This window comes from Pseudonocardia oroxyli (assembly GCF_900102195.1).
Classification (GTDB): domain Bacteria; phylum Actinomycetota; class Actinomycetes; order Mycobacteriales; family Pseudonocardiaceae; genus Pseudonocardia; species Pseudonocardia oroxyli.
Window position 1 is genome coordinate 55,055 of sequence record NZ_FNBE01000013.1, and the last position, 55,339, is coordinate 110,393.

The window sequence follows — 55,339 nt, forward strand, 5'->3', positions numbered from 1 at the left end:
AGGACCATGATCAGCGCGGTGCCGATCAGGAGCAGGGCGGCGGCCCAGGCGAAGGCGACGACGTAGCTGTACACCGCCACCTCGGCCGTCTGCGACGGGTCGGTGATCGGGTGCTCCGCGAGCCGGCTCGCCGCGGCGGTGGTCGCGATCGTGTTCAGCAGGGCCGTGCCGAGCGAGGCGCCGACCTGCTGGGTGGCGTTGAGCACCGCGGAGGCCGCTCCGGCGTCCTGGTTGCCGACCCCGACCAGCGCGAGGCTCGCCAGCGGGACGAACGAGAGCCCGAGACCGAGGCCGAGCACCAGCTGGGCCGGCAGGAGCAACGTCAGGAACGAGCTGTCCGGTGTGATCAGGGTCAGCAGGATCATCCCCGCCGCCGCGACGAGCCCGCCCGTGACCATCAGCGGCTTCGGCCCGATCCGCGGCATCAGCTGGGAGGCGACGCCCGCCGCGACGAGCACACCCCCGGTGACCGGCAGGGACGCCAGCCCCGCCTGCAGCGGCGTGTACCCCAGCACGATCTGGAAGTAGAAGGTCAGGAACAGGAACGCGCCGAGCAGGCCGGCGCCCACGAGCGTCGAGAAGAGGTAGGCCCCGCCGCGGTCGCGCTGCACGAGCAGCGCCAGCGGCACCAGCGGGTGCGACGACCGCTGCTCGATCACCACGAACGCCACCAGCAGCACCACGGCCGCGCCGAAGCTGCCCAGCGCCCACGGCGCGGACCAGCCGTCCTCCGACGCCCGGGTGAAGCCGTAGACCAGCGCGACCAGGCCGAGGGTCACCGTGACCGCACCCGGCACGTCGTACCGGGTGTCCCCGTCCGCGCGGCTCTCCGGCACGAACACCAGCGCCAGCGCCACCGCGACGACCGAGATCGGGATGTTGACCAGCAGGCACCACCGCCAGTCCGCGTACTCGGTGAGCACCCCGCCGAGCACCAGCCCGACCGCCGACCCGCCGCCCGCGACCGCCCCGAACACGCTGAACGCCTTCGCCCGCTCGCCGGGCTCGGTGAACAGCACCGTGAGCAGCGCCAGCCCGGCCGGCGCCAGGAGCGCGCCGAAGACGCCCTGCAGGCCGCGGGCGGCGAACAGGGTGAGCGCGTCCTGCGCGAGCCCGCCGAGGCCGGAGGCGAGGGCGAACCCCAGCGCCCCCACCACGAAGGTGCGCTTGCGCCCCCAGAAGTCCGCGATGCGCCCGCCGAGCAGCAGCAACCCGCCGAACGCCAGCGTGTAGGCGGTGACCACCCACTGCCGGTCCGCGTCGGAGATGCCGAGGTGGGCCTGGGCCTGGGGGAGCGCGATGTTCACGATCGTCGCGTCCAGCACCACCATCAGCTGGGCGAGCGCGATCACGAACAGCGCGGCCCAGCGGCCGGGGTGCGGGGCGGGGGTGGACATACGGATCATTCTGCCGACGCGGTCCGACGGTTTCGGGTCTCAGCGCTTTCACGGCCGGGTGACACCGGATCCCGCTACATTCGAAGGCATGACCTTGCCGCAGGTCCCCGCGCCCACCCCGCCCCGCAGCCTCTCGCGGATCATCCCGCCGCACCCGCTGCGCGCCGCGGTGATCATGCTGGTGTTCACGGGCGCGCTCTACGCCCTGGAGCTGTTCGACCAGGCCACGGGCGAGGGCCTCGACAACGACGGCATCATCGCCCGCAACCTCGACGGGCTGTGGGGCATCCTCTGGGCCCCGCTCCTGCACGGCGGGTGGCCGCACCTCATCGCGAACACGCTGCCCTTCCTCGTCTTCGGATGGCTCGCGATGGCGGGCGGGCTGCGGCAGTGGGTCGGCGTCACGGCGCTGATCTGGATCGGCAGCGGGGTGATGGTCTGGCTGACGGCACCGAGCTTCGTCTCCACCATCGGCATGTCCGGGGTGATCTTCGGCTGGCTGCTGTTCCTGCTGGTCCGCGGCTTCTTCGCCCGGTCGGGCAAGCAGATCCTGCTGGGGCTGGTCCTGCTGGTGCTCGAGGGTGGCATGCTGTTCGGCGTGCTCCCCGGCACCCCGGGGATCTCGTGGCAGGCGCACCTGTTCGGTGCCGTGTTCGGGATCCTCGCCGCCTGGCTGGTGGCCAAGGCGGACCGGAGAACCGCGATCGCATAGGAGGCCCGTGAAGGACGCGCCGATCGGCATCTTCGACTCCGGCGTCGGCGGGCTCACCGTCGCGCGCGCGGTGATCGACCAGCTCCCCACCGAGCGGATCGTCTACGTCGGCGACACCGCGAACGGCCCGTACGGCCCGCTGAAGATCGCCGACATCCGCAGGCACGCCCTCGCGGTCGGGGACGATCTCGTCGAGCGCGGGGTGAAGCTGCTGGTCATCGCCTGCAACACGGCGGCGGCGGCCTGTCTGGCGGACGCCCGGGAGCGCTACCCGGTGCCCGTGATCGAGGTGCTCCGCCCCGCCGTCCGACGTGCGGTGGCCGCCACCCGCACCGGCCGCATCGGGGTGATCGGCACGAGCGCCACCATCGCGTCGGGGGCCTACCAGGACGCCTTCGCCGCGGCGCGGGACGTCGAGATCACCGCGGTGGCCTGCCCGCGGTTCGTGGACTTCGTGGAACGCGGCATGACCAGCGGCAGGCAGGTGCTGGGCCTGGCCCAGAGCTACCTCGCGCCGCTGCAGCAGGCCGAGGTGGACACCGTGGTGCTCGGCTGCACGCACTACCCGCTGCTCGCGGGCGTGCTGCAGATCGTGCTGGGTCCGGACGTCACCCTGGTCTCCAGCGCGGACGAGACGGCGAAGGACGTCGTCCGCACCCTGATGGCCGACGACCTCGCCCGCGAACCCACCGACCCCGTCCTGGGGCCGCACGAGTTCCTCGCGACCGGGGACCCGGAACCTTTCCGCAGGCTGGGCCGCCGGTTCCTCGGCCCCGAGATCGGCCGGGTCGAGGCGCTGGGCGAGCGGGTGCTCCGGTAGCGTCGCAGCGTGTTCGCCTGGCTGGAGATCGTCGCGTACGTCGCGGCGGCGGTGGTGGCGGTCCACGGGATCGTCGCCACGGTGCGGGGCAGGGCGCCGGACAAGACCCACCGCTGGGCGGTCGGGGCGTTCGAGGCGGTCCTGGTGGTCCAGGCGCTGATCGCCGCGGGCCGGGTGTTCTTCGGCGGGGTCACGCTGCCGGAGCAGACCACGTTCCTGATCTACCTGCTGGTCAGCGTGTGCGTCATGCCGATCGCGCTGCAGTTCGCCACGGCCGAGCCCACGAGGTGGGGCGGCACGGTGATCGCGGTCGGGGCGGTCGGCACCGCCGTCGCGGTGTGGCGGCTCCACGGGCTGTGGGTGGCCGGTGTCTGAGCCCGGACCCCGCCCGACGTCGAGCGGGCCCGGCCGGGTCCTCGTCGCCGTCTACGCGATCTTCGCCCTCTCCGCCACGGCCCGCGCGCTGGTGCAGATCGTCGGCCGGTTCTCCGAGGCCCCGCTGGCGTACGTGCTGTCGCTGGCCGCGGGCGTCGTCTACATCCTCGCGACGATCGGGCTCGCGGGCCGCAGGCCGTGGCATCGGCGGCTGGCCTGGGCGGCGGTGGCGTTCGAGCTGGTCGGGGTGCTCGTGGTGGGCACGCTGACGGTGTTCGACGCCGGGGACTTCCCCGACGACACCGTGTGGTCGGTCTACGGCCGCGGCTACGGGTTCATCCCGCTGGTGCTTCCGTTCATCGGACTGTGGTGGCTGCGGCGGACCGGACGCCCGGGTTAGCCTCCTGACCATGAAGCTCGTGGTGCTGGGGTGCTCCGGCAGCGGGCCGGGGCCTGGCTCGCCCGCCTCCGGCTACCTCGTCGAAGCGGGGGACACCCGCCTCGTGCTCGACCTCGGCAACGGCACGTTCGGTGCGCTGCAACGGTTCGTCGACCCCTTCGCGCTCGACGCCGTGGTGTTCAGCCACCTGCACCCGGACCACTGCGCGGACTTCTCGGCCCTGTCGGTGTGGCGGCGCTACCACCCCGCGGCTCCGCCCGCGGTCCCGCTGCCGGTCTACGGCCCGGCCGAGACGGAGGACCGGTTCGCGGCCCAGTACGCCCCCAGCGCCGCGCAGCGCGGGTCCGGTGAGTTCGCGGGGGTCTACACGTTCCACACCCACGTGCCGCGGACCGCCGTCGGCGACGTGGTGCTGCGCACCGCCGCGGTCGACCATCCGTGCGAGGCGTACGCCCTGCGCGTCGAGCACGGGGGGCGGAGCCTGGTCTACAGCGGCGACACCGGGCCGTGCGAGGGGCTCGTCGAGCTGGCCCGGGGCGCGGACGTCTTCCTGTGCGAGGCCTCCTGGCCGCACACCGCCGACATGCCGAGCGGGGTCCACCTCTCCGGCAGGCAGGCGGGGGAGCACGCCTCGGCCGCCGGCGTCGGCACGCTCCTGATCACCCACGTCCCGGCCTGGATCGACGCGCAGGCGGTGCTCGCCGAGGCCAAGGGGGCGTTCGACGGACCGGTGGAGCTGGTCCGCGCGGACGGCGAGTACGCCGTCCTGCGAAACTGACCGGGTGACGCGAGCCGACGGCAGGACCGACGACCAGCTGCGCCCCGTGCGCCTCACCCGTGGTTTCCAGAAGCACCCGGCAGGGTCCGTGCTGGTCGAGTTCGGGGACACGAAGGTGCTGTGCGCCGCCAGCGTGACCGAGGGCGTGCCCCGCTGGCGCAAGGGTTCCGGGCTCGGCTGGCTCACCGCCGAGTACGCGATGCTCCCCAGCGCCACGAACACCCGCTCCGATCGGGAGTCGGTCAAGGGCCGGGTCGGTGGCCGCACCCACGAGATCTCCCGGCTCATCGGCCGGTCGCTGCGGGCGTGCATCGACCTGAAGGCGTTGGGCGAGAACACGATCGCCCTGGACTGCGACGTCCTGCAGGCGGACGGCGGCACCCGCACCGCCGCGATCACCGGGGCCTACGTGGCCCTCGCCGATGCGGTGAGCTGGCTGGGCGCCCGCAACGCGCTGGCGGACCCGAAGCCGCTGTCGTGCCAGATCGCGGCGGTCAGCGTCGGGGTCGTGGACGGGCGGGTGCGCCTCGACCTGCCCTACGAGGAGGACTCGCGGGCCGAGGTCGACATGAACGTCGTCGCGACGGACACCGGCACGCTCGTCGAGGTGCAGGGGACCGGCGAGGGCGCGACCTACACCCGCGCCACCCTCGACGCCATGCTCGACTCCGCGCTGGCGGGCATCGAGGAGCTGACCCGGCTGCAGCGGGAGGCGCTGGCGTGACGATCCTGCTGGCCACCCGGAACGCGGGCAAGCTCGTCGAGTTCCGCCGACTGCTCACCGGGCTGGAGGTCGTCGGCCTGGCCGACGTCCCCGAGTTCCCCGAGGCCCCCGAGACCGGCGCGACCTTCGCGGAGAACGCCCTGGCCAAGGCCCGGGACGCCGCCGCGGCGACCGGGCTGCCGTCCGTCGCGGACGACTCCGGCCTGGCGGTGGACGCCCTCAACGGCATGCCGGGTGTCCTGTCGGCCCGGTGGTCGGGCAAGCACGGGGACGACCTCGCGAACCTCAACCTGCTGCTGGGCCAGCTCGGGGACGTGCCCGACGAGCGCCGGGGCGGCGCCTTCATCTGCGCCGCGGCCCTGGTCATGCCGGGCGGTCGGGAGACGGTCGTGCACGGCGAGTGGCGCGGCCGGATCATCCGGGAACCGCGCGGGACCAACGGCTTCGGCTACGACCCGATCTTCGTGCCGGACGGGGAGACCCGCACCAGCGCCGAGCTCAGCCCGGCCGAGAAGGACGCCGCCAGCCACCGCGGCCTCGCCTTCCGCGCCCTGCTCCCGTACCTGTGAGCGGCGATCGTCGCCATGGCGACGATCGCCGCTCACGAGGGGTCAGTCGGTGGGGTCGGGCTCGGCGAGCACGCGCTTGGCCACGGCGAAGGCGCTGTTCGCCGCGGGGACGCCGCAGTAGATCGCGCTCTGCAGCAGCACCTCGACGATCTCCTCGCGCGACAGGCCGTTGCGCAGCGCGGCGCGCAGGTGCAGCTCCAGCTCGGCGAGGTGGCCGTGCGCGACGAGCGCGGTCAGGGTGACCGCGCTGCGCATCCGCCGGTCGAGGCCGGGGCGGGTCCAGATCCCGCCCCAGGCGTACCGGGTGATCATCTCCTGGAACTCGCCGGTGATCTCGTCGGCCCGTTCGAGGGAGGCGTCGACGTGGGCGGCGCCCAACACCTCGCGGCGGACCGCCAGGCCGGCGGGGTCCAGGTCGAGATCACGCTTGTCGGTACTCACGGCGGAAAGGTAGCCGCAGCGAGAGGGCGGCGCCGACGGCCCTTCCGCTCCCCGGAAACGGGGGCGCGGCCCGGGTCGGTACCGTGGTTCCACGTGAGGTGGTGGCGGGTCGCGGCGGCCCTCGGTGGACTCGTCGTCCTCGTCGCGGCCGGGCTGCTGGTCGTGCACGTCTACGGCGTCCCGAAGGTCTCGGACCTGCGGCGGATCACCGCCGAGGCCGGGATGTGGGCGCCGCTGCTCTTCCTCGGGCTCCAGACGCTCGTCTGCGTCACCCCGGTCCCGCGCACGGTGTTCACCGTGGCGGCGGGCGCCCTGTTCGGTTCCGCCCTCGGCCTGGCCGTGACGATCGTCGCGACGACCCTCGCCGCGGTGCTCGCCTACGGCCTGGTGCGGGTGACGGGTCGGGGGCTGGTCGAGCGGTACGTGCGAGGCTCGGCGGTCCGCTGGGCGCGGCGGCGGCTGGACCACCACGGCGTGCTGGCGGTGACCTCGATGCGGCTGGTCCCCGCCGTGCCCTTCTTCGCGCTGAACTACGTCTGCGGCCTGTCGTCGGTGCGCTTCTGGCCCTACCTGGTCGGCACGGTGGTCGGGATCGTGCCGGGCACCGTGGCGATCGTGGTGCTCGGCGACGCGGTGACGGGCCGGCCCTCCACCGCCACGATCGTCATGTCCGTGGTGTGCGGGCTGATCGGGCTGGCGGGGATCGTCGTCGCCGCCCGCAGGCCCGTCCCGGAGGACGAGCCCGCGGAGCCGGCGACCCCGCAGTGACCTGCGGGCCCCCCGTCACGACGGGCCGAGTGCCGGCGGCGGGATTCGAACCCGCACTGTCGGCGTTCTAAGCGCCGTCTCTCTGCCAGTTGGAGTACGCCGGCTAGGTCGTGTGCGATTCCGGCCCGCCCAGGTCTCGGTGATCGCGTGGCAGTTCGCACACAGGATACGGAGGTTCTCGATCCTGTTGTCAGTATGGTCGCCGTTGATGTGGTCGAGCTCCAACGGCGGCGGCTGCCCGCGCCATTCGGCCAGACCACACTCCTCGCACCGCGCCGACTTGAGACCGGCGCCGATGAGCCGCTGCCGGAGCCTGGACGAGGGATAGACGGACCCGCGCACCAAGATCTGGTCCAGCGGCACCGACTGTCGGCGACGGGGGCTTCCCCGTGCCCAGGACCGGCCGGTGAAGTGCGAGGTGTCGAGATCCAGCGCCCTGATGCGGGCCTGCACCGCCCGGAACATCCCGCCGTTCGGTGTGTAGCCGAGTCGCCGGAGGACGCCGTGCACGGTCTGCTCGGCGGCGACGGCCGCGACGAGCTGCTCGTCCGTGTAGCGGCGAGAGCTCCGCGGCGAGCCCGCGGTGGCCCGCGGCAGGTGCGACGCGTCGATCCCCAACCGGGCGATGTGGCCGCGGAGCACATCGTACTTCCCCGGTCTGAGGCCCAGGTGCCGCGAGACCTCCGCCAGCGTGCGGCTCGCGGCCACCGCGTCGATCAGCTGCTGGTCGGTCCATCTCCGAGATCTGGGCATGACCGCACCGTGCCCGCCACCACCGACGGTGAGCGGCGGCCGGGCGCGGTTGTCCACAGGCTCAGAGCGTGACTCAGAGCTTGAGGTCCTTGCGGAGCTTGGCGACGTGGCCGGTGGCGCGGACGTTGTACATCGCCGCGGCGATCTTCCCGTCCTCGTCGACGAGGAAGGTGGAGCGCAGGACGCCGGTGACGGTCTTGCCGTACATCGTCTTCTCGCCGAAGGCGCCCCAGGCCTGCAGGGTCGTCTTCTCCGGGTCGGAGAGCAGGGGGAAGGTGAGGCCCTCGGCGTCCCGGAACTTCGCGAGCTTGGCGGGCTTGTCGGGGGAGACGCCCAGGACCTCGACGCCCTCCCCGTTGAGGTCCGCGAGGTTGTCCCGGAAGTCGCAGGCCTGCTTGGTGCAGCCCGGGGTGGAGGCGGCCGGGTAGAAGTAGACGATCACCTTGCGGCCGCGGTAGTCGGCGAGCGAGACCGGCTTGCCGTCCGCGTCGGGCAGGGTGAGGTCCGGGGCCGGGTCGCCCACGGCGAGGCGTGTGCTCATCACCCGATCCTGTCAGACCCGGCCGCCGCACCCGCCGCGCCCGGGAGACAAGCCTCGTCTACGGTGTGGCCCAAGCAGTTCGCCGAGGGAACAGGAGCGAGTCGTGGCCCGCGACCCCGAGAACATCCAGCAGGAGATCGAGAAGACCCGGGACGCGCTCGCCGCCAGCCTGGACGCGCTCACCGACCGGGCGAACCCGAAGCGGTTCGTGGACTCCGGGAAGCAGCAGGTCCAGGCCAAGCTCGACGACCCGAAGATCCGCTACGCCCTGATCGGCGTCGGCGTCATCCTGGCCGCCGCCGTGCTGAAGAAGCTCTTCTCCTAGGCCTTCCTGGTGAACGAGGCGGCCAGCTCCCGGGCCGCCCCGCGGGAGGCCTTCTCCTGCAGCAGCGCCCGGTAGCGCACCACGTACCGGGCCGCGCCGAACCCCGCCACCGCCACGAGCCGGTCGTCGGCGAAGTAGCCCACGACGGTGCCCTTGATCGGGCCGCCGTCCAGGCCCTCGCCGAGCAGCTGCTCCACCGCGTCGGCGGCCGCGGGTTCCCCGATGACCTGGATCTTGAGCCCGAACTGGTCCGACCAGACGTAGGGCACGGTCTCGGGCGGCGCCTCGGTCCCCGTGATGGCCCGCGCGACGACCGTCGCCTGGTCCGACGTGGACGTCCAGTGCTCGTGGCGGTGCCGGACGCCGTCGGGGCCCTCCCAGGCGGCGGCGTCGCCGAGTGCCCACACGCCGTCGAGCCCGACGACCCGGCCCCCGGCGTCGCACGGCACGCCGTCGGACAGGTCGAGCCCGGTGTCGGCCAGCCACTCCAGGTCCGGCACCCCGCCGATCCCGACGACCACGACGTCCGCGGCCACCCGGGTCCCGTCCGCGAGCTCCACGCCGCCGTCGGTGAAGCCGGTGATCCGCGCCCCGAGCCGCAGCTCGACCCCACCCTCGGTGAGCAACCGGCCGGCGAGCCCGCCGACCTCCTCGCCGAGGCCGCGCGCCAGCGGGACCGGGGCCGCCTCGAGCACCGTGACGGCGACGCCCTTGGCCGCCGCGGTGCTGGCCACCTCGGCGCCGATGAACCCGGCCCCGACCACGACGAGCGACTCCGCCGTCTCGAGCTCGGCGCGCAGCGCCAGCGCGTCGTCCAGGGTGCGCAGGGTGTGCACGGAGTCGGGCTGACCCGGCAATCGGCGCGCCACCACCCCCGTGGCCAGCACGATCGCGTCGGCGGCGAGCACCGACCCGTCGGCGAGCTCGACCTCGCCGGGCCGCAGCGCCACGGCGGGCAGGCCCAGGTAGAGCCGGACGCCGAGGTCCTCGAGCGCGGCGTCGTCCTTGAGGGAGACCCGCTCGGGCTCCCACTCACCCGCCAGCAGCTGCTTGGACAGCGGCGGGCGGTCGTACGGCGGGTGCGGCTCGGCGCCGACCAGGCTGATCCGACCCTCGTAGCCGGCTTGGCGGAGCTGCTCGACGGTGCGGATCCCGCCGAGCCCCGCTCCCACGACCAGCACGTGCTGAGGTCCACCGCTCAACGTCCACGCTCCTCTTCGTCGGCGGGTGCATTCTCACCGACGCCACAGGACTACCCGGTGCGGGTGTCCGGATCAAGCCTGGACCGCAGCCTGCCCAGCGTCTGCGTGAGCAGCCGGGACACGTGCATCTGCGAGATGCCGACCTGCTCCGCGATCTGCGTCTGGGTCATGTTGCCGAAGAACCGCAGCATGACGATCGTGCGCTCGCGTTCGGCGAGCTCCGCCAGCACCGGCCGCAGCGCCTGCCGGTAGTCCACCCGGTCGAGCTCGGCGTCCGCCTCGCCGACGAGCTCACCCACCGTGGCGCTGCCCTGTTCGGACGACAGCATCTCGTCCAGCGACGAGCTGCGGTAGGCCTCCGAGGCCTCCAGTCCCTCCAGGACGTCCGCAACCGGCACGTCGAGCCGCTCGGCGATCTCGGTGGGCTTGGGGGCGCGGCCCAGCTGCTGGGACAGCTCCGACACGGCCGAGTTGATCGACACGTGCATGTCCTTGAGCCGCCGCGGGACCCGCATCGACCAGCCCTGGTCGCGGAAGTGCCTGCGCACCTCGCCGGAGATCGTCGGCACGGCGAAGGAGAAGAAGTCCGAGCCCTTGTCCGGGGAGAACCGGTCGACGGCGTTGATCAGCCCGACCGTGGCCACCTGGACGAGATCGTCGAGCGGCTCGCCGCGGTGGGCGAAGCGCCGCGCGATGTGCTGCGCGATGGGCAGGAACCCGGTGACGAGCTGGTCCCGCAGCCGTTCGCGGCGCGGGTCCTCCGCCGCGATCCCCGAGTACTCCGACAGGAGCGGAGTGAGGTGCCCGTACTCGGAGTCGGCCGCACTCACCGGGGCGTCGGGTCGGCGCGCTTGTTGAGGAGGATGCCGACCGAGCGCCCGCCGTCCGTGCGCAGCTCGACCTCGTCCGCCAACGTCTGGAGCACGCGCCAGCCGAACGTGTCCGTGGAGACCGTGGACTCCGGTCCGGCGGTGTCGACACGGGCCTCGACCTCGATCACGTTGCCGTGCACGGTGAACGAACACTGCAGCGCGGAGCCGGGCGACGCGACGTCCACCAGGGTGGCGCAGGCCTCGTCCACGGCCATGCGGAGGTCCGAGATGGCGTCGAGGTCGAAGTCCGCGCGCGCGGCCAGGTCGGACGCGACGGCGCGGATGGTCGGGATCAGGGCGGCCGTGGCGCTCGTGCGGACCTCGACCACCGACCCACCACCGCCCGGGGTGCCAGTGGGCTCCACTGCGGACACTCGCTCTCTCTCCCTGCTGTCGGGGGCCCTCGTCGTCATCGTGCTACCCGAGCGTCGTCGAAATCAATCCACCTGTGACGACGCGCCGCCCGGCAGCGTCGACAGGTCGTCGTGCAGGGTGAAGAGCCGGTCCGACCCGGTCACCTGCAGCGGGCGGGCGACGGCGCGTCCCCCGGCCACGAGGTGCAGGTCGCGTCCCTGGGCCCGGGCCTGGTGCGCGGCGCGGATGAGCACGGCCAACCCGCTGGAGGCGAGGAACCCGACGCCGCTCAGCTCCACCCCGACGACCCCGTCGGAGGGGTCCGCGGCCAGCAGGGCGGTGAGGGCCTCGTCCAGCGCGGGCGCGGTGAGCGTGTCGATCTCACCGCTCACCCACACCACGGCGGCGCCGGAGGACTGGTGCTCCAGCCGGGTGACGAGCGTGCCGGGGCGGGTCGAATCCTGCGGAGCGGACACGGCGGACCTCACCTCCAGCTCGTCGAATGCGCTGCCGCGGCCGGACGGACCGGAGGTCGAGTGGTTCTCGAGACGCGCGAGTAGCCGGTCGGCTGAGGTCTCAACCGATCGCGGGGCACGCTACCGGGGTGCCCGGGGCGTTCGCCTCCCGGGGCCACGCGTCCGGACGGCGGGTACCGACTGGGCCGTCCGCCGTCGGACGGCAGTCCGGATGCGCCGGCCGGTCGTGGAGCGGGGTCGCGGGCCCGTGCCGGCCCGACATGTCTGCGACGCCGATCACTCGTCCGGGGCACCGGGCGTCCGGGAGGGTTCGACGGCGACGTCCGGGACGTCCGGTTCGCCGTTCGTCCTCCCCGGACTACCTCTGCGCCCGAACGGGGGAACCGGCCGGCCGTCGGCGCGGCCCGTTCACGGACGGTCGAGGGCCATTCGTCGTGGAATCGCGCATACGTGGACGCGGACAGGAAACGATGACGTTGTCACCGATCAGGAAGTGGTCGGGTTGTGAGACGGGGCGGCAACGAGGCCGTGCCGGAGTGGGGGCGGGATGGTCGCGGTGCCGGAGGTCGAAGGACTCGGCCGGCTCGTGCAACGGCGGGCCGAGCCCGTGCCCGCGCCCCGGCGCAGGCTGGTGGCCGTGGCCGTGAGCCCGATGGAGCTGCTGCGCCCCGAGTCCGACCTGGCCCGGATCATCGGCGAGAGCGGGCGGGTCGACCTGCTGATCGCCCGGGACGACGCGCCCCCGCCCGCGGAGGTGCCCGGTCCGCTCGTGTCCCCGGAGGTCGTCTGGGTGGATCCGGACGATCTCGACGAGGACGAGGACTACCCCGGCTTCGACGAGGACGACGAGGACGACGGGGTGGCCGCGGCCGTCGCGGCGCTCGACCTGCCGGACCTGCGCGTGCACCGACTGGGGCTGCCCGGCCGGCTCGGCCCCGACGCGGCGGACATGTTGGTGGCGGCCCTGTCCGAGCTGGTCGGCTTCGATCCCGAGCCGGGCGTCTACTGCGTCTCCCCGGCGCCCGCGCCCGGCGACCCCGAGCGGTCCGCCGTGGTGGCGGCGGCGCAGCGGATCGGCCGGGCGTACGGGGTGCCCATGTTGCGCTACAAGAGCCTGGAGCTCAGCGTCGTCGACTGACCGTGTACGGACGAAGGGGCGACGCCGCGATGCGGCGTCGCCCCTTCTTCTCGTCTCCCCTGGCCCCCGACGCCACGGGAGCAGGTCAGATGGCGACCGCTGCCTGCCGGTGGTGGTCGCGGCGCTCCAGCAGGGCGCGGCGCTCGGACTCGCCCAGGCCGCCCCACACGCCGAACGGCTCGCGGGTCTCCAGGGCGAACTCGCGGCACATGTCCATCACCGGACAGCGCCCGCACACGGCCTTCGCCTGGGCGGTGCGGCGGGCTCGGGAGGGGTTGCGCTCACCGTCCGGGTGGAAGAACACGGCGCTGTCCATCCCCCGGCAGGCCCCGAGCCGCTGCCACTGCCAGGCGTGATCCATGGGGCCAGGGAGGCGGGACACATCGCTCACTCGACTCACCTTCGCTTCCACTCGGCAGGCCCGACGGGGAGTCGGGCGATCTGCCGCGGCTTTCCCCGAGGCTTTCGCGATCAAACGCAGCGATGCGGGGGTGCGGTGGGGTCGACGGAAGCGGACGGACCGTGCAGACGGGTGACGATTCACCATCGTCGCAGGTCAGCGACCAGAACTAGAGTCTCGCGAACCCGCTGGGATCGCATGTCGAAACGACGGGATAGTGAGCTACATCACATCAAGCGAGGGCGTCCTCGACGGTGTCCCGAACGTCGAACATCGGGATCAGGCCCGCGATCGACAAGGGCCGCAGCACCCGCCGCCCCGTGCACGCCAGCCGCAGGTCGACACCGGCCTGCTGGGCCGCCTCGCGCACCTCGATGAGGACCGCGAGCCCGCTCGTGCCGAGGAAGGACACCGAGTCGAGCGCGAGCACCACGACCCGGGGGTCGTCCGCCAACGCCGCCAACGCGGCCGTGCGCAGCTGCGGCGAGGTGAGCATGTCGACCTCGCCGCCGATCTCGAGCACCACCCGTCCCGCACCCGCGTCCCGGGTCACGACGGTGATCTGGTCGTCGGACTCGGAGGGCTGCACCGGGGTGGTGTCGTGCGTGTGCTGCATTGCCGGAACGGTAAGGGCAGCAGGCGGACCCTGCCACTCCTGGCGCGGAGGGCCCGCTCGGCTCGCCCCGTCAGATGGCCATGGCCGATCGCACGTCCACCGCCGCCGTCGCCCCGCCGGATCCCTCGGCGCTGACCCGGCCCGAGGCCAGCACGTAGTAGCGGCCCGCCGCGTCCAGGGCGAAGCCCACGTGCTGCTCCACGAGCAGCACCGACAGCCCGCCGCGCCGGGTCAGCTCCAGGATCGTCCGTTCGATCTCGGCGACGACGGAGGGCTGGATCCCCTCGGTGGGCTCGTCGAGGATCAGCAGCCGCGGCTCGGTGATCAGTGCCCTGGCGATGGCGAGCTGCTGGCGCTGCCCTCCGGACAGCAGGCCCGCCCGGCGACCCGACAGCTCCTTCAACGCCGGGAACAGGTCGAGCGCCTCGTCGATCAGTGCCGCGCCGCGACGGCGGCCGTCCGCGACCACCTGGAGGTTCTCGGCGGTCGTCATCTGGCCGAAGGACTGCTGGCCCTGGGGCACGTAGGCCAGGCCCCGCTTCACCCGCTGGTTGGGGGGCAGCCCGGTCACGTCCTCGCCGTCGAGCAGGATCCGGCCGCGCTTGACCGGCAACAGCCCGACCGCGGCGCGCAACAGCGTGGTCTTGCCCGCCCCGTTGTGCCCCATGACCGCGGCGACGCCGTCGGCCGGGACCTCCAGGGACACCCCGTGACAGACGACGGTCCGCCCGTAGGCGACGTCGACCTCCTCCATGACGAGCACGTCAGACCCCTTCCCCGAGCACGATCGCGGCCTCCTCGGCCGAGTGCTGGCCGGGGCCGAGGTACACCTCCTGCACCTTCGGATCGGCCTGCACCTCGGCGACCGTGCCCTCGGAGAGCACCTTCCCGGCGTGCAGCACCGTCACCGACTTGGCGAAGGACCGCATGAAGTCCATGTCGTGCTCGACGACGACCACCGTGCGGTCCACGCAGATCCGCCGCAGCAGCCTGCCGGTCTCGTCCTTCTCCTCGGCGCTCATCCCGGCGACCGGCTCGTCGAGCATGAGCAGCCGCGCGTCCTGCACCAGCAGCATGCCGATCTCCAGCCACTGCTTCTGGCCGTGCGCGAGGATGCCCGCCTTGGTGTCCCGCAGGTCCGCCAGCCCCACGGTCTCCATCGCCTCGGTCACGGCCTCCGGGACCCCCGACCGCTTGCGCAGCAACGTCCACGGCGAGCGGCCCGCCCCCGCCGCGATGTCGAGGTTCTGCAGCACGCTGAGCTCCTCGAACACCGTCGCGGTCTGGAACGTGCGGCCCACGCCCCTGCGGGCGATCTGGTGCACCTTGCGACCGAGCAGGTCCTCGCCCGCGAACTCGGCGCGCCCGGTGGCCGAGACCAGCCCGGACACGGCGTCGATCAGGGTGGTCTTGCCCGCGCCGTTGGGGCCGATCAGGAAGCGGAGGTCGCCCTGCAGCACGGTCAGGTCCACGCCGTCGACGGCCACGAACCCGTCGAAGCTCACCGTCAGCCCGGACAGCTCCAGGTAGTCCTTGTTCACGCCGCCTCCGTGGGACTGAGTGCGTCGGCGGGGTTCACGCCGCCTCCGAGGGACTGAATGCGTCGGCGGGGTTCACGCCGCCTCCGCGGGACTGAATGCGTCGGCGGGGTTCACGCCGCCTCCGCGGGACTGAGTGCGTCGGCGGGGTTCACGCCGCCTCCGCGGGAGTGAGTGGGTCGGCGGGGTTTCACGTCGTCCGCCCTTCCGCGGGAGCGAGGACCTCGGCGGGCGCAGGCTCCGGATCCGCCCCGGCAGTCGGGTCGGCGGTGTCCGAACGGCGGCGCCGCCACGAGACCAGCGACGCCAGACCCCCCGGCAGGAAAGCGACGACCAGCATGAACAGCAGCCCCTGGGCGTAGGTCCAGCCGGAGGGGAACTGCTCGGAGAGGGTGGTCTCGGCCCAGGCCACGGCGATGGCGCCGAGCACCGGCCCGGCGAGCGTGGTCCGCCCGCCGATGGCGACGCCGATCAGCAGGCCGATGGACGGGACGACGCCCACGTCGTTGGGCGAGATGATCCCGACGATGGGCACGAACAGCGCCCCGCCGATGCCCGCCATCATCCCCGCGACGGCGAACGCGACGGTCTTGATCGTCGCCGGGTCGTAGCCGAGGAACCGGACCCGCTCCTCGGCGTCCCGGCAGGCGACGAGCAGCTCCCCGAAGCGGCTGACCATGAGCCGCCACGCCACGAACACCATGAGAAGCAGCACGCCCGCGGCGATGAAGTAGAGCATCTGCCGGTTCGCCGGGTCCCGCAGCGAGAACCCGAAGAAGCCCTTGAAGTTGTTGAGACCGGTGGAGCCGCCGGTGGCGGTCGGGTTGCCGATGAGCAGGATCGCGAAGGCTGCCGCGAGGGCCTGGGAGAGGATCGCGAAGTAGGCCCCCCGGACCCGCCGCCGGAAGGTGGCGAGACCGAGCAGGGTGGCGAGCAGCGTCGGCAGCACGAGGATCGCGACGATCGTGACCGCGCCCGAGCGGAAGGGCTCCCACCAGCCCGGCACGCCGTCCGACGAGATCAGCGCCATGAAGTCCGGGACGCCGCCGGGCCCCGCGTCGGCGAGCTTGAGGTGCATCGCCATGAGGTAGGCGCCGATGCCGAAGAACACGCCCTGGCCCAGGGTCAGCATGCCGCCGCGGCCCCAGGCGAGCCCGATCCCGACCGCGACCATCGCGTAGCAGAGGTACTTGCCGAGCAGACCCAACCGGAACGTGGTGAGCAGGGCGGGGGCGACGGCGAACAGCAGGACGGCCGCGACCAGGAACCCGATCCCGACGGCGTACCGGCTGCGCAGCAGCGCTGTCATGATGCCGCCTCCGCGGGAAGAAGTACGTCGGCGGTCACACGAGGCTCCTCGTCCGGACCTGGAAGATCCCCTGCGGGCGGAACTGGAGGAACGCCACGACCAGGGCGAACACGATGACCTTGGCGATGGACGCGGACGTGGAGTACTCGATCCAGGACTGCGCGACGCCGAGCACGAAGGCCGCGATCACGGCGCCCTTGATCTGCCCGATGCCGCCGATGATCACGACGAGGAAGGCGTCCACGATGTAGCTCGTCCCGAGGTTGGACGAGATGGAGCCCATCAGCGTGAGCGCCACCCCGGCGACGCCCGCCAGCCCGGAGCCGAGGAAGAAGGTCAGCATGTCCGTGCGGCGGGTGGAGATGCCGGCGGACTCGGCGAGCTGGCGGTTCTGCACGGTGGCGCGGATCCGGCGGCCCAGCGGGGTCAGCTTCAGCAGCAGGGTCACGGCCACGACCGCGACGATGGCCAGGACCAGGATGAACAGCCGCGAGCGCGGGAAGGAGAACCCGAGGATCTCCACCGGCCCGGACAGCCACCCCGGCGCCGGGACGTCGACGCCCGCGGTGCCGAACAGGTCGCGGGCGAGCTGCTGCAGGATCAGCGAGACACCCCAGGTGACCAGCAGCGTGTCCAGCGGCCGGTGGTACATGCGGCGCAGCAGCGTGACCTCGAGGAGCACCCCGAGCAGGCCGCCGACGACGAAGCTGACGGGGAGCGAGACCAGCAGGGACAACCCGGCGTCGCCGAGCACCTGCTGGCACACGTAGGCGGTGTAGGCGCCGGCCATCATGAACTCGCCGTGCGCCATGTTGATCACGCCCATCTGCCCGAAGGTCAGGGCGAGGCCGAGCGCGGCGAGCAGCAGGATCGAACCGACGGAGAGCCCGTTGAAGACCTGGGTGACGAGGATGTCCACAGGGGAAGTCCTTCCGCCCGGGGACCCGCACTGTGGAGCCACAATGCACCCGGGAGAGGCCCCGAAAGCGCAGTGTGGAGCCACACTGCGCTTTCGGGGGTGCGATCAGCCGGAGAGCGAGCCCGCCCAGGGGTACGTCTTGAGGTAGGGGTCCGGCTCGATCGGGGCGCCGCTGGACCACTCGGTGTAGATCAGGCCGTCGGGCCCGATCTTGCCGATGAGCGCGGTCTTGGCGATGTGGTGGTTGTCGCCGTTCACCGTGACCTTGCCCTCGGGGGCGTCGAAGCTGACGCCGCCCGCCGCGGCCTGCACGTCCGGCACCGCGAAGGAGTTGGCCTTCTCCACCATGCCCTTCCAGAGGAACAGCGAGGTGTACGCCGCCTCCATCGGGTCCGAGGTGACCTTCGTGGCGCCGTAGGTGGTCTTGAACTCCTCCACGAACTTCTTGTTCTCGGGGGAGTCGATGGTCTGGTAGTAGTTCCACGCGACGGGCTGGCCGACGATGTTGTCGACGCCGATCCCGCCGACCTCCTCCTCGGCGATCGACACCGACAGGACCGGCATGGTCTGCGGGGTCAGGCCGAGGTTGCGGTACTCCTTGAAGAACGCGACGTTCGAGTCGCCGTTGAGCGTGTTGAAGACCGCGCCGGCGCCGGCGTCCCGGACCTTCGCGACGATCGTCGAGAAGTCCGTGTGGCCGAGCGGGGCGTACTCCTCACCCTTGATCTCGATGCCGTTGGCCGCCGCGTACGCCTTGATGATCTTGTTGGCGGTCTGCGGGAAGACGTAGTCCGAGCCCACCAGGAACAGGCTGGTCACGCCCTGCTCCTTGAGGTAGTCCAGGGCCGGGACGATCTGCTGGTTGGTCGTGGCGCCGGTGTAGAAGATGTTCTTCGACGACTCCAGGCCCTCGTACTGGACCGGGTAGAACAGCAGCGCGTCGTTCGACTCGAAGACCGGCAGCATCGCCTTGCGGCTGGACGAGGTCCACCCGCCGAAGACCGCCGCCACGCAGTCGCTCTGGATCAGCTTCGTGGCCTTCTCGGCGAAGATCGTGGGTTCCGAGGCACCGTCCTCGGCGACCACGCTCAGCTGCTTGCCCAGGACGCCGCCGCTCGCGTTGATCTGGTCGGCGGCCATCTTCAGGCTGTCGTAGACCGTGTTCTCGCTGATCGCCATCGTCCCCGAACGGGAGTTCAGGAAGCCGATCTTCACGCTGTCGCCGCTGGTGTCCACGCAGGACTCGGCGGCGGCCCCGCCCCCCGCGTCGTCGACCCGGGATCCGCAGGCTGTCAAGGCGAGGCCGAGGGAGAGGAACGCGGCGGTCAGCAGGGACCGCCGCGCGCGCTGTGAGCTCATGGGGCGGGACGCTACGAATGGGGTGTTTCGGACGGCGTAGTGCCGCGGTTGCCTCGCCGTTGCCCAGCGCTGGGCCGCACGGGTGAAGATCGACTGAAGCGTGTCACGCGAATGACGACGAAGTGAACGAAACACCCATACGGGCTAGCGCTCTACTCCGGGACGTCAACGCGTTATCGGATCATCCGGACCGCAGGGAGTGGCGGTTGTCACTCGACTCGGTGCGGGGCTCCGGGACCCGCGGGGCGGGGCGGGGCGGGGTGTCGAAGAGGTCGGCGGTGCCGGGGGTGGCGGTCCAGACCGGGCGCGCGGTCTCGCCCTCCGCGCGGGGCGCGACGGGGAGGACGCCGGTCTCGGCCTGCTCGTCCGGCGCGTCGGCGGTCGCCTCGTCGCGCGGCGCGTCGGTCGGTGCTCCGGTCGGCTCGGTGAGGGGCTCCGCGAGCCCCTTCAGCTGCGCGCCGAGGAGGTCGTGCACGCGGGCGAGCTCGGTGCGGACGGCCGCCCGCAGGCCGCGCAGCTCGGCGCCGCTGCGCTCGACCCGGGCCCGGACCGCGGCGTGCTCGGCCCGGCCCGCGGCCGCGGCGGCGCGCTCGGCGTCCGCGTCCGCCCGGGCGGCGGCGGCGTCCGCGTGCGCGCGTTCCATCAGGTCGGCGGCCTCGCGGGTGGCGGCGGCCCGGAGCTCGGCGACCTCGCGCATGCCCGCCTCGAGGATCGCGTCGACGTCTCGCTGCGCGGCGGCCCGCAGCTCGGCGGCCTCCCGCTCGGCGAGCCGGACGACCTTCTCGGCGCGGAACCCGAAGCTCTGCGGGGCCACGGGCAGGCCCTCGGCGGCGGTGCCGGCGCGCAGGACCCGGAGGTCCTCGGCCATGGCGGCGGCGTGCTGCTCGGCCATCCGACGGCCGTTCTCCGCCACCTGGGCGCGCCGCTCCAGCTCACGGACCAGCGCGTCGACCTGGTCGCGGGCGTAGCCGCGCCGGACGACCTCGAAGGCGCCGGACTGCTCGGCGGGGGGATCGGTGGCCACGACTCCCGAGTGTGACGGGCCGGTTGCGCGAACACCACCCGGGGTGCGTCAGCGCACCCCGTATCGTCGGCGAGTGGACCGCGAGTGGGTGGACGAGGCCGTACGGCGGGTCGAGGCGGACGCGAACCGCTCGGCGGACACTCATCTCCACGTGCTGCCGATGCCCGCCGACTGGGGGATCGACGTCTATCTCAAGGACGAGTCGGTACACCCGACCGGCAGCCTCAAGCACCGGCTGGCCCGGTCGCTGTTCCTGCACGCCCTCGTCAGCGGCCGGATCGGGCCGGACACCACCGTCGTCGAGGCGAGCTCGGGCTCGACTGCGGTGTCCGAGGCCTACTTCGCGCAGCTGATCGGCGTGCCGTTCGTCGCCGTGATGCCCCGCTCGACGAGCCCGAACAAGGTCGCGCTGATCGAGCGGTACGGCGGTCGGTGCCACTTCGTGGAGCACGGCGGTGAGGTCTACGCCCAGGCCGAGCGGCTCGCGGCGGAGACCGGCGGGCACTACCTGGACCAGTTCACCCACGCCGAGCGGGCCACGGACTGGCGGGGCAACAACAACATCGCCGAGTCGATCATCGCGCAGCTTGCGCAGGAGCGGCACCCGGTGCCCGAGTGGATCGTGGTCGGGGCGGGCACCGGCGGCACCTCGGCCACGATCGGGCGGTACCTGCGGTACCGGCGGCTGCCCACCCGGCTCGCCGTCGTCGACCCGGAGAACTCGGCGTTCCTGCCGGGGTGGGCGAGCCGCGACCCGGACCACGTCACGGGCCTGCCGAGCCGGATCGAGGGGATCGGACGGCCGCGGATCGAGCCCAGCTTCGTCCCCGGCGTCATCGACCTGATGCTGCCCGTGCCGGACGCGGCGAGCATCGCCGCCGTCCGCCACCTGCACGCCCACACCGGCCGGTTCGCGGGCGGCTCGACGGGCACGAACCTCTGGGGCGTCTACACCCTGGTCGCGCGCATGCGGGCCGAGGGGATCCGGGGGAGCGTCGTCACCCTGCTGTGCGACGGCGGCGAGCGGTACCGCCACAGCTACTACGACGACGCCTGGGTCGCCGCCCAGGGCCTCGACCTCGCCCCGCACACGGAGGGGATCGAGCGCTTCTACGCCGACGGCGTGTTCTAGTGCCCCGTCCTGAACGTTTCTGGACGGGGCACTAGCTACTGAGGGCCTCGGTGACCCCGTCCGCCACATCGAACAGGCCGAGCAGGCCGGTGGCCTGCAGGGCGCGGGTGACGATCCGGGAGCCGCAGACCAGCTTCAGGCTGTGACCGCTGCGGTCCACCTGGTCCTTCGCGGCGACCAGCACGGCCAGCCCGGCGGACCCGAGGAACGTGACGCCGGAGAGGTCCAGGACGACCAGCGGGGCCGCGGGCAGCCGCGCGTCCAGCTCCGTGCGCAGCAGGGGAGCGGTCAGGGTGTCGATCTCGCCCCGCACGTGGGCGACCAGCGAGGAACCGTCCCCCGCCTGCTCGAACCGGACGACATCGCTGATCTCGACGCCACCCTCGTCGGCGGGTGTCTCACTCATGCTGCACCGTGCTCCTCGACATCTTCCGCTCTTCGCCTGCCGTGCGGACTGTCGCCTCAACCGCACGGCAACCCTACGGGTGGCCGCTGCGACCACACAACACGGCATGTTTGGGTGCGTGTGACCTGGGGCACCCCGTCGCGTTCCCGCCGACGGAGACGGGTCACCAGGAGGATCCCGTGTACCGACGGACTCAGCGCACCGACGTCGTTCGGCTCGGCCACGTGCTCGCGGGCCTGACCTATCCGGCCGCCAAGTGGCAGCTCGTCGCCCACGCCGACCACTACGGCGCGGACGCCGTCTCCCGGGCGCAGCTGTGGTCGCTGCCGCCGGGCACGTACGGCGACCTGGCCGCGGTGTGTCAGGCCCTCGGAGTGCTCCCGGCCCGCAGGCCGGTGCCGCAGGCGCGGTAACGCCGGGCGGCGCGCCCGCGAGGAGGGTGATGCCAGTACCACCTCGACCGGTGTACCAGCCGGTGTCTTCGCGCTGAACAGCACGCAAGCCTCCCGGCGCACCGGCCTGACTCCCTAGGGTGAGCCGGTGACAGAGCCGATGTCGGTGCGAGACCCCGCACTGGTCGTCCGGGGTCTGCGGAAGACCTATGAGGCGGGCACCGCCCCGGTGCGTGCGCTGCGCGGTGTCGACCTGACCGTGCGCGCGGGTGAGTTCGTGGCGCTCATGGGGCCCTCGGGGTGCGGGAAGTCCACGCTGCTGCACCTGCTCGCGGGCCTCGACCGGCCGGATGAGGGCACGATCGCGCTGGACGGCACCCGGATCGAGGACCTCGCCCCGCAGCGGCTCGCCCGGCTGCGCCGCCGCAGCGTGGGGCTGGTGTTCCAGTTCTTCCACCTGATCGAGCACATGTCCGCGCTGGAGAACGTGGCGCTGGCCGCGCTCGTGGCCGGGGCCAGGCCGCAGGAGGCGACGGCCCGGGCGCGGGACCTGCTGGACCAGCTGGGTCTGCTGGACAAGGCCCGGGAGCTGCCCGCGGCCCTGTCCGGCGGACAGCGCCAGCGGGTCGCGATCGCCCGGGCGCTGGCCAACCGGCCCACGCTGCTGCTGGCGGACGAGCCCACCGGCGCGCTGGACTCCGACGGCGCCGCCGAGGTGCTGGACCTGTTCCGGCGCCTGCACGCCCTCGGCCAGACGATCCTCATGGTCACCCACAGCCGCGAGGTCGCGGACGGCGCGCAGCGGCTGGTCCGCATGCGGGACGGCCGGATCCTGCTCGACGGCGAGGTGACCTCGGGCTCCATCGAGGTCCCGGCGGAGCTGCGGGCCGCGAGCGGTCCGTGGGCGCGGCCGTGACCGAGCCGCCGCTCCCCGCGGGCGCGGGCTTTCGCACCCACCGCCGGGTCGGCCCCGGCACCGGCCGCCGCGCCCGGCTGTCCCTGCTGCTCTCGGGCCTGATCGGCGCGGCGGGCGTGATCGCGCCCGGCGTGGTCGTCGGGCTCCTCGGCGGCGGGCCCGCCTGGTGGGTCACGGCCGCGATCGCGGGCGTGGTGTTCGCGGTCGGCGTGGTGCTGACCTTCAGCGCCGCGGCGCGGCGGGCGAGCACGGCGGTGCTGGTCGGGGCCTCGGAGTTCGGTGGCCTGTCGGTCGCGGTCTGCACCGGTCTGCTGGTCCTGCTGCTGGTCTTCGGCAGGCTGCCGCTGGGCGCGGAACGGGCGCTGCTGGACCCCGCCCTCGTCGCGATGCTGGTGGTCGCGGTGCTGGCCGGCCCGCTGGGCAGGCGCGCCGCGCGGGCCACCCGGTCGGCGCTGCAGGGCGTGCGCCGGTCGCCGGACGAGCTGCTGGCGGACTTCGCCGAGCGCGCGGGCCGCGGCACCCCGGTCGACGACCTGCTCCGCCAGCTCGCCGAGACCATGCGCCGGGACTGGCGGCTCGCCCGCGTGCAGATCTGGGCGGACCGCGCGGACGGCACGCTCGCCCGCACGCTGGTGGTGCCGGCGACGGCGGAGGAGGGCCCCGACCCTGCGCCGCTCGACGCAGGCGAGCTCGCCACGCTGCAACGCACCGGCGTCGCCGGGCCGGGCTGGCTGGAGCTGTGGCTGCCGCACCTGATCGAGGAGGACGGGCCCGCGCGCCGAGGTCAGCTGCGGCTCGCCCCCGCGGTGCACGGCGGCGAGGTCCTCGCGCTCGTCGTGATCGAGCGGGACGCGGACGCGGACCCCTTCGGCGAGGCGGACGAGCGGGCTCTGGCCGAGGTCGTGCGCAGGCTGGCGATCGTGCTGCGCAACCGCGCGCTCGACGAGGCGCTGCAGGCCACCCTGGCCGACCTGCGCCGCACCAACGCCGACCTGCAGGCCTCCCGCACGCGTCTGGTCGCGGCGTCGGACGCCACCCGGCGGCGGATCGAGCGGGACCTGCACGACGGGGCCCAACAGCACCTCGTGGCCCTCGCGGTGGGGCTGCGGCTGGTCCGGGACGGGGTCGACGGACCGGACGGGGGCGGGGCGGGAGCCGGCACGACCGAGCTGCTCGACGAGCTGGACCGCGGCGTCCGGGACTCCATCCAGGCGCTGCGCGACCTCGCCCACGGCATCTACCCGCCGCTGCTGCGGGACGCCGGGCTCGGCGACGCCCTGCGCGCCGCGGCCAAGCGCAGCCCGCTGACCGTGCACGTCGACGCGGGTGACGTGGGCAGGCTGCCCGAGCAGGCCGAGGCGGCGGTCTACTTCTGCTGCCTCGAGGCCCTGCAGAACGCGGCGAAGCACGCCCCGGGCTCCACCGTCACGATCACCCTGCGCACGGAGGCCGACCGGATGGTCGTCCGGGTCGCCGACGACGGCCCCGGCTTCGACCCGGCCCGGGTCGCGGGCGGCGGCGGGCTGCAGAACATGGCGGACCGCCTCGGCGCGATCGGCGGCACCATCGACCTCACCTCGACGCCGGGCGAGGGCACCGTGTTGACCGGGCGCGTCCCGGCACCCGCCCCCGCCGCGGCGGGATGAGGACCCGCGAGGGCCGGGGGCGCCTCTCCTCGGGCGGCCCGATCCTCGTCGCGCGGGCCGTGCTGCGCGAGCGCTGGTGGGCCCTGCTGGCCCTCGGCGTGGTGTTCGGCCTGGTCGGCGGTCTGGTCCCGGCGGCGGGTGCGGTCGCCGAGCGCACCGCGACGGCGTACACCCGGCTCGTCGAGGCCGTCCACCTCGACGACGCCCGGACGATCGTCCCCGCCGATGTGCCCGAGGTCGTGGCGGAGGTGCCGACGATGCCGGGCGCCGCCGCGGCGTGGACCCCCGAGGCGTGGATCGTGCAGCTTGACGGCTCGCCCGTCCGGTTCTCCTCGCTGATCGCCGGGACGCCCCCCGGGGACCTGGTCGCCCCGGTGCTCGTGGCCGGCCGGGCGCCGGACCCCGCGGCGCCGGACGAGGTCGTCGTGAGCGAGCGCTCGGCCGAGACGGGCGTCTCGCTCGGGGCGGTGCTGCCGGTGACGATGCTGACCCTGGACAACGTGGCGGACTTCGCCGTGGGGTTCACCGCGGCCGGGCCGCGGACCACCCTGCGGGTGGTCGGGGTGGCGCGGATGCCGAGCTGGGGCAACGCGCTGCCGGACGTCGTCGGCGGGCCGGGCTTCGCCGCCGCGCACGCCGGGACCGGCATCGGGCACGCCGTCTACGTCCGCTTCGACGACACCCCCGACGCCGCCGCCCGGTTCACCGAGGCGTTCACCGCGGCCGTGGCCCGCCACCCCTCGGTCGTGTCCGACTACCTCGCCCCCGCGCTCGAGACCCCCCGGACCACCCCCGACCAGGCGGTCGTCGCCGCCGAGCGGGCCCTCCTCGTCGGGATCGGGCTGTTCGCGCTGGTCGTCGGCCTGGGCGCGGTCCAGGTGCTCGGGCTCGGCCTGCTGCGCACCGGCGCCGCGGCGCGCCCGGCCCGGTCGGTGGAGGCCGCCCTGGGCATGACGCTGGGGCAGAGCCTGGGGGCACGCGCCCTGGCGGCGTTCCCCGCCGCCGTCGTCGCCGGGGTGCTCGCCGCGGGCGTGGTGATCGCCGCGGGCACCCTCGAACCGCTGGGCAGCCAGGCCCGGTTCGAGCCCGCGCCCGGGTTCCGCCCGCAGTGGGCGCTCGCGGCGGTGGGCGGGCCCGCGCTGACGGCGACGTTCGTGCTGGTCGCGGTGCTGACCGCGGCGCTCACGTGGCGGACGTCCGCCGCGGAGGAACCGGGCCCGGCGCCGCGGCGGTCGCTGGTGCGGCGCTGGCCCGCGCTGCTGCTGGGCAGCAGGCTGGCGGGCGCCGGCGGGCGGCGCGGGCTGCCCCCCGCGGTGACGGTCCTCGCCGCGACGGCCGCCGTCGCCGGGATCGTCGCGACGGTCACCGTCGGGGCGAGCCTGGACCGGCTCGTCGAGGAGCCGCGGCGGTGGGCGGGCGGCGCGGACGCCGTGCTGGTCGACGCGCGGGAACCGGATGTCGCCCGGCTCGTCGACGATCCGCGGGTGCAGTCCCTCGCGCTCTCGGAGACCAGCTACGCGAGGGAGCCGGACGGCGGGTTGCTCGGCATCGCCGCCCAGACGGTGCGCAAGGGGACACCGCCGGTCGAGCTGGTGTCCGGCAGGCTGCCCGCCGCGCCGGACGAGATCGCCGTCAACCCGCGGCTGGCCGCCCAACACCAGCTCGCCGTCGGCGACGTCCTGCCGCTCGTCGCGCCCGACGGCACGCCGCGGGCGATGACCGTCGTCGGGGCGGTGGTGGTCGCGCGCGAGGACTACGGCGAGCTGGGCCAGGACCTGCTCGCGACCCCCGACGGGCTCGCGGCCGTGGCCGTGCCGCGCGCGCTCCCGCTGCTCACCGCGCACGTCTTCGCGGTGCCCGGCGCGGGTGCGGGGCTGGCCGCCGAGCTGGCCGCGGAGCTCGAGCTGAGCCCCACCGCGACGCCCGACGCCGTCCGCAACCTCGCCGACCTCACCCGGCTGCCCGGCATCCTCACCCTGGTCCTCGTCGTCGTGGCGGGCACCGGGATGGTGCACTCGCTGCTCGTCGGGGCGCGCAGGCTGGCCCGCGAGATGGCCGTGTTCACCGTCCTCGGGGCGACGCCCGGCCAGGTCCGCACCACGCTGGCCGTGCTCGCGGTGGCCACGGCCGTGCCCGCGGTGCTGCTCGGGGTTCCGCTGGGCGTCGGGGTCGCGCGGCTGTTCTGGTGGGAGGTCGCCACGGCGGTCGGGGTGGGCGGCGACATCGCGGTGCCGGTCGGGGCCCTCGCGCTGGTCGTGGCCGCCGTCCCGCTCGGGGCGGTGCTGGTGACCACGATCCCGGCCCTGCGGCTGCGCAGGCTGCCCGCCACCGCGTCGCTGGGGGCGTGGTGAACCCGGGGATCCTGGCCGTCGCGCGGGCCGAGCTGCGCGCGGGCGGGCGGGCGCTGGTGGTGCTGGGCCTGCTCGCCGGGGTCGTCGGCGGACTGCTGCTCGGGGCCACCGTCGTCGGCGACCGGACCGCCAGCGCCTACTCGCGGCTCGTCCAGGACACCGGGCTCGACGACGCCCGCGCCTACCTCCCGGCGGACCTGCCCGAGGTCACGGCCGGGTTCGCCGGGCTGCCCGGCGTCGAGGAGAGCTGGACCGCGTACGCCTGGATCGCCCAGATCGAGGGCCCCACCCTGCAGTACACCGCCGTCGTCGCGGGCCCCGAACGGCCGGACGACCTGGTCGACCCGGTGATCGTCGCCGGGCGGGCGCCGCGCGTGGAGGCGGCCGACGAGCTGCTGGTCGGCGAGCCGCTGGCCGCGGCGGCGGGCCTGCGCGTCGGCGACCGGATCACCCTGCGCATGCTGACGCTGCGCCAGGTCGCCCGGTTCGACGTCGGCTTCGGCACGCCGGAGGGCGCCACCCGCCGGATGACGGTCGTCGGCATCGGCCGGATGCCGAGCTGGACGGGGCCGCTGGGGGACAGCATGTCCACGCCGGCCTTCGCCGCGCAGAACGCGGGCGCGGCGGGCGGTCGGTCCGGGTTCGCCCGGCTCGCCTACACCGGGGACCCCGTCGCGGACGCGCAGCTGCGTGACGACTTCGTCGCGGCGCTCGCCGCGTCCTACGTGGGGCACCCGCGGCCGCTGCTCGTCGGCAACTACGTGCCCGAGGTGCCGGTGTTCCCGACCACCGAGACCGACCCGGCGGTCGCCGCCTCGGAACGGGTGCTGCGCCTGGGCCTGTGGGGGTTCGCCCTGGTCGTGGCGCTCGGCGGGACCGCGGTCCTCGGTCAGGGGCTGATGCGCCACCACCTGCGCGGCGGCGCCGACCAGCGGGTGGAGAACGCGCTGGGTCTCACCGCCGCGGAACGGGCCGGGGCGCGCGTCCTCGCGGCCCTGGCGGGCGCCCTGCCCGCGGCCGCCGTGGCGGGCGGGATCACGCTCGCCGCCGGCCTGCTGGAACCGATCGGCAGCCAGGCCCGGTTCGAGCCGGAGGGCGGGTTCCGGGCGGACTGGCCGGTCGTGCTGCTCGGCGTGCCCGCCGTCGTGCTGGTGTTCCTCGCCGCCGCGGCGGCCACCGCGGCGTGGGCGGGCCGCGGGGTCGCGACGCTCCCGGTGCTGACCCGACACCGGTCGGTCCGGTGGGCGGTGCGCTGGCCCGCGCTGTTCGTCGGGCTGCGGTTGGCGCTGCGCGGGCGGGCGCTGCCGGGCGGCGCCTCCGGCCTGCCGACCCTCGCGGCGGGCGCGGGCATCGCGGTGACCGTGGCGGGGATCGTGGCGTCGACGATGCTCGGCGCGAGCCTGCAGCGGCTGGTCGACACCCCCGCCCGCTACGGCTTCACCTCCGACCTCACCATCGCGGACGCCCGGGACTCCGAGATGCGCGCCCTCGCCGCGGACAGCCGGGTCGCGGCGCTGGCCGAGGTGGAGACCGGCCGGGTCACGCTCGACCCGTCCCGCTCGCGGCAGGTCGACGCCTACGCGCACGTCGCGATCAAGGGTGACGTCCCGATCTCGCTGGTCAGCGGCACGTTGCCGACCGGCCCCGGCCAGGTCGCGCTCGGCGCGCGGGTGGCGGCGCGCGAGGAGAAGGGGATCGGCGACACCGTGGACGTCCTGTCCTCCGACGGCGTCCCCGCCCGGCTCGTCGTGACGGGGGTGGTGGTGCCCCAGCCCGAACGCGGGGCCCCGCTCGGCGAAGGCCTCCTGGTCACCCCGGACCAGCTGGGGCAGCTGTTCCGGCAGCCGCTCGCGTCCGCGCACCTGGTCGCCGAGCCGGGGCAGGCGGCGTCGGTCTACGCGGACATCGCCGACCGCCTGGAGGTGCACCTGCCCGGCATGCCCCCGGAGATCGACACCCTCGCGGGCCTGCTGCGGCTGCCGGAGATCCTGGCCCTGGTGCTGGCCGCGGTCGCGGTCGCGGGGCTGGTGCACACCCTGGTCGGCGCGGTGCGCAGGCACACCCGGGACGCGGCGGTGTTGGCCGTCCTCGGCGCGACCCCCGGGCAGGTCCGGGCCGCCCTCGGCGTCCTGGCGGGCACGACGGTGCTGCCCGGCGTGGTCGGCGGGGTGCTGCTCGGGCTCGGGGCGGGCCGGGTGCTGTGGTGGCAGGTGGCCAGCGAGACCGGCGTGGCCCCGGACGTCGCCGTGCCGATCTGGCCCATCATCCTGATCGTCCCGGCCGTCCTGGCGGGCGCGGCGATCCTCGGCGCCCTCCCCGCCCTCCGCCTCGCCCGCACCCCCGTCGCGAGATCCCTCCACACGGCCTGACCTCCGACCGCGAGTCGGACACCCCGATCACGCGAGTCGGACGCCGGGGCTCAGGCGGCGGGGTGGATCCGCGCCCAGAGGGCGCGCAGGACCGGCGCCCCGAGCTCCTCCTTGTGCAGGTAGCCCGCGATCGTCGCGGGGTCGATCCGCAGGTCCTCGGCGCGGTAGGTGCTGCACAGGACCGTGGCGGCCTGCGGGGCGACCTCGCGGACCCTGGCCGCGGCCTGCGCGCCGTCGATGCCGGGGAGGTTGTAGTCCATCAGCACCAGGTCCGGGCGCAGGCCCTCGGCCACCGCGACGGCGTCCTCCCCGGTCTCCGCGACGCCCGCGACCTCCCAGCCCGGCATCCGCGCGATCACCGCCGCGGCGGCGGTGCGGAAGGGGCGCTGGTCGTCGACGACCAGCACGCGCACCGGCCCGGGGCCCGTCGCGGATGCTCCCTGTCGCTCCATGCCGGACAGTCTGCCCGCTGCGCGCCCGCGCCGCCGAGGACACGACCCCGTGCGCCTCGATGGGCCCACCGCGTGCCCGGAGGTGGTGCTGGCCCCACCCACGATCGAGGAGGTGACGACCTCGTCCGGGCCTGCGCGGCGGAGCAGAGTTCTCCCTGTCAGCGACGGGCCGATCCGGCCGGATCGCCCACCAGAGAGGACATCAGCCATGACCGGCACCTTCGCCCGCGCCGCCGCCGCCCTCGCCGCCGCCGCGACCGTCACGCTCGCCGCCGCGGGCACCGCGTCGGCCCAGGAGTCGCCGCCCGCAGGCTCACCCCAGCAGGCCTCGGCCACCGAGAAGGCCGCCGCCGAGGTCCGCCCGGCGATCGTCTACCTGACCTCCACCTACACCGCCTACGTGGGCGACACCGACGGTCTCTACTTCAACCAGGGCCAGCCGATCACGCTCACCGGCACCTGCACGGGCTTCGGCGTGAACCCCAACGGCTACATCGCGACCGCCGGGCACTGCGTCGACACCACCACCCCCGAGGGCATCCGGCGGGACTTCGTCACCACCGTGGCCCAGGACCTGGTGAGCCGCGACCCGAGCCTCCCGCTGGACGACGTGATCGAGTACGGCATGGCGAACTGGTCGGTCGAGGGACAGGCCAAGGGCTCCCCGGTGGACGTCCAGTACGCCGCCGTGATCGGCTCCGGCACCGGCAGCTCCACGGACGGCACCTCGGTCCCGGCCCGCCTGGTCGACTTCCGGCCGAACTCCCAGGGAGACGTCGCCCTGCTGAAGATCGAGTCGACCGACCTGCCGTCGGTGGACGTCGACAAGGGCACCTCGGCGGCGATCGGCACCCCGGTCCTGTCGATCGGCTACCCGGCCAGCGCCGACGCCGTCACCGACGTGACCCTGGAGCCGTCCAACAAGGACGGTCAGGTCAGCACGACCCGCACGATCGGCTCGGTGCCCTTCTACGAGACCAGCGCGTCCCTGTCGCCCGGGATGAGCGGCGGCCCGACGGTCGACCTCGAGGGCGACGTGATCGGCATCAACAGCGCCTACGTGCAGGGCGACCAGGCCTTCAACTTCATCGCCCCGGCGACCGGGCTCACCGAGCTCATGTCCCGCAACGGCGTGCAGAACCAGCTGGGCCCCAACGACACCCTCTACCGCGAGGCCCTGAACGACTACTACACCGGCCACTACTCCGACGCGATCGCGGCCTTCGACCGGCTGCTGCTGGTCGACCCGGACCACGCCCAGGCCAAGCAGTTCAAGACCGAGGCCGCGAAGGCCAAGGAGCGCTTCGGCGACGCGGTCACGGCGGCGCCCGCCGACCAGCCGCAGTCCGGTGACGAGATCCTCGGCATGACCCCGTGGGTGTTCTGGACGGTCGTCGGCGGCGGTGCCGCGGTGATCGTCGGCGGGATCGCCCTGCTGCTGGTCCTGCGTCGCCGCAAGGGTGGCGCCGCGCAGGTCGTGACCCCGGCCCTGCCCGCCCCGCGGCCCACCGACGGCTACGCCGCCTGGACCCCCGGCGCCCAGGGCCCGAACCTCCCGCAGCGCCCGGCCGCCCCGGTGTGGGGCCCGCAGCCGATGCCCGCCCGCCCCGCCGCGCCGAGCACGTCCGGTGTGGACTCCGAGGCGCAGACCCGGATCGTGACGCCCGCGGACATCGTCGCCGCGCAGCGTCCGGCCCCCACGGTGAACGGTTCCTCGGTCACCGGCACCGCCGCCGAGGAGGGCGCCACCACCGTGGTCTCGGTCCCGACCACCTCGATCGAGTGCGGCACCTGCGGCACCACCGTCGCCCCCGGCGCGGTGTTCTGCTCCACCTGCGGCACCCGCCAGGCCTGACCGCCGCGGCCCGCCCGCCGAAATGAACCTCAGCCACGCCCGGACCCCGGTCCGGCGTGGCTGAGGTTCATTTCGGCAGGCGGAGGGGGAGGCGGGTCAGGCGGCCACCCCTGATCCCCTCGAGCCGCGCGAGGGCCGCGCCGAGGCAGTAGTGCGGGCCCGCACCGAAGGGCAGGCCCGTGGCCCGCAGGTCGACGAGCACCGGAGCGTGCGCGGGCAGCCGCCCGGCGAGCGCGACCGGGCCGGTGGTGAAGCGCCACAACGTGAACGGCGCCGCGGGATACCGGCGCAGGGTGTCCTCGACGAGGTCCGCGGGCGGGTCGGGCTCGCCAAGTAGTAGTCGAGCGACGAGCACGCCGACCGTCGGGTCGGTGGTGAGCTGCCCGGCGAAGAGCAGCGTGAACACCTGGTAGTGCAGGCCTGCCGTGCCTACCCGCCCCGCCGCCCCCGCCGCCTCCACAGGCTCCGTCGGCTGCCGTCCCCCGGTGTCGGGCAGGCGGGCTGCGAGCCGGGTGGCGATCCCGTCCCGGTGCGGTGGGTTCGGGCGCCGGGTCGGTCGGGCGGCGGACGGACGGTCCGAGCACCGCAACTCTCTGCGTTGTGCAGTAACTGTGCCACGCAGCTAAGCGGTAGGATGGCGTCATGTCAACGCGGGACGGACTCGTCGACCAGGTGCTCCGAGCCGTCGCGGCGTGGCAGATCCCGGTCATCCAGCTCAACGGCCTGATCGCCGAGCGGCTGGGGATGACCTGGACCGATCTGCAGGCCCTCTACGTGCTGGCCAACCACGGGCCGACCACTCCGGGCGAGCTCGCGAAGCGGGTCGCACTGACCAGCGGGTCGGGTTCGCGCATGATCGACCGGCTGGTCGCGGCGGGGTTCGTCCGCCGGGTGCCCGACGGGCGCGACCGCCGGAGGGTGCTCGTCGAGCCGGTGCCCGAGGCCGTCGCCCGGGTCGGCGGGCTCTACGACCGGCTCAACGACCGGCACCGGGCCGATCTCGCCGCTCTCTCCGCGTCCGAGCTGACGGCGTTGCTGGGGTTCCTGCGACGGGCGTCGGACAGCACGGAGGAGGAGATCCGCGATTTCTGAGCGCGGATGTCGAGAACGGGTCGGGGGCTCCGACCGGCAGGTGACACCGTCTTTCGTGAAGGAGCATCCGATGCGCCACATCGTCCACTTCGTCAACGTCTCGCTCGACGGCCGCATCTGCGGACCGGCGGGCGAGTTCGACTGGGCCCAGGTCGGGGAGGACTACTCGGAGCTGTCCTTCAGCCTGCAGACCGAGGACACGACGCTGCTCTACGGCCGCGCGGTCTGGGAGATGATGGCCGGCTTCTGGCCGACCGCCGACGAGCAGTCCGACCACCCGCACACCGTGCGCTACGCGCCGATCTGGCGCGCCGCCCGCAAGGTCGTGGCCTCGCGGACCCTGGAGAAGGCCGAGGGCGCGGAGCTCGTGCGCTCGATCGACGAGATCGCGGCGCTGGACGGCAGGCTGCTGCTGATGGGCGGCGGTCGGCTCGCGGGTGCGGTGGCGGCCGCCGGGCTGCTCGACGAGCTCCAGATCGCGGTCCACCCGGTCGTCCTCGGCGGCGACCACGCCGTGCTCTCCGGCGCGGCCAGGCTCGGGCTCACGCTGCGCGAGTCCCGCGTGCTCGACGGCCGGGTCGTGCTGTCCACCTACGCTGGGAGCCGATGAACCTCCTGCAGCGTGCCGCCCGCCTCGTCAACACGGTCGTCTCCCCGCTCGCCCGGTCGGGCAGGCTCGGGCCGATGACCGAGATCGGCTACGTCGGGCGTCGCTCGGGGCGCGAGGTCCGCCTGCCCGTCGCGTTCCTCCCCGAGGGCGACGGCGGGGTGATCCGGGTGGAGCTGCCGGACCGCAAGACGTGGTGGCGCAACTTCACCGGCGAGGGGGCGCCGCTGTGGGTCCGCGTGGCCGGAGCGGACCGCCCGGGGCACGGTGTGGCGGTGCGGGACGGGCGGCAGGTGCGCGTCGACGTCCGGTTCGGGTAGGCGCGCCCCCCGCGGCCCGACCTCACGCGTTCTGCAGGTAGACCAGCACCGCGGAGACGCGGCGGTTGAGGTCCTTCTCCTCGGAGAGCCCGAGCTTGGAGAAGATCGAGTTGGTGTGCTTCTCGATCGCCCGCTCGCTCAGCACCAACGCGCCCGCGATGCTCGCGTTCGACTTGCCCTGGGCCATCTCGCCCAGGACCTCCAGCTCGCGGGGGGTGAGGGCGTCGAGCTCGCTCGGCTTGGCGCGCTGGGCGGCGACCAGGCCCTCGATGACCGTCGGGTCGATGACCGAGCCGCCCTCGGCGACGCGGCGGACCGCCTCGGCGAGCTCGTCGCCGTCCGCCACCCGCTCCTTGAGCAGGTAGCCGCGCCGGGCGGTGCCGTCGGCCAGCAGGGTCAGCGCGTACTGCGCCTCCGCGTACTGGGACAGCAGGATCACGCCGGTCTGCGGCTTCCGCTTGCGCAGGTCCGCGGCCACCGAGATGCCCTCGTCGGTGTTCGTCGGGGGCATCCGGATGTCGGTGACGACGACGTCCGGGTCGTGTTCGGCGATCAGCGCGTGCAGGGCGGGGAGGTCGGCGGCGGAACCGACGAGCGACAGCCCGTCGGTGCCGTCGATCAGCCGTACGAGCCCGTGCCGGAGCAGGGCGTTGTCCTCGGCGAGGACCACTCGGATCGTCACGCGGCCGATCGTAGGTGGACGATCACGCGCCGGGGAGGTGTGCTGGCCACACCGTTGCGGGTTCGGGATGCCGCCCCCCGACCGGCACCGCCAGCGGCGGCACCCGCCCGCCGGAGCGGCGGGCGCGCCCGCGGGCCCACAGATAGCGCAGCGGCCCGCTCACCAGCGCGGTGCGCGGCATCTCCAGCGGGAGGGTGCTGCGCAGCGCTCCGGGCACCCGGCGCAGCAGCGCGGCCCGCCCGGGGGCGCTGAGCAGCACCTTCGTGACCACCCCGGCGAGGCCGGCCGCGCGGGCCTCGGCCAGGGCGCGGACCTGTTCGCCGTCGGTGGCGTGGTGGTGGCGGACCCAGGCGGCGGGTTCGTGCGCCACGACGTGGCCGCCGAGGACCAGCCGGACGAGGAACTCGGCGTCGTCCCCGCCGGGGCCCAAGGCCTCGTCGAACCCGCCGAGTGCCCGCGCGACGTCCGCCCGCACCGCCATGTTCGAGCCCGCCCCCAGCAGCGAGCGGGAGAGCGGGAGCAGGGCCGTGCCCTCGAGCGCGATGCGGCGGGGCCGGAACTGGGCGCGCGGGCGCGCGAGGTCGGCGACGCGCTCCTGGTCCAGGTCGAGGCGCGCCGCCAGCACCGGCCCGGTCATGCCCGCCACCTGCGGGTCCAGGAACGCGCCCGCCACGCGGCGGGCCCAGCCGGGGTCGACCTCGGTGTCGTCGTCGGTGAAGGCGACGATCCCCGTCGTCGCCGCCACGAGGCCGCGGTTGCGGGCCGCCGCCGCGCCCCGACAGGTGTCCCGCAGGTAGTAGACGCGCGGGTCGGCGAGCGCGTCGACGGCGAGCCGGGTGCGGTCGTCCGCCGGGTCGTGGTCGACGACCAGCACGGTCACCGCGGGGTGGTCGCCCGCCAGCACCGAGCGGACCGTGCGCAGCAGGCCCTCCGGCCGCCGTCGCGTCGGCACGACGACGGTGAGCGGCTCGTCGGAGGACTGCACCGCGCGGCGGGCGTGGACGGGTCCGATCTGCAACCGGACGGCCTCGGCCCGGCCCACGGCGTCCGCGACCCCGCGGCGCAGCCCGACGGTGATCTCGCCGAGCGCGTCGCCACCCGCGGTGACCAGCAGCCGGGCGTGCCGGTACCCGGGCTCGACCTGCAGACCCGCCAGGTCGTCCACCTCGGTGCGCCCGACCCAGGTCGGTCCGTGTTCCGGAACCATGACGCCGAGTGTGCGGGATTGCCGCTGTGACGACACTGAGTACGCAGGTACCGTCCGGATGTGAGTGATCAGAGGCCGCGGGCGGGCGTCGTCGTGACGGGCAGCGAACTGCTGACGGGGGCGGTGCGGGACGCGAACGGACCCTGGGTGGCCCGCGAGCTCGGCGAGCTCGGGTTCGAGGTCGCCCGGATCGAGATCGTGGGGGACCGGCCCGCGGACCTCGTCGCGGCGCTGGAGCACGTCGCGGAGTTCGACCTGGTGGTGACCTCCGGCGGGTTGGGGCCCACGGCGGACGACCTGACCACCGAGATCGTCGCCGGGTACGTCGGGGCGCCGCTGGAGCTCGACGAGACGATGCAGGCGCTCATCCACCGCCGCGTCGCGCGGTGGGCCGAGCGGACCGGGTTCGCGGGCCCGGCGCTCGACGAGGCGACCCGCAAGCAGGCGATGGTGCCGCGCGGCGCCGTCGCGCTGGAGCCGGTCGGCACCGCGCCCGGGCTGGTGGTGCGCAAACCCGCGGGCCCGCTCGTCGTGGTCCTGCCGGGCCCCCCGCGCGAGCTGCAGGGCATGTGGCCCGCGGTGCTCGCGGCGCCCCCGGTGGTGGAGTTGCTGGCCACGGTCCCGCGGGCCGAGCCGCGGTCGCTGCGCTTCTTCGGGCTGCCGGAGTCCGAGATCGCCCAGACCCTGCGGGAGATGGAGCGCGCCCGCGACCTGTCCGCGGTGGAGGTCACGACCTGCCTGCGGCGCTCCGAGCTCGAGGTGGACCTGCACCCGCTGCCCGGCGCGGAGGAGCTGGCCGCCGAGATCGCGGACGAGATCGTGTCGCGCCACCGCAAGAACCTGATCAGCGCGTTCGGCACCACCACCGACGAGCTGCTGGCCGCCGCGCTGGTCGAGCACGGGCTCACCGTCGCGACGGGGGAGTCCTGCACCGGCGGCATGGTCGCGGCCCGGCTGGTCGACCGCGCGGGCTCGTCGGCGTACGTGAACGGCGGGGTGGTCGCGTACTCGAACGAGGCCAAGACCGCGCTGCTCGGCGTGCCCGCGGAGATGATCGCCGAGCACGGCGCGGTGTCCCCGGAGGTCGCCCGCGCCCTGGCGGACGGGGCGCGCGAGCGGTTCGGCGCGTCGATCGGCGTCGGGGTCACCGGGGTGGCGGGCCCCGGCGGGGGCACCGAGGCCAAGCCGGTCGGCTACGTCTGCTTCTGCGTGACGACGGCCGACGGCCTGGTGATCACCCGCGACCCGGTCCTGCCGGGCTCGCGCGGTGACATCCGCGAGCGCTCCACCGATCTCGCGATGCACCTGCTGCTGCGCGCGGCGGGCGGGCTGCCGCGGTAGGGGCGGCACGGGCACGTTTCGTGCGCACGAAACGTGCCACCGCGCGACCCCGCCCACGCACCGGGCCCGGGCCGCCTGCGCGACCCGGGCCCGTCCGTGCACCTTCCTCCGGTCCGCCTGCGGCGGCCGTTCCTCCCAGCTCCTCACGGCTCCTCGCAGCGAGGGTCGGGCGCGGAGCGGGGCCACCGCTCCACGCCCGCAGCCGCGCATCCGCTCCCCAGCGACGCGACTGCCCCGCGATCCGGCGCTCCCCAGCACCGGGCGCGGACGATCAGGACTGCTGCACGCCCGAGTTGCTCGAACCGGTCGACGCGGCGGACTGGTGCACGTCGCCCGAGCTGAGGATGCCGCCGATGTTGACGGTCGGGTTGATCTGCAGGTTCAGCCCGAGCAGGCTGCCGCCCTGCGCGGCCTTCTGCGACCCGCCGCCGTGCCCGCCGCCGTGCCCGCCGCCGTGCCCGCCGGAACCGGACTGCTGCACGCCCGAGTTGGCGGACGAGTTCGAGTAGGCGGTCTGCGTGACGTCGCCGGAGTTCAGGATGCCGCCCGCGTTCACCGCCGGGTCGACCTGCACCAGCCCGGAGACCAGGTCACCGGCCTGGAAGGACTCCTGGCCGCCGCTGGAGTCGTGCCCGCCGTGACCGTGGCCGTGCCCCGAGCCGCCGGACTGCTGCACGCCCGAGTTCGCCGAGCTCGCCGAGTAGGCGTTCTGGTGCACCCAGCCGGAGTTGCCGATGCCGCCGACGTTCGCCGCCGGGTTCACCTGCAGGAGCCCGCCGACGAGGTCCCCGCCCTGGACCGCGGTCTGGCGGCCCGAGCCGTGCCCGCCGGACTGCTGCACGCCCGAGTTCGCCGAGGACGCCGAGTACGCCTTCTGGTTCACCGACCCCTTCGACAGGATGCCGCCGACGTTGAGCGCGGGGTTCACCTGGCCGAGCAGGCCCACCAGGCTCCCGCCCTGGACGGCGGTCTGGCGGCCCGGGCCGGAGTCGTGGTGGTACTCGCCGGCCTGGGCGACGCCGGTCCCGGCCAGGGTGAGCGGCACCCCGAGGGCGCTGACGGCGACGATGCGGGCGGTACGGGTGAAGCGAGACATCACGGCTCCTGGAGTGGGCGCGCCGCATCGACCGACCACAGTGGACTTTCACGAGCCACCGCACCGGCTGCGACCTGAACGTTTCCGGGGATGTCCACCGGCGTCACCACCCGCAGACGTTCACTTCAACGACGGTCACTCGATAGGGGTACGGCGGTGACGGAGAAGTGATGTCGATCTCTCAGCGGCAACGCATCTCACTCGTTCAGGTACCGCAGAGTGCTGCTCCGTTCAGCGGAGTGTCACCGCGGCGTCCCTGCAGTGTCAGCGGATCGTCAGCGCAGCGGCCGGAAGAAGGCACGCAGCTCGTCCACGAGCGTCTCCGGCTGCTCCAGCGCGGCGAAGTGCCCGCCCGCGACCGGTGTGGAGTAGTGCCGCAGGTCGGTGAACCGCCGCTCCAGCCAGTGCCGCGGCAGCCGGGTCATCTCGTGCGGAAAGATCGTGACCCCGGTGGGGACCTCGACCGTGTCGAGCCGCCGGCGCCGGAAGCTCTCCCAGTACAGCCGCGCGCTCGAGGCCGCGGTGCCGGGCAGCCAGTAGAGCATCACGTTGTCCAGCAGCCGGTCGCGGGAGATCACGTTCTCCGGGTGTCCCGCGCAGTCCGTCCAGTCCCAGAACTTCTCGATGATCCAGCAGGCCTGCCCGACGGGGGAGTCGGTCAGCCCGTAGCCGAGGGTCTGCGGGCGGGTCGACTGCTCCGCGGAGTAGCCGGTGCCGGAGACCGCGAAGCGCTTCGCGAACATCTTCGCGGCCCGTTCGTCCTTGGACAGCGGCTTGCGCTCGTCCTCCGGCGGGGCGTCGGCCAGCGGCATCGTGAGGTGGATGCCTGCCAGCGCCTCGGGCAGCCCGGACGCCAGCGCGCTGGTGACCATGGAGCCCCAGTCGCCGCCGTGCGCGCCGTAGCGGTCGTAGCCCAGTCGGTCCATCAGCTGCGCCCACGCCGTGGCGATCCGCTCGACGCCCCACCCGGACACCGCGGGCTTCTCGCTGAACCCGTACCCCGGCATCGACGGCAGGACGACGTGGAAGGCGTCCGCCGGGTCCTTCGGGTCCGTCAGCTCGGCGAGCACCCCGAGGTACTCGACGACCGACCCCGGCCAACCGTGCGTGATCAGCAGCGGCAGCGCGTTCTCGTGCCGCGACCGGACGTGCAGGAAGTGGATCTCCAGGCAGTCGTCCGCGCCGCCGTCGAGCCCGGTGGTGAACTGCGGCCAGCCGTTGAGCTCGGCCTCGCAGCGTCTCCAGTCGTAGGTGTCCGCCCAGTACGCGGTCAGCTCGCGGGCGTAGTCCAGCGGCACGCCCTGGGTCCAGCCGCCGACCGTGGCGGCCTCCGGCCAGCGGGTGCGCCGCAGCCGGTCGCGCAGGTCGTCGAGCTCGGCGTCCGGGATGTCGAGTCGGAAGTCGCGCACTAGAGCTGCACGCCCCGCGTGAGCGCGCCGTCGACGACCAGGTTGGTCCCGGTGATCCGCGACGCCAGCGGGCTCGCCAGCATCACCACGGCGTAGGCCACCTCCTCGGGGGTGCCCATCCGGCCCGTCGGGTTGAGGCCCATGGCCGTGTCGAACAGCTCCGGGTTCCCCTGCTCGATCCCGGCCCACACGCCGCCCTCGAAGTAGGTGTTGCCCGGGGACACGACGTTCGCCCGGATCCCCTTCGCGGCCAGGTCGACGGACAGGCCCGAGACGTAGTGCACGATCGCGGCCTTCATCACGCCGTACGAGCCGTCCGCGAAGTCGATCTCCCGTCCGGACACGCTGGACACCGCGATCACCGACGCCGACGGCGAGGCCTCCAGCGACGGCATGGCCGCCTCGACCATCCGCACGGTGTGCATGAGGTCGACCTCGAAGGAGCTCCGCCAGTTCTCCTCGCCCGGCCCGATCGCGAGCGCGCTGACGTTCGCGACCACGATGTCGATGCCGTACTCGGCCTCGTCGGACACCCACTCGGTCAGGGCCGCCGCGTCCCCGACGTCGAGGGCCCGGCCCGCGACGTCGTACCCCTTCGACCCGAGCAGGTCGACTCGGGTGCGGACCTCGTCCTCGTTGCGCGCGCAGAACGCGACCCGCACGCCCTCGGCCGCCAGCATCTCGACGACGGCGGCGCCGATCCCCTTGGTTCCCCCGGTGACCAGGGCCTTCTTGCCGCTGAGCTGCAGATCCATCAGACGGATCCTCCGATTTCGCGCAGGTGGGCGTGCATGCCGCCGTAGGCGGAGCCCGTGGGGAGCAGGGACTTGGCGACCTTGGTGACCGCCGAGTAGTTGGTGTCGACCACGTTCGCCAGCGGCGACTCGGCGACCTGGGTGAGCAGCTGGTAGGCGTCGAGCCGGTCGAACCCGTAGAGCTGCCCGAGCCAGTCGATCATCCCGACCTGGCTGATCCGCCAGGCGTCCTCCAGCGGCCGGGACGACCCGACGACCGTGTAGTGGGTGTCCGACTCGATCCGCGGCCAGGGGGTGGCCGTGTTCTTGATCAGCTCGACGAGCAGGGTCACGTCCATCGCCCCCTCGACCGCGGTGCCGCAGCTCTCGCCCTCGCCCTGTCGGTAGTGCCCGTCGCCGACGGAGAACAGCGCCCCCTCGACGTTCACCCCCAGGTAGCAGGTCACGCCCGGCTTCATCTCGGGGGTGTCCATGTTGCCGCCGAACGCGTCGGGCACCAGGCTCGACCGCACCTCCCGGCCGGCGGGGGCCACGCCGACGGTGCCCAGCATCGGGTTGCACGGCAGCTCGAGCCGCAGGTCCACGCTCTGCGCCTGGAAGGCGACGGTGTTGCGGGCCCGGTCCAGCTCGTAGATCCAGGTGCGCTCGGGCAGCGGCTCGTGCAGCAGCGCGGTCCGGTCGGTGCCCGACAGCGCGCCGAAGAACGGGATCGTGGTCGACGCGCCCCAGTCCCGGGCCGGTCGCAGGTCCACGATGTGCAGGGCGAGGGTGTCGCCGGGCTCGGCGCCCTCGACGAAGAACGGTCCGGTCTGGGGGTTGACCTCGGTCATGTCCAGCACCGCGCTCGGCCGGTCCGTGGTCGAGGTCAGGCGTCCGGAGAAGGCGTCCTCGGTCCAGAGCTTGAGCAGCGTCCCGGGCCGGATCGTGTGCGACGGCGGCGCCCCGCCGAACGTCCAGACGTACTGGTCCCGGGTCGGTCGGTACTCGACGACGTCCACGGCAAGATCGTGGCCTGCGCGGGGTCGACCCACAAGTCTCGCGCGAACGTCGCGTTCGCTCACACCTACCGAGCGAGCGCGCCGTTCACTCCGGTGAGGGCGCGGGAGATCCCGCGCGCCGCGGCCAGCACGGCCGGGGCGTAGGCGTGGGGGTTGGACTCGGCCGGGACGACGATCGACAGGGCGGCGACGACACCCGTCGCGTCCCGGACCGGCGCCCCGACCGACTGCGAGACGAGCTCGATCTGCTGCACGCTGATCGCCACTCCCGTGCGCCGGACCTCGCCGAGCAGCCTGCGGATCTCCGCGGGGTCGACGACCGTCGCGGGCGTGAACCGCCGGACCGGCGCGGCGAGCACCCGGTCCACCAGCTCGGGGTCCGCGTGGGCGAGCAGGGCCAGCCCGACCCCGGTCGCGGTGGCGGGCATCCGGGAGCCCGCGCGGCTGCGGATGCTGACGGCGTCGTGCGCGGACAGCCGCTCGACGTAGACGACCTCGGCGCCGTCGAGCACGGCGAGCACGACGTTGTGCCGGGTGACCTCGTGCAGGTCCTCCAGGTACGGCATCGCCCGCTCCCGCAGCCCGACGCCCCGCGGGGCCAGCGAGCCGACCTCCCAGAGCCGCAGCCCCACGCGGTACGCGCCGGACTCCGCGCGCTCCAGGGCGCCCCACGCCGCGAGCTCGCCGACGAGCCGGTGGGTGGTGGTCAGCGGCAGGCGGGTGCGCCTGCTGATCTCGGTGAGGGTGAGGACGGGGGTGGCGTCGGTGAAGGCGCCGAGCACGTCCAGCACCCGGGCGGCGACGCTCACGCCTGCGATTCTTCCGCAGAGCGGAAGCGATGTCGAACCGGGGCGCGGGACGGGGCAGGCTGCCGGCATGCACCAGTACGTGCGGGCCGACGACGTCCATCCACCGCTGGACTCACCCGAGTACAAGAGCACCGGCCTCCGCCATCCCACCCAGGCACCGATCGTCGTGCCGCAGCGGTTGACCGAGGTCACCGGCCCGCTGCTGCACGGCACCATCGGGCCGAACGACCACGACCTCACCCGCCAGCACGCGGGCGAGCCGCAGGGCCAGCGGATCGTGGTGACCGGTCGGGTCCTGGACTCCGACGGGCGTCCGGTCCCGGACACCCTCGTCGAGGTCTGGCAGGCCAACGCCGCGGGCCGCTACGCCCACGTGAACGACACGTGGGCCGCCCCGCTCGACCCGAACTTCACCGGTGGCGGCCGGGTGCTGACCAACTCCCTGGGCGAGTACTCGTTCACCACGATCAAGCCGGGCGCCTACCCGTGGGGCAACCACCACAACGCGTGGCGCCCCGCCCACATCCACTTCTCACTGTTCGGCCAGGCCTTCACCCAGCGGCTCGTCACGCAGATGTACTTCCCGGACGACCCGCTGTTCGCGTTCGACCCGATCTACCGCTCCGCGCCGGAGAAGGCCCGGGAACGGATGGTCTCGGCCTTCGACATGGACGCGACGCAGCCCGCCTGGGCGCTGGCCTTCCGCTGGGACATCGTGCTGCGCGGCCGCGACCAGACCCCGTTCGAGGAGCCCCATGCCTGAGCTCACGCCGTCCCAGACCGTCGGCCCGTACCTGCGGATCGGCCTCGACTGGGCGGACGGCCCGGACGTCGTCCCGTCCGGTGGAGTGACGATCGGCGGGACCGTCTACGACGGCGCGGGCGCGCCGATCACCGACGCGATGGTCGAGACCTGGCAGGCGGACCCGCAGGGCCGGTTCCCGCACCCGCTGTCCGGCGGCACGGACTTCCGCGGCTTCGGCCGCAGCTGCACCGACGGGACCGGCCGCTGGGAGGTCCACACCCTGCTGCCCGGGGCGCTGCCCGGCGAGGCCCCGCACCTGGACGTCTCGGTGTTCGCCCGCGGGCTGCTCGACCGCGTGGTCACCCGCATCTACCTGCCGGAGCCCGGGGACGACCCCGTCCTCGCGGCGGTCCCGCAGGAGCGGCGGCACACGCTGATCGCGGAGCGGGTGAGCGAGACGGAGTACCGCTTCGACATCCACCTGCAGGGTGCGCAGGAGACGGTGTTCTTCGACTTCTGACACCCGCCGAGATGAACCTCAGGGCGATGCCGACCCCCGTCGGATCGCTCTGAGGTTCCTCTCGGCTAGGGGATGTTGCTGAACCGGACCGAGCGGAACGTGAACCCGCTCGAGTTCTCGTGCGGCCGCGTCCAGCGCGGGGCGTGGTGCTGCGCGTCCGGCTCACCCTCGGTGAGCTCCGCGCAGGACTTGCCGCTCAACAGCGCGACGGCGTCCGTGCGGTTGACCGACTCCGTCCACTCCGCCGGACCGGTGGCGAAGGACGTCAGGTCGTAGCAGGTGCCGAGCTCGGGATCGACGATCGCGTCCGACTGCGGGGACCACGCACCCTCGTCCGACGTGCCGTTCATCGCCACGTAGGTGCCGTAGGCGTGGCCGGGCGGGGTGCCCGGGGTCTCGGCCATCGCGACCGCACCCATGCCGGCCCCCGCCAGCGCGAGCAGCGCCGTCGAGACCACTGTCACCACCGTGCGGCGCATTCCGGACCCCCCGATCGAGTGCACGCGGATCACCCTACCGGGGGCGATCCACCTCACAGGGTCAACGCGCGTGCCACGGAACGGTGACGGGTAGTCGTGGTCACATCGCGGACTGGAGATCGTCTTTCACAGCGTTCCCACAGGTGGGAGCGAGCAGGTGCCCACTCCGCGGTGCGATAAAGGGACTCGTACCGGGACGAGGCGGAGGAAGGTGATCGGCGGTGACGAGCAGAGCGATCGGCGCCGCGGGCTTCCACTCCCCGTTCGGGGACCTCTCGCACCTGCGACTCCGGCTGCCGGTCGTCGCGCAGCTGACGCGGTACGCCCTGGTCGGCGGCGTCGGCACCGCCGTGAACGCAGGCCTGTACCTGCTCTTCCGGGTGGCGCTCGAGGCGATCCCGGCGAACCTCGTCGCGCTGCTGCTGAGCACGGCCGTCAGCACCGAGCTCAACCGCCGGTTCACCTTCGACGGTGCGAGTGCCCACCGCTGGCGGGTCTGGGTCCAGGACCTGGGCACGGTCGTGTTCTACGCCTTCTACAGCTCGGCCGTGTTGCTGGTGGTGGACGAGCTGATCGACGGCGCGACCACCCTCCAGGAGACGGCCGCGGTCACGGCGGCGAGCGTGCTGGGCGGGCTGCTGCGCTTCCTCGTGCTCAAGGTCTGGGTGTTCGATACCCACCATGATCAGGCAGACGGTGACGACATCGGGGTCCGGGCCGACGATCCACGCGGAGCGCGCGGGCCAGGGGCCGCCGGTGCTCCTGCTCCACGGGTACCCGCAGAGCCACGTGATGTGGTGGCCGGTGATGGACGCGTTGGCCGAGAACCACACGGTGGTGGCGCCGGACCTGCGGGGCTACGGCCGGTCTGAGCCCGCGCCGGACGGGGACTACTCGTTCCGCGCGATGGCGGCGGACCCGGCCGCGCTGATGGCCGAGCTGGGCTTCTCGGAGTACGCGGTGGTGGGCCACGACCGCGGCGCCCGGACCGCGCACCGGCTCGCCCAGGACCGCCCGGAGCGGGTCACCCGGCTGGCGCTGCTGGACATCATGCCGACCGACTACGTCTACGCCACCGTGGACCGGCGCATCGCCACCGCCTACTACCACTGGTTCCTGTACCTGCAGCCCGCCCCGATCCCGGAGAACCTGCTCGCCGGGGACCCCATCGGCTACCTGCACGCCGTCCTGGACAGCTGGGGGAGCGGCCTGGACGCCCACCCCGCGGAGGCCCTCGCGGTCTACGAGGAGGCGTTCGCGGATCCCGCGCGCCGGCACGCGATGCTCGAGGACTATCGCGCGGGCGCCGGCATCGACGTGGAGCACGACGCCACGGCAGGCCCGCTGCGCTGCCCCACCCTGGTGTTGTGGGGGGAGCGCGGCGCGGTCGGCGGGTACGCCGAGTCGCCGGTGGACGTCTGGCGGACCCGGGCCGCGGATCCCGCCCTGGTCACCGGCCGGGCGATCCCGGAGGCGGGCCACTTCCTGGTGGAGGAGAACCTCGACGCGACGCTGGCGGCCCTACGGGAGTTCCTGACCGCCTGACCACAATGCGGGCGCGGTCAGGACCAGAGGGCGGCGAGGGCGTGTCGGCGTTCCCGACGGTCCAGGCCCCTGAGGTCCGCGACGCCGCGCTCGGTCACCACCACCTCGACGTCGTGCGAGGCGGTGGTGACGGGCCGGGACAGGCGCTCGACGAGCGTCGGCTCGCCCTTCACGGTGCTCGGCAGGGCGATCACCGACACCCCCCGCCCGCGGGCGGCCGCCGCGGCGAAGTCCGGGTGGCCGCCGATCATCCCGGCGGCGACCTCGCCGATGCCCTCGACGTTGACCTGGCCGTCGAGGTCGATCTCCAGGGCGGCGTTGAGCGCGATCAGCGGGGTCCCGGTGGACAGTCGGCCGAGGTCGTGGGTGTGCTCGATGGGGTGCAGGACGCGGCGGCCGCGCGCCCAGTCGTAGAGCCGCTCGGTGCCGCACAGGTAGGCCGCGCTCGCCGACCGCAGCAGGCCCTTCTCGTCGAGATCGACGACGGGTTCGGGGAGCAGCCCGGAGTCCACGTGCACCGGCACCTCCAGTGCACCGACCATCGCCTGCGCGAGCCTCCCGGGCCCGACCTGCACGCGGGCGCCCTCGGGGACGAGCGCGGCGATGTGGCGGGCGATGGTCTCGTCCGCCGCGGTGGGAGTGGCGTTCGGGATGACGGCGGGCGGCTCGTCGGTCTCGCCGACGATCGTGACCTGCTCCGGCGGGATCGGCGGCCCCGCCTCGGCGAGCGGGGCCGCGCTGCTGAGCACCGCGGCGACCGGCACGCCCGCGTCGATCACCCCGCGGACGTAGGACGACTCGGCGCCCAGGTGCAGCCCGTCCGGCCCGCGGACCAGCTGGGCGATCACCAGGTCCGGCCGCAGCGTCGACGCCAGGATGCTCGGGACGGCCGACAGCCTGCACGGCACGACGTGCGCGAGGCCCGCCTCGATCGGCCGCCGCAACCCGGGCCCACCCCCGAGCACCCGCACGTCCGCGAACGCGCCCAGGTCCAGCCCGTCCGTGCGGCCGGGGAGCCAGCCGAGGACGAGCCGCACCCCGTCGGCCACCTCGCTGAGCGGGCCGTACAGCGAGGAGGGGGCGCCGCAGCCGTCCCCGAGCAGGACGCGGGACCCGGGGCGGACGACGGCGTCCAGACTCACCATGGCCCCGATTCGACCACAGGCCGATCACTGCCGGGGTGTGACGGCGCGTTCGTAGCGGGCGGCCAGCGCCCGGATCCGGTCGACCAGCTCCGGCGGCTCGGTGACCGTGAAGTCCAGCCCCAGCAGTCCCACGTACACCGCGATCGTCTCGACGCTGTCCGCCCCCGTGACCAGCACGGACGTCTCGTCGTCCCGCTGCTCGACGAGCCCCACCGCCGGGTTGATCCGGGCCAGGACGACGGCCGCGGGCGCGTGCACGGTGATGCGGGCGTGGACCGCCCAGCCGGTGGAGGCGACGTCCCGCAGCACGAACGCCGTGTAGTCGCCGCCCGGGAGCGCTGTCGGCGTGAAGCGGAGACCGGTGCGCATCCGCAGCCCGAGCCAGTCGACGCGGAAGGTCCGCCAGGTGTCGGTGCGGCCGACCAGGTACCAGCGGCCCTGCCAAGCGACCAACCGGTACGGCTCGACCTGCAGCGGCCAGTCCGCCCCCGGGTAGTCGAACCGGACGTGCTCGCGGTCCCGGATCGCCGTGGCCAGCGCGGTGAGCACGGCCGGGTCGACCTCCGGGTCGGGATCGGCCGTGTCGGTGTTGCGCGGCCCCTGGTCGGTGGCCTGGTGCACGGCCGCGACCTGCCGTTTCAGTCGGTCCGGCAGCACCTGTTCGAGCTTGGCCAGCGCGCGGGCGCTGCTCTCTTCGAGACCGCCGACCCCGGTGGCGGCCCGCAGGCCGATCGCGACGGCGACGGCCTCGGCGTCGTCGAGCAGCAGGGGCGGGAGCGTGGCGCCCGCCCCCAGCCGGTAGTGGCCCGCACCGCCGCGGACGCCGTGGACGGGGTAGCCGAGCTCGCGGAGCCGCGCGATGTCGGTGCGCACGGTCCGCCCGCTCACGCCGAGGCGCTCGGCGAGCTCGGTGCCCGTCCAGTCCGGACGGGTCTGCAGCAGGCCGAGGAGGGTCAGGAGACGGTTCGTGGGCGGAATAGGAACGAAACTAGCCTAATCGCCTCCTACCGTCCTCCCCATGACGACGAACTTCACCGTCCGGATCCCGCAGGCCGACCTCGACGACCTGGCCGACCGCCTCGCCCGCACCCGGCTGCCGCAGCCCGCGCCCGGAGACGACTGGACCTACGGCACCCCGAACCACTACCTCGCCGAGATGGTCGGGTACTGGCGGGACGGGTTCGACTGGCGGGCGCAGGAGGAGCGGATGAACGCCTTCCCGCAGTACCTCACCGAGATCGACGGTCAGACCGTCCACTACCTGCACATCCCGTCGGCCGAGCCGGAGGCCGTCCCGGTGCTGCTCGTGCACACCTGGCCGGGGTCCTTCGTGGACTTCCTCGACGTGATCGGGCCGCTGGTGGACCCGGTCGCGCACGGCGGGCGGGCCGAGGACGCCTGCTCGGTGGTGATCCCGTCGATCCCCGGCTTCGGGTTCAGCACGCCGCTGGTCGGGACCGGCTGGACCCTGGCCAAGGTGGCGCGCACCTTCGACACCCTGATGCGGGAGCTCGGCTACGCCTCCTACGGGGTCCACGGCAGCGACGCCGGCGCGATGGTCGCCCGCGAGCTGGGGCTGCTGGACCCGCCCGGGTTCCTGGGCCTGCACGTCCTGCAGCTGTTCTCGTTCCCCTCGGGGGACCCGGCGGAGTTCGCGGACCTCGGCCCCGCGGACTACGCGGCGCTGGAGTTCATGCAGTGGTTCCAGTCCGTCGGCGGCTACAACCAGATGAACGCCTCCCGCCCGCAGACGGTCGCGGCGGCGCTGTCGGACTCACCCGTCGGGCAGCTGGCGTACTCGGAGCTGTTCGAGAGCTTCGGCAACGGGACGTCCCTGGTCACCCGCGACCAGGTGCTGACCCAGGCGTCCCTGTACTGGTTCACCAACACCTCGGCCTCGGCCGCGCGGTTCTACTTCGAGGAGGCGCGGGCGGGCGCGGAACCGCAGGTCAACCGGGCCCGCACGGGGGTGGCGGTGTTCGCCGCGGACTTCCAGACGATCCGGGCCTTCGCCGAGCGGGACAACTCCGCGATCACCCACTGGAGCACCTTCGCCGAGGGCGGGCACTTCGCGGCGCTGGAGCGGCCGGGAGACGTGGCCGCCGACGTGCGCGCCTTCTTCTCCCGTGGGTAGGTTCCGACCATGAGCGACGGCGATTTCGTGCGGGAACCGTTGGGTGTGCAGGAGCGGATCACCGCGGACGGGTCCTCGTCGTGGCCGGTCGAGCCCGGGCGCTACCGGTTGGTGGGCGCCCGGGCCTGCCCGTGGGCGAACCGGGTGATCATCTCCCGGCGGTTGCTGGGGCTCGAGCCCGTGCTGTCGCTCGGGATCGCCGGTCCGCTGCACGACGAGCGGTCCTGGCGCTTCCACAACGACCCCGGGAACGTCGACCCGGTCCTGGGGATCGAGTACCTGCGCGAGGCCTACGAGAAGGCCGTGCCGGGCTACTCCGCGGGCGTCACCGTGCCCGCGGTCGTGGACGTGGCGAGCGGGAAGGTCGCCACCAACGCGTACCTGGAGCTGGAGGAGGACCTCGCGACGCAGTGGCGTGAGTTCCACCGGCCCGGCGCGCCGGACCTGTTCCCGGCGGAGCACCGCGCCGAGCTGGACGCGCTGAGCGACGAGATCTTCCACGACGTCAACAACGGCGTGTACAAGTGCGGCTTCGCCCGCTCCCAGGAGTCCTACGACCGGGCGTACGACGCGTTGTTCGCCCGGCTCGACGCGCTCTCGTCCCGGCTGGCGGGGCGGCGCTACCTGCTCGGGGACACGATCACCCAGGTCGACGTCCGGCTGTGGGTCACCCTCGTCCGGTTCGACGCGGCCTACCACGGCCACTTCAAGTGCAACCGGACCAAGCTCACCGAGCTGCCGGTCCTGTGGGCCTACGCCCGCGACCTCTTCCAGACCCCCGGCTTCGGGGACACGATCGACTTCCTGCAGATCAAGCAGCACTACTACGGGGTGCACCGGAACCTGAACCCGAGCGGGATCGTGCCGAAGGGCCCCGACACGTCCGGCTGGCTGGAGCCGCACGGGCGCGAGGCGCTGGGTGGCCGCCCCTTCGGCGACGGCACCCCGCCCGGCCCCCCGGTCGAAGGCGAGCAGGTCCCGCCGCCCGCCTGAGGATGTCCGACTCGCGCACCCGCGAGTCCCCCGGTTCGGACCCGCGAGTCCCGCGTCGGGGACACTGGGGCGCGATGCGGATCGAGAGCTTCCCTCCCGGCGAGACCGCGCGGACCGACCCCGATCGGCCCGCGCCCCGACGACGGCGGCGGATGGTCTCCGTCCTCACCACCGGACTCGTGGTGGGAGCGCTGGTCGCCGGGGTGAGCGGGGGGATCGGGCTGTCGTCGCACAGCGACCCGGCCCCGGCGGACGCCGCCGCCGCCCCGGCCTCGGCCCCCGCCGCCCCCTCACCCGACCCGAACACCTGCACCCCGCTGGTCGCCGCGATGAGCCCGCGGGACCGGGTGGCCCAGCGCCTGATGATCGGCGTGGACCCCGCCGACCCGGCCGCGGCCGTCGCGACGGTCCGGGACTCCCACGTCGGCGGGATCTTCATCGGCGGCAACCCCACGGCGCTGCTGCAGAACGACGCGCTCGCCGCCGTCCAGCAGGCCTCGCGGACGAAGGTCGCGGTCGCGGTCGACGACGAGGGCGGCCGCGTCCAGCGCATCGACGCCCTCGACGGCGACCTGCCCAGCGCCCGGCAGATGGCGCAGCGGACCCCGGAGCAGGTGCGGGCGCTGGGGGAGGAGCGCGGCAGGCAGCTGCTCGCGCGCGGGGTGACCTGGAACCTCGCCCCGACCGTCGACGTGTCCGACCAGCCGCGCACCGACGTCATCGGCGACCGGTCGTTCTCGAACGACCCCGCCGTCGTCACGCGGTACGCGCGGGCCTGGGAGGAGGGGCAGCGCGCGGCGGGGGTCTACGGCGTGCTCAAGCACTTCCCGGGGCACGGGCACTCCTCCGGCGACTCGCACCAGGGCCGCGTCTCGGTGCCGCCGCTGGACCAGCTCCGCCAGGACGACCTGAAGCCCTACGCCGACCTGCTCGGATCGCTCGACCAGGAGCACGTCGGGGTGATGGTCGGCCACCTGGACGTCCCCGGCCTGACCGGGTCGCTGCCGTCGAGCCTCACCCCGGCCGTCTACCAGCTGCTGCGCGGCGAGTTCGGCTTCGACGGCATGGTCATGACCGACGACCTCGGCGCCATGAAGGCGATCAGCGGCAGCTTCACCCCCGCCCAGGCGAGCCTCGCCGCCCTGCAGGCGGGCGCCGACATGGCGCTGGTGAGCAACGTCGAACGCCCGGGCCCGATCCTCGACGCGGTCGAGCAGGCCGGTCTCCCCGACACCGACCAGGCGGTGGAGCGCATCCTGGCCGCGAAGGGCCTCTGCACCCGCGGCTCATGATCACCGCGACTGGAGCGGGATCCGCGCTCAGCGCGGGTCTCGCTCCAGTCCCGGCGATCATGTGAACGTCTTCTCCCGATCCGCCTCCGGGATCGTCGCCGTCGGGCATCCTCCCCGCCGTGGATCTCGCGGTGGTACTCGCGCGACAGGGCGGCACGGTGGGCCTCGGGCAGGCCCTCACCTGCGGCCTGTCGGACGATGCCGTGCGCAGGCGGGTGCGTTCGCGGCGCTGGCGGCAGGTCTACCCGCGGGTGTTCCACGCGTCGGACCATCCGTGGACCGACACGTCCCGCACCTGGGCGGTGGTGCTGTGGCTCGGCCCGCGCGGCGTGCTGTCCGGGCCGGCTGCGGCGTTCGTGCACGGCCTCGCCGACCGCGCCCCGCCGGTCGTCGGGGTGACCGTGCCGCAGCGGAGTCGTCTACGGGGGCGGCCGGGGATCGTGGTCCGCCGTCGCGACCTCGCGCCGGAGGATCTGGGTGTCCGGCGGGGCATCCGACTCACCGGGGTCGAGCTGACCGTCCTCGAGACCGCCCTGGCGCTGCCCGACGGCGCGGCCTTCCTCGACCGCGCGCTCCAGCGCCACGTCCCCCTGCCGCCGCTCGTCGCCGCGTACCACCGCAACCTGGGCGCGCGGGGATGGTCTCGGCTGCGCCCGCTGCTGGTGGCGGCGCAGGACCGGACGGCGTCGAGGCTGGAACGGCTGTTCCTCCAGATCCTGCGGGACGCGCACCTCACCGGCTGGGTGGCGAACCTGCGGATCGGTTCCTGGGAGGCGGACGTCGCCTTCCCGGAGCAGCGGGTCGCGATCGAGCTGGACGGCTGGGCCTGGCACGTCGAGCCGGGCCGGTTCCAGGGCGACCGCACCAAGCAGAACTCCCTCGCCCTCACCGGGTGGACCGTCCTGCGGTTCACCTGGGCGGACGTCACGCAGCGGCCGGACCACGTGCGGGCGGTGGTCCGACGCGCCCTCGCCCTGGCGGCATGATCACCGCGACTGGAGCGGGACCCGCGCTCAGCGCGGGTCCCGCTCCAGTCCCGACGATCATGGCGCGGTCAGTCCATGTCCAGCCCGCCGTTGACGCTGATCACGGAGCCGGTGATGTAGCCCGCCCGCTCGTCGACCAGGAACTGGACGGCCCGCGCGATCTCGTCCGCCTGGCCCAGGCGGCCGACCGGGACGCCCTTGAGGAGCTTCTGCAGGACCTCCTCGGGCACCGCCGCGACCATCTCGGTCTCGATGTAGCCGGGCGCCACGCAGTTCACCGTGACGCCCTTGCGCGCCACCTCCTGGGCGAGGGACTTGGAGAACCCGAACAGGCCGGACTTCGACGCCGCGTAGTTCGCCTGCCCCACCGCGCCGGACTCGCCGACCACGGAGGAGATGTTCACGATCCGGCCGAAGCCGTTGCCGGTCATGTGGTCCAGCACGGCCTTGGTCATGTAGAAGGCGCCGGACAGGTTGACCCGCAGCACGGCGTGCCAGTCGTCCACCGTCATCTTGCGCACGGTCTTGTCGACGGTGATCCCGGCGTTGTTGACCAGGTAGTCGAGGCGGCCGTAGCGCTCCAGCACGTCGGCGACGACGCGCTCGCAGTCCTCGGGCGCGCCGACGTTGCCCTGGTGCACGGAGACCGACGCCCCCTCCGCTCCCAGCTTCTCCGCCAGGTCCTCGGCGGCCTTGGCGTTCGACGAGTACCCGGCGGCGACGTGCACGCCGTCGCGGGCGAGAGCGGTGGTGATCGCCGCCCCGATCCCCCGGGCCCCGCCGGTGACGACGGCGACGCGAGGTTCGGGCTGGGCGTCCGTGCGGGGAGCAGGGGCGGCGTTCGTCATCTTCTACGTCTCCTGACGCTCGAGTACTCGGGACATGCCCCGGCGGACCGCGTCGACGAGGTACGGCCGGAGCTGGTGGGGATCGACGATCTGGTGAACGGACCCGACGCGCTGGGCCCGCTGGATGGAGTGGGTGGAGTCGAACTCCTCGGCGACGTCGCCGAGCTTCTCCGACCGGACGTCCGACCGGACGGCGGCGAGCTCGGCCCGCAGGCCCGCGGCCTCGGCACCGGACGACGCGGCGATGCGCTCCTCGAGCGAGGTCACCCGCGGATCCGCGGCCACCCGCTTGCGCACCTCGCCCGCGAACACGACGGCCGCGGCGGGCGCCCCGCCGAGCACCGACGCGTACGAGCCCTCGACGGCGGCGACCTCCATCGAGTCGTTCAGCGTCGCGGAGAAGACCACGAACGCGCCGCCGTGGTAGCGGGAGACGACGCAGAAGGCGATGGGGCCGTCGAAGTTGACGATGGCCCGCCCGATCTCGGCGCCGTACTCCAGCTGCAGCCCGCGCAGCGACTCCGGCGAGCCGTCGAACCCGGACAGGTTCGCCAGCACGACCAGGGGCCGGTTGCCCGACGCCGCGTTGATCGCCCGCGCCGTCTTCTTCGACGACTTGGGGAACAGCGTGCCCGCGGTGAACTGCTCGGGGCCGTCGACCGGCACGATGCCGCGCCGGGGGACCGGCTTGGACTCGATGCCGAGCAGGGCCACGGGCTGGCCGCCGAGGTGGGCGTCGTACACGACGACCGAGTCGGCGTCGTGCATGTCCGCCCAGCGCTCGAGCGGCTCGTGGTCGGCGTCGGCCACCGCCCGCATCACCGAGCGGATGTCGAAGGGCTTCTTGCGGCCCGGGTTCGTCTCGGCGGAGAAGATCTCCCCGACGGTCGCGAACTCCGGCCCGGCGTGCGGCGCGGTGGTGACGTCCCGCTGCACCGGGTCCGTGGTCGGCGCGGGCCGCGGGAACCGCTCGCCCGGCACCACGTAGCAGTGCTCGTAGTGCCGGAACAACGTGTCGACGGCGGCGCCGAGGTCCGGCGCCCAGTACTGCGCCTGGCCGTTCGGGCCCATGATCCGGTCGTAGCCGCCGATGCCGAAGTTGTCCTCGGCCGAGACGCCGCCGGAGTAGTCCAGGGACTGCTTGCCGGTCAGCACCATCGCGCTGTCCGGCGTCATGACCAGGATGCCCTTGGTGTGCATGAGCATCGTGGCCTCGGCGTTCCAGTAGGGCTGGGCGCCGACGTTGATCCCGGTGACGACGACGTTGATCTCGCCGCCCTCCTGGGTGAACTCCACGACCGCGCGCAGCGCCCGGGAGATCCAGTCCATGTTCTCCGTGCCGGAGTCCATGGCGATCCGCGCGCCCGAGGACACGGCGAACCACTCGATCGGCACCCGCAGCTCCCGCGCGAGCGTGATGGCCGCGCACACGCGGGCGCACTCGGCCTCGGCCAGCGAGCCGAGCCCGCGGGTCGGGTCGCCGATCAGCACCACGCGGGTCATGCCCTCGGGCTGCTTGGCGGTCGTCGCGGTGACGGTGCCGAGCACCAGGTTGGCCGTGTTCAGCCCGGGGGCCCGGTCGACCGGCGTGGCCGGCGCGAACGAGCCGTCGAGCAGGTCGTACTCCTGGAACTCGCCCAGCATCCCGACGATCTCGTACGGGTAGACTGCGCCGCGGCGCTGCGCCTTGATGACGTTCTGGGCGTAGGCGTCGAGCTCGCGCATCGGGCCGGCGGGCGGCTCGTCGAGCTTGACGGTCAGGCCCGCGCCCGGGGGGCGGGTCAGCCGCAGCAGGTGCGCGCCCTCGGCGGTGCGGAAGTCGACCTGGACCTGCTCGAGGCCCAGCGCGCCGGTCCGCGCCGCGAGCGGCCGCACGACCGCGTCGAGCTCGGAGAACGGGATGTCGACGACCGGCCAGACGTGCAGCACGATCCGGTTCCACCCGAGCTTGGCCAGGGCGGGGTCGGCGCTGCGCGCGCTGCGCAGGGAGTCCAGGCAGGCGTCGATGGCCCGCTCCAGCTCCGGCACCGACCGGATGACGCCGCCGCCCGCAGGCTCGCCGGAGGGCGCGTCGGCGCTGCCGTCCCGCAGGACCGTCAGCCGCCGGACGTCCGCCAGCGCGATCAGCCGCTGGTCCTCGCGCACGTTCTTGCCGGTGGCGTGGAACAGATGAACGTCCGTCTCAGACGGAAGTCTGCGCAGATCGAAACTCGAGAGCCGCCACAGCCCGAGCCGCTCGGCCACGAGCGGGTGCAGGCCGCGTAGCGTGCGGTCCTCGACGAGCGTGCCGTCCGCCTCGGGTCGCAGGGTGAACCAGACGGGGCCGGGGTCGGCGAGCGCGTCGGTCTCCCGGTTGGGCAGCACCGCCACCGCGATCCGGGCCACCTTGTCCACCGGGACGGCGCCCACCGCGGCGCGGACGCGCTCGGCGCGGGCGTCGGGGTCGCCCCCGTCGTCGGTGTGCGTCGAGGTGACGTAGAGGTCGACGAGGGCCTTGTCGCCCTCGGGCAGCTCCTCCACCCGGCGCCGCATCTGGTTCGCGGCGGCCAGCGCGCGGCGCGGGTCGTTGTTGTCGATCACCGTGGCGAGCACGGTGCGCGGCCTGCCCGCGTGGGTGTAGCGCGCGGTGAGCAGCGGCAACCCGACGGCGTCGATGACCTGCAGGTCCTCGAGCTCGCGGATGCGGTAGTACCGCCGGGTCATGACCTCGAGCAGGGCCGCGTTGTGCTGCGCCGCGAAGACGCCGAGGATCGTCTCCGACGAGCCGACCAGCCGCTGGATCGCCGCGTCCCGATCGCCCGCCGAGGGCAGCGCGTCGAGCTCCTGGCGCACCTCGCGGCGCACCCGCTCCCGCTCGGCCTCCACGGCCGGGGCGTCGAAGCAGTGGTAGCGGACCCGGCGGGCCAGGTCGCCGACCACGGGGTGCCGCAGCTGGGTGGCGACGACGAGGTCGTCCAGCGTGCGGAGGTAGTCCTCGGGCAGGTGCGCCAGGGACTCCGGGTGCGCG

Annotated in this window: 59 protein-coding genes and 1 tRNA gene (2 of these 60 cut by a window edge); 29 read left to right on the plus strand and 31 right to left on the minus strand. The window is 73.8% G+C overall.

Features of this window, described 5'->3' with window-relative positions:
* On the minus strand, positions 1-1,397 hold the 5' portion of the coding sequence (locus BLS43_RS19540; protein ID WP_218129903.1) for an MFS transporter. The gene continues 55 nt to the left of window position 1, outside the view; the window shows 1,397 of its 1,452 coding nt (coding positions 1-1,397); it begins with the start codon at positions 1,395-1,397; its stop codon lies beyond the left edge, outside the window.
* Between the two features lie 88 nt (positions 1,398-1,485).
* On the opposite strand from BLS43_RS19540, the gene BLS43_RS19545 reads away from it, so the two are divergent.
* Genes BLS43_RS19545 through rdgB form a run of 7 tightly spaced genes read left to right on the plus strand, consistent with a single transcriptional unit; the run spans position 1,486 to position 5,775 of the window.
* Positions 1,486-2,109: a rhomboid family intramembrane serine protease gene (locus BLS43_RS19545; protein ID WP_176921432.1), complete on the plus strand. Its 624-nt coding sequence runs from the start codon at positions 1,486-1,488 to the stop codon at positions 2,107-2,109.
* Positions 2,110-2,116: 7 nt separating this feature from the next.
* Complete coding sequence (murI, locus tag BLS43_RS19550) at positions 2,117-2,929, plus strand: glutamate racemase (protein WP_093087068.1); 813 nt, start codon at positions 2,117-2,119, stop codon at positions 2,927-2,929.
* Positions 2,930-2,938: 9 nt separating this feature from the next.
* Entirely contained in the window at positions 2,939-3,304 is a 366-nt protein-coding gene (locus BLS43_RS19555) for a hypothetical protein (RefSeq protein ID WP_093087070.1), read from the plus strand.
* The gene (locus BLS43_RS19560; RefSeq protein ID WP_093087073.1) at positions 3,297-3,704 is read left to right on the plus strand and encodes a hypothetical protein; all 408 of its coding nucleotides are present in this window, start codon (positions 3,297-3,299) and stop codon (positions 3,702-3,704) included. Before BLS43_RS19555 ends, BLS43_RS19560 begins: the two co-directional genes overlap by 8 nt.
* 10 nt (positions 3,705-3,714) lie before the next feature.
* Positions 3,715-4,482, plus strand: coding sequence for an MBL fold metallo-hydrolase (locus tag BLS43_RS19565; RefSeq protein ID WP_093087076.1), 768 nt, complete (start codon positions 3,715-3,717; stop codon positions 4,480-4,482).
* Between the two features lie 4 nt (positions 4,483-4,486).
* Positions 4,487-5,206: a ribonuclease PH gene (rph, locus tag BLS43_RS19570; RefSeq protein ID WP_093087079.1), complete on the plus strand. Its 720-nt coding sequence runs from the start codon at positions 4,487-4,489 to the stop codon at positions 5,204-5,206.
* Positions 5,203-5,775 (plus strand): RdgB/HAM1 family non-canonical purine NTP pyrophosphatase, encoded by a 573-nt coding sequence (rdgB, locus tag BLS43_RS19575; protein ID WP_093087082.1) that lies wholly within the window; start codon positions 5,203-5,205, stop codon positions 5,773-5,775. The genes rph and rdgB overlap by 4 nt, the downstream gene beginning before the upstream one ends.
* 42 nt (positions 5,776-5,817) lie before the next feature.
* Here rdgB and pcaC read toward each other — a convergent pair whose 3' ends face one another.
* Positions 5,818-6,216 carry a 4-carboxymuconolactone decarboxylase gene (gene pcaC / locus BLS43_RS19580; protein WP_093087085.1) on the minus strand — a complete coding sequence of 133 codons (399 nt, stop codon included), beginning with the start codon at positions 6,214-6,216 and terminating at the stop codon, positions 5,818-5,820.
* Between the two features lie 93 nt (positions 6,217-6,309).
* Here pcaC and BLS43_RS19585 point away from each other — a divergent pair, with 93 nt between their 5' ends.
* Positions 6,310-6,984, plus strand: a complete 675-nt coding sequence (locus BLS43_RS19585) for a TVP38/TMEM64 family protein (protein ID WP_093087088.1) — start codon at positions 6,310-6,312, stop codon at positions 6,982-6,984.
* Between the two features lie 30 nt (positions 6,985-7,014).
* Here the strand turns inward: BLS43_RS19585 and BLS43_RS19590 are convergent.
* Together BLS43_RS19590 and bcp are read right to left on the minus strand one after the other, a co-directional pair.
* Positions 7,015-7,088, minus strand: a tRNA-Leu gene (locus BLS43_RS19590).
* Between the two features lie 722 nt (positions 7,089-7,810).
* Positions 7,811-8,278 (minus strand): thioredoxin-dependent thiol peroxidase, encoded by a 468-nt coding sequence (gene bcp / locus BLS43_RS19595; protein ID WP_093087091.1) that lies wholly within the window; start codon positions 8,276-8,278, stop codon positions 7,811-7,813.
* A 103-nt stretch (positions 8,279-8,381) separates the two neighbouring features.
* Between bcp and BLS43_RS19600 the strand changes: the two genes are divergently transcribed.
* The gene (locus BLS43_RS19600; protein ID WP_093087094.1) at positions 8,382-8,603 is read left to right on the plus strand and encodes a DUF3618 domain-containing protein; all 222 of its coding nucleotides are present in this window, start codon (positions 8,382-8,384) and stop codon (positions 8,601-8,603) included.
* Here the strand turns inward: BLS43_RS19600 and BLS43_RS19605 are convergent.
* The 4 genes from BLS43_RS19605 to BLS43_RS19620 form a co-directional block, all read right to left on the minus strand.
* Positions 8,600-9,805, minus strand: a complete 1,206-nt coding sequence (locus tag BLS43_RS19605) for an NAD(P)/FAD-dependent oxidoreductase (protein ID WP_218129904.1) — start codon at positions 9,803-9,805, stop codon at positions 8,600-8,602. The two genes, BLS43_RS19600 and BLS43_RS19605, sit on opposite strands and share 4 nt — an antisense overlap.
* Before the next feature lie 50 nt (positions 9,806-9,855).
* A complete protein-coding gene (locus BLS43_RS19610; protein ID WP_093087096.1) occupies positions 9,856-10,635 on the minus strand; it encodes a SigB/SigF/SigG family RNA polymerase sigma factor in 780 nt (259 codons plus the stop codon).
* Positions 10,632-11,051, minus strand: coding sequence for an ATP-binding protein (locus tag BLS43_RS19615; protein ID WP_237196974.1), 420 nt, complete (start codon positions 11,049-11,051; stop codon positions 10,632-10,634). The genes BLS43_RS19610 and BLS43_RS19615 overlap by 4 nt, the downstream gene beginning before the upstream one ends.
* A 63-nt stretch (positions 11,052-11,114) precedes the next feature.
* Positions 11,115-11,507, minus strand: a complete 393-nt coding sequence (locus tag BLS43_RS19620) for an STAS domain-containing protein (RefSeq protein ID WP_176921433.1) — start codon at positions 11,505-11,507, stop codon at positions 11,115-11,117.
* Positions 11,508-12,063: 556 nt separating this feature from the next.
* Here BLS43_RS19620 and BLS43_RS19625 point away from each other — a divergent pair.
* Positions 12,064-12,645 (plus strand): hypothetical protein, encoded by a 582-nt coding sequence (locus BLS43_RS19625; RefSeq protein WP_143030128.1) that lies wholly within the window; start codon positions 12,064-12,066, stop codon positions 12,643-12,645.
* Between the two features lie 85 nt (positions 12,646-12,730).
* On the opposite strand, the gene BLS43_RS19630 is transcribed toward BLS43_RS19625, so the two are convergent.
* The 8 genes from BLS43_RS19630 to BLS43_RS19665 all read right to left on the minus strand — a co-directional run bounded on the left by BLS43_RS19630 (position 12,731) and on the right by BLS43_RS19665 (position 19,810).
* A complete protein-coding gene (locus tag BLS43_RS19630; RefSeq protein WP_093087108.1) occupies positions 12,731-13,036 on the minus strand; it encodes a WhiB family transcriptional regulator in 306 nt (101 codons plus the stop codon).
* A 241-nt stretch (positions 13,037-13,277) separates the two neighbouring features.
* A complete protein-coding gene (locus tag BLS43_RS19635) occupies positions 13,278-13,661 on the minus strand; it encodes an STAS domain-containing protein (protein ID WP_093087111.1) in 384 nt (127 codons plus the stop codon).
* 70 nt (positions 13,662-13,731) lie between these two features.
* Positions 13,732-14,415, minus strand: a complete 684-nt coding sequence (gene urtE, locus BLS43_RS19640) for an urea ABC transporter ATP-binding subunit UrtE (protein WP_237198173.1) — start codon at positions 14,413-14,415, stop codon at positions 13,732-13,734.
* Between the two features lie 10 nt (positions 14,416-14,425).
* Positions 14,426-15,202, minus strand: coding sequence for an urea ABC transporter ATP-binding protein UrtD (urtD, locus tag BLS43_RS19645; protein WP_093087117.1), 777 nt, complete (start codon positions 15,200-15,202; stop codon positions 14,426-14,428).
* A gap of 187 nt (positions 15,203-15,389) precedes the next feature.
* Positions 15,390-16,508 (minus strand): urea ABC transporter permease subunit UrtC, encoded by a 1,119-nt coding sequence (gene urtC / locus BLS43_RS19650; protein WP_093087120.1) that lies wholly within the window; start codon positions 16,506-16,508, stop codon positions 15,390-15,392.
* Between the two features lie 34 nt (positions 16,509-16,542).
* Positions 16,543-17,427, minus strand: coding sequence for an urea ABC transporter permease subunit UrtB (urtB, locus tag BLS43_RS19655; protein WP_093087123.1), 885 nt, complete (start codon positions 17,425-17,427; stop codon positions 16,543-16,545).
* A 105-nt stretch (positions 17,428-17,532) separates the two neighbouring features.
* Positions 17,533-18,786, minus strand: coding sequence for an urea ABC transporter substrate-binding protein (gene urtA / locus BLS43_RS19660; RefSeq protein WP_093087126.1), 1,254 nt, complete (start codon positions 18,784-18,786; stop codon positions 17,533-17,535).
* Positions 18,787-18,967: 181 nt separating this feature from the next.
* Positions 18,968-19,810 carry a hypothetical protein gene (locus tag BLS43_RS19665; RefSeq protein WP_093087129.1) on the minus strand — a complete coding sequence of 281 codons (843 nt, stop codon included), beginning with the start codon at positions 19,808-19,810 and terminating at the stop codon, positions 18,968-18,970.
* 73 nt (positions 19,811-19,883) lie between these two features.
* Here BLS43_RS19665 and cds1 point away from each other — a divergent pair, with 73 nt between their 5' ends.
* A complete protein-coding gene (cds1, locus tag BLS43_RS19670) occupies positions 19,884-20,942 on the plus strand; it encodes an L-cysteine desulfhydrase Cds1 (RefSeq protein WP_218129905.1) in 1,059 nt (352 codons plus the stop codon).
* A gap of 31 nt (positions 20,943-20,973) precedes the next feature.
* On the opposite strand, the gene BLS43_RS19675 is transcribed toward cds1, so the two are convergent.
* On the minus strand, positions 20,974-21,348 hold the full coding sequence (locus tag BLS43_RS19675; RefSeq protein WP_093087135.1) for an STAS domain-containing protein: 375 nt from the start codon (positions 21,346-21,348) through the stop codon (positions 20,974-20,976).
* 179 nt (positions 21,349-21,527) lie between these two features.
* On the opposite strand from BLS43_RS19675, the gene BLS43_RS30110 reads away from it, so the two are divergent.
* From BLS43_RS30110 to BLS43_RS19700, 5 genes are all read left to right on the plus strand, one after another.
* A complete protein-coding gene (locus BLS43_RS30110; protein WP_093087138.1) occupies positions 21,528-21,761 on the plus strand; it encodes a DUF2795 domain-containing protein in 234 nt (77 codons plus the stop codon).
* Between the two features lie 127 nt (positions 21,762-21,888).
* Positions 21,889-22,656 (plus strand): ABC transporter ATP-binding protein, encoded by a 768-nt coding sequence (locus BLS43_RS19685; protein ID WP_308116965.1) that lies wholly within the window; start codon positions 21,889-21,891, stop codon positions 22,654-22,656.
* Positions 22,653-24,302, plus strand: coding sequence for a sensor histidine kinase (locus BLS43_RS19690; RefSeq protein WP_176921434.1), 1,650 nt, complete (start codon positions 22,653-22,655; stop codon positions 24,300-24,302). The genes BLS43_RS19685 and BLS43_RS19690 overlap by 4 nt, the downstream gene beginning before the upstream one ends.
* Positions 24,299-26,653, plus strand: coding sequence for an ABC transporter permease (locus tag BLS43_RS19695; RefSeq protein WP_093087146.1), 2,355 nt, complete (start codon positions 24,299-24,301; stop codon positions 26,651-26,653). Before BLS43_RS19690 ends, BLS43_RS19695 begins: the two co-directional genes overlap by 4 nt.
* A complete protein-coding gene (locus BLS43_RS19700) occupies positions 26,647-29,022 on the plus strand; it encodes an FtsX-like permease family protein (protein ID WP_093087149.1) in 2,376 nt (791 codons plus the stop codon). The genes BLS43_RS19695 and BLS43_RS19700 overlap by 7 nt, the downstream gene beginning before the upstream one ends.
* Positions 29,023-29,072: 50 nt before the next feature.
* Here BLS43_RS19700 and BLS43_RS19705 read toward each other — a convergent pair whose 3' ends face one another.
* A complete protein-coding gene (locus tag BLS43_RS19705) occupies positions 29,073-29,474 on the minus strand; it encodes a response regulator transcription factor (RefSeq protein ID WP_093087152.1) in 402 nt (133 codons plus the stop codon).
* 208 nt (positions 29,475-29,682) lie between these two features.
* On the opposite strand from BLS43_RS19705, the gene BLS43_RS19710 reads away from it, so the two are divergent.
* Positions 29,683-31,329, plus strand: coding sequence for a S1 family peptidase (locus BLS43_RS19710; protein WP_093087155.1), 1,647 nt, complete (start codon positions 29,683-29,685; stop codon positions 31,327-31,329).
* A 67-nt stretch (positions 31,330-31,396) separates the two neighbouring features.
* On the opposite strand, the gene BLS43_RS19715 is transcribed toward BLS43_RS19710, so the two are convergent.
* Positions 31,397-31,789, minus strand: coding sequence for a cytochrome P450 family protein (locus tag BLS43_RS19715; RefSeq protein WP_093087158.1), 393 nt, complete (start codon positions 31,787-31,789; stop codon positions 31,397-31,399).
* A 182-nt stretch (positions 31,790-31,971) separates the two neighbouring features.
* On the opposite strand from BLS43_RS19715, the gene BLS43_RS19720 reads away from it, so the two are divergent.
* From BLS43_RS19720 to BLS43_RS19730, 3 genes are all read left to right on the plus strand, one after another.
* Positions 31,972-32,421 carry a MarR family winged helix-turn-helix transcriptional regulator gene (locus BLS43_RS19720; RefSeq protein WP_093087161.1) on the plus strand — a complete coding sequence of 150 codons (450 nt, stop codon included), beginning with the start codon at positions 31,972-31,974 and terminating at the stop codon, positions 32,419-32,421.
* A gap of 70 nt (positions 32,422-32,491) precedes the next feature.
* Entirely contained in the window at positions 32,492-33,031 is a 540-nt protein-coding gene (locus tag BLS43_RS19725) for a dihydrofolate reductase family protein (protein ID WP_093087163.1), read from the plus strand.
* Positions 33,028-33,348, plus strand: a complete 321-nt coding sequence (locus BLS43_RS19730) for a hypothetical protein (protein WP_093087166.1) — start codon at positions 33,028-33,030, stop codon at positions 33,346-33,348. Before BLS43_RS19725 ends, BLS43_RS19730 begins: the two co-directional genes overlap by 4 nt.
* A gap of 22 nt (positions 33,349-33,370) precedes the next feature.
* Here the strand turns inward: BLS43_RS19730 and BLS43_RS19735 are convergent, their stop codons facing one another.
* Together BLS43_RS19735 and BLS43_RS19740 are read right to left on the minus strand one after the other, a co-directional pair.
* On the minus strand, positions 33,371-34,030 hold the full coding sequence (locus BLS43_RS19735; protein ID WP_093087168.1) for a response regulator transcription factor: 660 nt from the start codon (positions 34,028-34,030) through the stop codon (positions 33,371-33,373).
* 22 nt (positions 34,031-34,052) lie between these two features.
* The gene (locus BLS43_RS19740; protein ID WP_093087170.1) at positions 34,053-35,237 is read right to left on the minus strand and encodes a glycosyltransferase family 2 protein; all 1,185 of its coding nucleotides are present in this window, start codon (positions 35,235-35,237) and stop codon (positions 34,053-34,055) included.
* 60 nt (positions 35,238-35,297) lie between these two features.
* On the opposite strand from BLS43_RS19740, the gene BLS43_RS19745 reads away from it, so the two are divergent.
* The gene (locus BLS43_RS19745) at positions 35,298-36,578 is read left to right on the plus strand and encodes a competence/damage-inducible protein A (RefSeq protein WP_093087172.1); all 1,281 of its coding nucleotides are present in this window, start codon (positions 35,298-35,300) and stop codon (positions 36,576-36,578) included.
* A gap of 271 nt (positions 36,579-36,849) precedes the next feature.
* Here BLS43_RS19745 and BLS43_RS19750 read toward each other — a convergent pair whose 3' ends face one another.
* From BLS43_RS19750 to BLS43_RS19770, 5 genes are all read right to left on the minus strand, one after another.
* Complete coding sequence (locus BLS43_RS19750; protein WP_093087174.1) at positions 36,850-37,674, minus strand: hypothetical protein; 825 nt, start codon at positions 37,672-37,674, stop codon at positions 36,850-36,852.
* A 275-nt stretch (positions 37,675-37,949) separates the two neighbouring features.
* Positions 37,950-39,083, minus strand: coding sequence for an epoxide hydrolase family protein (locus BLS43_RS19755; protein ID WP_093087176.1), 1,134 nt, complete (start codon positions 39,081-39,083; stop codon positions 37,950-37,952).
* On the minus strand, positions 39,083-39,838 hold the full coding sequence (locus BLS43_RS19760; protein WP_093087178.1) for an SDR family NAD(P)-dependent oxidoreductase: 756 nt from the start codon (positions 39,836-39,838) through the stop codon (positions 39,083-39,085). The genes BLS43_RS19755 and BLS43_RS19760 overlap by 1 nt, the downstream gene beginning before the upstream one ends.
* Positions 39,838-40,836: an acetamidase/formamidase family protein gene (locus BLS43_RS19765; RefSeq protein ID WP_093087180.1), complete on the minus strand. Its 999-nt coding sequence runs from the start codon at positions 40,834-40,836 to the stop codon at positions 39,838-39,840. Before BLS43_RS19765 ends, BLS43_RS19760 begins: the two co-directional genes overlap by 1 nt.
* Positions 40,837-40,901: 65 nt before the next feature.
* On the minus strand, positions 40,902-41,645 hold the full coding sequence (locus tag BLS43_RS19770) for an IclR family transcriptional regulator (RefSeq protein WP_245707608.1): 744 nt from the start codon (positions 41,643-41,645) through the stop codon (positions 40,902-40,904).
* Positions 41,646-41,712: 67 nt separating this feature from the next.
* Here BLS43_RS19770 and pcaH point away from each other — a divergent pair, with 67 nt between their 5' ends.
* Positions 41,713-42,408 carry a protocatechuate 3,4-dioxygenase subunit beta gene (gene pcaH, locus BLS43_RS19775; RefSeq protein WP_093087184.1) on the plus strand — a complete coding sequence of 232 codons (696 nt, stop codon included), beginning with the start codon at positions 41,713-41,715 and terminating at the stop codon, positions 42,406-42,408.
* Positions 42,401-42,910: a protocatechuate 3,4-dioxygenase subunit alpha gene (pcaG, locus tag BLS43_RS19780; RefSeq protein ID WP_093087186.1), complete on the plus strand. Its 510-nt coding sequence runs from the start codon at positions 42,401-42,403 to the stop codon at positions 42,908-42,910. The genes pcaH and pcaG overlap by 8 nt, the downstream gene beginning before the upstream one ends.
* Before the next feature lie 65 nt (positions 42,911-42,975).
* Here the strand turns inward: pcaG and BLS43_RS19785 are convergent, their stop codons facing one another.
* Positions 42,976-43,413 carry a hypothetical protein gene (locus BLS43_RS19785; RefSeq protein ID WP_143030130.1) on the minus strand — a complete coding sequence of 146 codons (438 nt, stop codon included), beginning with the start codon at positions 43,411-43,413 and terminating at the stop codon, positions 42,976-42,978.
* A 197-nt stretch (positions 43,414-43,610) separates the two neighbouring features.
* Here BLS43_RS19785 and BLS43_RS31245 point away from each other — a divergent pair, with 197 nt between their 5' ends.
* Positions 43,611-44,261, plus strand: coding sequence for a GtrA family protein (locus BLS43_RS31245; protein WP_093087190.1), 651 nt, complete (start codon positions 43,611-43,613; stop codon positions 44,259-44,261).
* Complete coding sequence (locus BLS43_RS19795) at positions 44,197-44,934, plus strand: alpha/beta fold hydrolase (RefSeq protein WP_245707610.1); 738 nt, start codon at positions 44,197-44,199, stop codon at positions 44,932-44,934. The genes BLS43_RS31245 and BLS43_RS19795 overlap by 65 nt, the downstream gene beginning before the upstream one ends.
* Before the next feature lie 17 nt (positions 44,935-44,951).
* Here BLS43_RS19795 and BLS43_RS19800 read toward each other — a convergent pair whose 3' ends face one another.
* Complete coding sequence (locus BLS43_RS19800) at positions 44,952-46,079, minus strand: acetyl-CoA hydrolase/transferase C-terminal domain-containing protein (protein WP_093087194.1); 1,128 nt, start codon at positions 46,077-46,079, stop codon at positions 44,952-44,954.
* 24 nt (positions 46,080-46,103) lie between these two features.
* Positions 46,104-47,057, minus strand: a complete 954-nt coding sequence (locus BLS43_RS19805; protein WP_093087197.1) for a helix-turn-helix transcriptional regulator — start codon at positions 47,055-47,057, stop codon at positions 46,104-46,106.
* A 40-nt stretch (positions 47,058-47,097) separates the two neighbouring features.
* Between BLS43_RS19805 and BLS43_RS19810 the strand changes: the two genes are divergently transcribed.
* The 4 genes from BLS43_RS19810 (at position 47,098) to BLS43_RS19825 (ending at position 51,484) form a co-directional block, all read left to right on the plus strand.
* Positions 47,098-48,213, plus strand: coding sequence for an epoxide hydrolase family protein (locus BLS43_RS19810; RefSeq protein ID WP_093087199.1), 1,116 nt, complete (start codon positions 47,098-47,100; stop codon positions 48,211-48,213).
* 9 nt (positions 48,214-48,222) lie between these two features.
* Positions 48,223-49,206: a glutathione S-transferase family protein gene (locus BLS43_RS19815; protein WP_093087201.1), complete on the plus strand. Its 984-nt coding sequence runs from the start codon at positions 48,223-48,225 to the stop codon at positions 49,204-49,206.
* A gap of 74 nt (positions 49,207-49,280) precedes the next feature.
* Positions 49,281-50,498: a glycoside hydrolase family 3 N-terminal domain-containing protein gene (locus BLS43_RS19820; RefSeq protein ID WP_245707611.1), complete on the plus strand. Its 1,218-nt coding sequence runs from the start codon at positions 49,281-49,283 to the stop codon at positions 50,496-50,498.
* Positions 50,499-50,617: 119 nt separating this feature from the next.
* Positions 50,618-51,484, plus strand: a complete 867-nt coding sequence (locus BLS43_RS19825; RefSeq protein ID WP_176921435.1) for a DUF559 domain-containing protein — start codon at positions 50,618-50,620, stop codon at positions 51,482-51,484.
* Positions 51,485-51,552: 68 nt separating this feature from the next.
* On the opposite strand, the gene BLS43_RS19830 is transcribed toward BLS43_RS19825, so the two are convergent.
* Together BLS43_RS19830 and BLS43_RS19835 are read right to left on the minus strand one after the other, a co-directional pair.
* Positions 51,553-52,332 (minus strand): beta-ketoacyl-ACP reductase, encoded by a 780-nt coding sequence (locus BLS43_RS19830; RefSeq protein ID WP_093087208.1) that lies wholly within the window; start codon positions 52,330-52,332, stop codon positions 51,553-51,555.
* 3 nt (positions 52,333-52,335) lie between these two features.
* Positions 52,336-55,339: the 3' portion of an ATP-binding protein gene (locus BLS43_RS19835; RefSeq protein WP_425438558.1), read on the minus strand. 2,522 nt of this gene lie beyond the right edge of the window; only the last 3,004 of its 5,526 coding nucleotides appear in the window; the start codon falls outside the window, past its right edge — the gene reads right to left on this strand; its stop codon occupies positions 52,336-52,338.

Excerpts from the sequence above, each read along its gene's own strand:
- BLS43_RS19545 (WP_176921432.1), top strand. The coding sequence starts at position 1,486 with ATGACCTTGCCGCAGGTCCCCGCGCCCACCCCGCCCCGCAGCCTCTCG.
- BLS43_RS19565 (WP_093087076.1), top strand. The coding sequence starts at position 3,715 with ATGAAGCTCGTGGTGCTGGGGTGCTCCGGCAGCGGGCCGGGGCCTGGC.
- bcp (WP_093087091.1), bottom strand. The coding sequence starts at position 8,278 with ATGAGCACACGCCTCGCCGTGGGCGACCCGGCCCCGGACCTCACCCTG.
- BLS43_RS19635 (WP_093087111.1), bottom strand. The coding sequence starts at position 13,661 with ATGCAGCACACGCACGACACCACCCCGGTGCAGCCCTCCGAGTCCGAC.
- urtE (WP_237198173.1), bottom strand. The coding sequence starts at position 14,415 with ATGGAGGAGGTCGACGTCGCCTACGGGCGGACCGTCGTCTGTCACGGG.
- urtC (WP_093087120.1), bottom strand. The coding sequence starts at position 16,508 with ATGACAGCGCTGCTGCGCAGCCGGTACGCCGTCGGGATCGGGTTCCTG.
- urtA (WP_093087126.1), bottom strand. The coding sequence starts at position 18,786 with ATGAGCTCACAGCGCGCGCGGCGGTCCCTGCTGACCGCCGCGTTCCTC.
- BLS43_RS19675 (WP_093087135.1), bottom strand. The coding sequence starts at position 21,348 with ATGAGTGAGACACCCGCCGACGAGGGTGGCGTCGAGATCAGCGATGTC.
- BLS43_RS19695 (WP_093087146.1), top strand. The coding sequence starts at position 24,299 with ATGAGGACCCGCGAGGGCCGGGGGCGCCTCTCCTCGGGCGGCCCGATC.
- BLS43_RS19705 (WP_093087152.1), bottom strand. The coding sequence starts at position 29,474 with ATGGAGCGACAGGGAGCATCCGCGACGGGCCCCGGGCCGGTGCGCGTG.
- BLS43_RS19710 (WP_093087155.1), top strand. The coding sequence starts at position 29,683 with ATGACCGGCACCTTCGCCCGCGCCGCCGCCGCCCTCGCCGCCGCCGCG.
- BLS43_RS19720 (WP_093087161.1), top strand. The coding sequence starts at position 31,972 with ATGTCAACGCGGGACGGACTCGTCGACCAGGTGCTCCGAGCCGTCGCG.
- BLS43_RS19725 (WP_093087163.1), top strand. The coding sequence starts at position 32,492 with ATGCGCCACATCGTCCACTTCGTCAACGTCTCGCTCGACGGCCGCATC.
- BLS43_RS19730 (WP_093087166.1), top strand. The coding sequence starts at position 33,028 with ATGAACCTCCTGCAGCGTGCCGCCCGCCTCGTCAACACGGTCGTCTCC.
- BLS43_RS19740 (WP_093087170.1), bottom strand. The coding sequence starts at position 35,237 with ATGGTTCCGGAACACGGACCGACCTGGGTCGGGCGCACCGAGGTGGAC.
- BLS43_RS19750 (WP_093087174.1), bottom strand. The coding sequence starts at position 37,674 with ATGTCTCGCTTCACCCGTACCGCCCGCATCGTCGCCGTCAGCGCCCTC.
- BLS43_RS19760 (WP_093087178.1), bottom strand. The coding sequence starts at position 39,838 with ATGGATCTGCAGCTCAGCGGCAAGAAGGCCCTGGTCACCGGGGGAACC.
- pcaH (WP_093087184.1), top strand. The coding sequence starts at position 41,713 with ATGCACCAGTACGTGCGGGCCGACGACGTCCATCCACCGCTGGACTCA.
- pcaG (WP_093087186.1), top strand. The coding sequence starts at position 42,401 with ATGCCTGAGCTCACGCCGTCCCAGACCGTCGGCCCGTACCTGCGGATC.
- BLS43_RS19795 (WP_245707610.1), top strand. The coding sequence starts at position 44,197 with ATGGACGCGTTGGCCGAGAACCACACGGTGGTGGCGCCGGACCTGCGG.
- BLS43_RS19800 (WP_093087194.1), bottom strand. The coding sequence starts at position 46,079 with ATGGTGAGTCTGGACGCCGTCGTCCGCCCCGGGTCCCGCGTCCTGCTC.
- BLS43_RS19810 (WP_093087199.1), top strand. The coding sequence starts at position 47,098 with ATGACGACGAACTTCACCGTCCGGATCCCGCAGGCCGACCTCGACGAC.
- BLS43_RS19815 (WP_093087201.1), top strand. The coding sequence starts at position 48,223 with ATGAGCGACGGCGATTTCGTGCGGGAACCGTTGGGTGTGCAGGAGCGG.
- BLS43_RS19820 (WP_245707611.1), top strand. The coding sequence starts at position 49,281 with ATGCGGATCGAGAGCTTCCCTCCCGGCGAGACCGCGCGGACCGACCCC.
- BLS43_RS19830 (WP_093087208.1), bottom strand. The coding sequence starts at position 52,332 with ATGACGAACGCCGCCCCTGCTCCCCGCACGGACGCCCAGCCCGAACCT.